Here is a 54,804-nt window from a genome sequence, read left to right on the forward strand (position 1 = left end):
CTGGGTGACGCCATCACCCAGCGGCCCACCGTTGGGCCCCTGGCCCAGGCCGCGCGCCGGACGGCTCGTCAGCCGGAGACGCGCTCGAAGACCGCGGCCAGGCCCTGTCCGCCGCCGATGCACATGGTCTCCAGCCCGTAGCGGGCCTCTCGGCGGAGCATCTCGTGGGCCAGCGTCGTCAGGATGCGGGCGCCGGTGGCGCCCACCGGGTGGCCGAGGGAGATGCCCGAGCCGTTGACGTTGATCCGGTCGTGGTCGGAGTCGGTCAGGCCGAGTTGCCGGGTGCACGCCAGGACCTGCGCGGCGAAGGCCTCGTTCATTTCGATCAGGTCCAGGTCCGCGAGCTTCAGGCCCGCGCGCTCCAGCGCGGTGCGGGTGGCCGGGACCGGGCCGAGGCCCATCGTGCCGGCCGGGACGCCGGCCCTGGAGAAGGAGACCAGCCGCACCAGCGGTGTCAGCCCCAGCCGGTGCGCCGTCTCCGCGCTCGTCACCAGGCAGGCGGCGGCCGCGTCGTTCTGCCCGCTGGCGTTTCCAGCGGTGACCGTCGCATCGGGGTCCGACTTGATGGTCAGGGGCCGCAGCGCGGCCAGCTTCTCCGCCGTCGTGTCGGGACGCGGGTGTTCGTCCGCGGAGACCAGCGTCTCGCCCTTCTTGGTGCGTACGGGCACGGGCACGATCTCCTCGGCGAACACACCCGACTCGACGGCCCGCCCGGCCCGCGCTTGAGAACGCAGGGCGAGGGCGTCCTGGTCCTGGCGGCTGATCGCGAACTCGCGGCGCAGGTTCTCCGCGGTCTCGATCATGCCGCCCGGCACCGGGTGGTTGACGCCGCCCGCCGTCACTCGGCCGCGCGCGAGCGAGTCGTGGAGCTGAAGGCTCGGGCCCTTGATGCCCCAGCGGCCGTCATGGGTGTAGTAGGGAGCCGCGCTCATCACGTCGACGCCGCCGGCGATCACCACGTCGCTGAAGCCGGAGCGGACCTGCATGGCCGCATCCAGCACGGCCTGGAGCCCCGAGCCGCAGCGGCGATCGATCTGGACTCCGGTCACGGACACCGGAAGCCCCGCGTCCAGAGCCGCGACCCGGCCGATCGCCGGGGCGTCCGAGGTCGGATAGGCATGACCGAGGATCACCTCGTCGACCCTTTCGGGGTTGATGCCCGTTCGGCTGACGATCTCCGCGATCACGTGCGCGGCAAGAGCGGCGGGCCGCAGACTCGAGAGGCCACCGCCGAATCTGCCGATCGGGGTGCGGAGCGGTTCGCAGATGACGACATCGGGCTGACCGGACATGTCGGAGGGCCTTCCTTGGGCGGACGGGTGATGCTCTTGCCGACCTTTCCACCGGCCGACTGGCCCGGTCCAATATCCGATTCCGGCTCGATTGAGACGCCAGGGCACTCAATCCCGGTGTTCGCCGTTCAGCCCCGCGGGGGTCGGCAGCGCCTCGGCGGCCACCGCCAGCACACTTCGCAACGCGGCCGAGGGATTGTCCATGCGCCAGGCGAGCGCGGCCTGCAGGCGGATCGGTGGCCCGGCCAGCGGCCGGTGCACCATACCCGTCTGCTGGATGTGCAGACAGGAGGAGAGCGTGAGGGTCACGCCCACCCCCGCGGCCACCAGCGCCAGGATGGTGTACGAGTCAGGAGCCTCCTGCACGACCCGCGGATGGAAGCCGGCCTCCTCGCAGACCCGGAAGGTGGCGTCCCGCAGTGTCGACCCGGCGTTGGCGGGAAAGCTGACGAACGGCTCGGCGGCCAGGTCCGCCACCGAGATCCGCTCGCTGCCGGCCAGAGGATGGTCCTGCGGCAGCGCGCACAGCAGCTCCTCCTCGCCGATCACCCGCGTCTCGACACCGGGCCGGCCGGCGGGCAGCCGCACGAAGCCGAGGTCGAGAGAGCCGTCCGCGACCTTGGCCAGGGCGACGTCGGCGTAGGTCTGGCCCTGCATCACCAGCTCCAGGCCGGGGTGGGCGGCCCGTACCGCCCGGGTGAGCAGCGGCAGCGTGTGATGCGAGGAGGCGCCGGCGAAGCCGACGGTGACCCGCCCGTACTCCCCGCGACCCGCGGCCTTCGCGACCCGTACGGCGATGTCCAGGTCGGCGAGCACCGTCTGCACCGGCTCGAGGAACGACTGGCCGGCGCTGGTGAGGCGTACGGAGCGGGTGTTGCGCTCGAAGAGCTGGACGCCCAGCTCCTTCTCCAGCTGGCGGATCTGCTGGCTCAGCGGCGGCTGTGCCATCTGGAGCCGCTTGGCGGCACGGCCGAAGTGCAGCTCCTCGGCCACCGCGAGGAAGGAGGTCAGGTAGCGCAGTTCCACGGTCGTCCTCGTCCCGTTCTGTTCCGTCCGGATTCCGCTGGACGCCGTGTCTTTTTCGTTCAGCGTCTCAATGCGACCTTAATTCGGTATTGGACAGTAATCAATGCTGCTGGCAGCGTGTGCGCCGTGGACAAGACCATGACGATGAAGGACGCGATCGCCGCCTTCGTGCACGACGGCGACACGGTGTCCCTCGAAGGCTTCACCCATCTCATTCCGACGGCCGCCGGACACGAGATCATCCGGCAGGAGCGCAAGGACCTCACGGTGGTCCGGATGACGGCGGACATCGTGGTGGACCAGCTGCTCGCCGGCGGCTGCGTCACCAAGCTCGTCTCCTCCTTCGTGGGCAACTCCTCCGCCGGCTCGCTGGGAGAACTACGGCGCCGGATCGAGCGGGCGGACCCCGAGCCGCTGGCCTTCGAGGAGTACAGCCACTACGGCATGATCTGCCGCTACCTCGCGGGCGCCCAGCGGCTGCCCTTCTATCCGCTGCGCTCCTACGCCGGCAGTGACCTCCCGTCGGTCAACCCCGGCATCCGCAAGGTCACCTCCCCCTACCCGGGCCCCGACGGCTCCGCCGAGCAGATCTACGTCGTGCCGCCGGTCAACCCGGATGTGACGATCATTCACGCGCAGCGCGCCGACCGCTCGGGAAACACCCAGGTCTGGGGCCTCACCGGAGTCCAGGCCGAGGCCGTCTACGCCGCCGGGAAGGCGGTGGTCGTGGTCGAGGAGATCGTCGAGGACGAAGTCGTCCGCTCCGACCCCAACCGCACCATCATCCCCTCTCACGCCGTGGACGCCGTCGTGGCGTGCCCGCGCGGAGCCCACCCGTCCTTCGCGCAGGGCTACTACGACCGGGACAACGCCTTCTACCGGGGCTGGTCGCACATCAGCAAGGATCCCGAGCGGTTGCGGGACTGGATGGACGAGTGGATCCACGGCACCCGCGACCACGCCGAATACGTCGCCAAGCAGGGCGAGGACTTCTGGGCCGGCCTGGCCGTCGGCGAAGCGATGAGTGTGCCCGTCAACTACGGACGGCGGCTGTGAGCACATCGACACGAGTGGACGGACCGACCGACCGGGAGAAGGACATGACCGCCGCCACCGCGACATCCTCGGAGCTTCTCTCCGCCGTCGCCTCCCGCGAACTCGCCGGGAAACGAACCGTCTTCGCCGGGATCGGCCTGCCCACCCTGGCCGCCTCCCTCGCACACCTCACCGTCGCGCCCAGCCTCGAGATCGTCTACGAGTCCGGCGTCTGCGGTGCCCACCCCTCGCATCTGCCCGAGACGATCGCCGACGCGGTCCTCATCACCGGCGCAGAGGCCGTCCTTTCCATGCCCACCCTCTTCGGCTCCGTACTCCAAGGCGGCCACATCGACGTCGGCTTCCTCGGCGCCGCCCAGATCGACCGCCACGGCAACCTCAACTCCTCGGTCATCGGCGGCTGGGACAAACCGAAGGTCCGGCTCCCCGGTTCGGGCGGCGCCATGGAGGTCATGGCCAACTCCCGCGAGGTGTTCGTGGTGATGCGCCGCCACGACCCGCGTTCCTTCATGGCCGAACTCGACTTCTGCACCTCGCCCGGACCCGACCGCGCGCTCGCCGACGGCATCACGCCGCTCGGCGCGGGTGTCACCCGCGTCATCACCGACCTGGGCATCCTCGCCCGCCCGGGTGTGGGGGAGGAACTGCGGCTCGTGGCCGTGCACCCGGGCGTCACCGTCGACCAGGTCCGCGCCGCCACGGGTTGGGACCTGCAGGCCGCCGACGAGGTCACCACCATCGAGCCGCCGACCGCGGCGGAACTGCGGCTGCTGCGCGAGGACGTGGACCCGGGCCGCGTCTACCTGCGCTGAAGCACCACCGAGGGACGCGTTGCCACGGACGCGGACGCCGCCGGCGAGACCGCGTTCCCGACGGGTGCGGCCAGTGTGCGCAGCCGCGTCCCGACGGGCGGGGCCAGTGTGCCGAGCCGCGTCCCGACGGGCGCTGAGACCGTGCGACCGAACACGACAGACGAGGGACACCGAATGCGCATCAGAGTCGTCGGGGCCGGGGTCATGGGGCGTGGCATCGCCCAATGGGCCGCGACCGCGGGACACACCGTCGAACTGGCCGACGCCCGGCAGGAGTCCGTGCACGAAGCCGTCGGCTTCATCGCCGGGATGCTCGACCGCGCGGTCGAGAAGGGCCGCCTCGGCGCCTCGGCCGCCGAGGCCGCGGTCAAGCGGCTGGTGCCGCTGGAGTCACCACTGGCTCCCGGCGACGCGGTGGACCTCGTCATCGAGGCCGTCCTGGAGGACTTGGCGGTCAAGACGGATCTGCTCACGGGCTTGGAGAAGGTGCTGCCGGCCTCGGTGGTCTTCGCGACCAACACCTCCTCGCTGTCCGTCACCCGGATCGCGGCACAGCTGGCGGACCCGACGCGCGTGGCAGGGCTTCACTTCTTCAACCCCGTGCCGCTGATGAGGATCGCCGAGGTGATCCCCGGTGCCGCCACTCGCCCCGACCTCGTGCCCCTCCTCGTCGAACTCGTGAAGAGCGGCGGACACCGCGCTGTCGTTGTCGCCGACACCCCCGGCTTCCTCGTCAACCACGCGGGGCGAGGGCTGATCACCGAGGCGCTCGCCCTCCTGGAGGAGGACATCGCCGACGTGGCCGGCATCGACCGGATCGCCCGCGACGTGCTCGGGCTGCGCATGGGCCCGTTCGAACTCACCGACCTCACCGGACTGGACGTCACCGCCTCGGTCATCGACACCGTCTGGCAGGGCTTCCGCCACTCCGACCGTCTGCGTCCCTCCTATCTCACACCGAACCGGGTGGCCGCCGGCCTGCTCGGCAGAAAGACCGGTCGCGGCTTCTTCGACTACGGGTCCGATGCACCCGGTGTCCCCGCCGAGGCGCCCGTCACCGGTGACGCCGCCCGAGCCGTCCACGTGCCCGGTGACACACCGGACGCCCGGGAGCTGCGCCGCGTGCTCCGCGCCGCCGGAGGCGTGCTCGACCCGGCTCCGGGAGCCGCCGACACGACCCTGGTGCTCGTGCCGGTCTGGGGAACCACCGTCGCGGCGGCCGTCGCGGGCTTCGGCCTGCCGCCGGGGCGGACTCTTGGCGTCGACCCGCTCTCCCTCACCACCCGCCGCCGGGTGCTGGCCATGACCCCGGCCTCGGACCAGGACGCGGTGCGCGACGCACGTGCCGTACTGGCCCGGCCGGTCGGCACCGGGCAGCGGCCCGCCGTCTCCGTCGTACGCGACACGGCCGGCTCCGTCGCCCAGCGGTTGCTCGCCTCCGTCGTCTCGGTCGCCGCCTCCATCGCAGAACGTGCCATCGCCACGCCCGCCGACATCGACCTCGCCGTCACCGCCGGTCTCGGGTATCCGCACGGACCCCTCGCGTGGGGCGACCGGATCGGCGGCGGCCGCATGCTCGCCCTGCACCGGGCGCTGCACGAGACCACCGGCGACCCGCGCCACCGGCCCACCCGTTGGATCACGGAGCGCGCACAACTGGGCCTGCCGCTCACCGAACCGGGCACCCGGCCCCCGCACGCGGCCGGCTGACCCGCCCACGCCGCGCAGGGGCGCCGGCGGCGTCAGTGCGGGGTGCGCGGCGCGTACGCCACCGGGTCGGCGAGGACGTCCTGGACGACGAGGGCCGCCGCGCCGCGGGCGGCGTCCGCGGCGGGGGAGGAGGCCCGGAGGCGGGAACCGGCGGCCCGCCACAGGCCGGAGACCACACGGGTCTCGAGCTCCGCGTCCGCCGGTGGAGCCAGCCATGTCACGAGCCGGCGGTAGATGCCGCCCAGCACGACAGCGTCCGGGTCGAAGAGATTCACCGCGCCGGACAGTACGCGGCCGAGCGCGGTGCCCGCCCCGGCGAGTGCCGCGAGCGCCGCGTCGTCACCCGCGCGTGCGCGGCGCTCCAGCTCGGCGACGCCCGCGGCACCGGCGTGTTCGTCGAGACCGGCGGCGCGCAGCAGCGCCGACTGGCCCGCGTACTGCTCCAGACAGCCGCGTGAACCACAGCGGCACAGGGGGCCGTCGTCAAAGACGCAGACGTGACCGATCTCGCCGGCGAACCCGTTGACCCCGCGCAGCAGTTCGCCGCCCAGCACCAGTGCGCCGCCGACGCCGATCTCGCCCGTCAGGTACAGGAAGCTGCGGGCCTCCCCGAGGCCGCCGAACCACAGCTCGGCCAGCGCCGCCAGATTCGCCTCGTTCTCCGAGCGGACCGCCATCGCGGGCAGCCCGGGCCGCAGCGCGGCGAGCGCCTCGGCGAACGGAGCCGCCGCGGCCACCGCGGTCCACCCGAGGTTGGGCGCCTGGCACACCGTGCCGTCGGAGACGAGACCTGGCAGGGCCAGCGCCGCGCCGACCGGCCGCAGGTCCTGTTCGGCGGCGGACGCGAGCGCCCGCGCGGCGATCCGGGCGGCGCGGCCGAAGACCTCCTCGGGCGCCGAACCCCGGTTGTCCAAGTGCTCGACGAGCCGAACCCGGTCGGTGCCGGCCAGGTCGACGACGCAGACGGAGACGAAGTCGACGTTGATCTCGACGCCGATGCCCGCGAGGCCGGTGCGAGCGACCTTCAAAACGGTGCCCGGTCGCCCCGCCTGGCCGCTGAACGTCTTGCCGGACTCGGACAGGAAGCCGCTCTCCAGCAGCTGTTCGACCAGCGAGGAGACGGCGGCACGGGTCAGTCCCACGCGCACGGAGACGCCGGCCCGGGTCGCCTCGCCTTGGTCGCGGACCGCCCGCAGGACCAGGCTGAGGTTGTGCCGTCGCACCGTCTCCCGGTCCGCCTTCGGCTCGAGCGGCGTCCGGCGGGCCGTGTGGCCGCCGAGCCCGCGTGATGGATTGCCGTTCATATTGCCGCCGAGCCTAGGCGATGCGGGGGCCCCGCCGCCGGTTGATCCCCGGGGCTCCGCCCCGGGCGCCCCGCGCCTCGACGCGCGCCCTCGTCGGGGTTCCGCCCCGAACCCCCGCGCCTTGATCTCCTCCTGCGGCTTGGCGGCGGCCGTGGGAGGTACCACCGGCGAGGCTGGATGTGCCGGGCAGAAACCCCGAGGGCACAGCACGGAGCCGCGTTGCGAGGCCCGGGGCCGCCCCGCAATGCGGCCCAGCCGCACGTCGGCACCGAGGGGAAGGGGCGGGGTCGGGGAAACGCCCCGTGCAGCGGTCACGCACGCACCCGCCGCGCCCCGAACCTCATGCGTCCGCCGGGTCGGCCTCCCGCTCGCCGCGGCGCTCGTTCGCGACCCGCAGCTCGTCGTCGCTCAGCGGCGGACCCTGCAGCGGCGGCAGCTTCGGCCCGCGCAGCACCGCCAGCGCGACCTCCGGCCGAAGCAGCGAACTCGTCGGCGCGGACAGCGTCATCACGTCGAACAGGGCCTTGGCGACGAGGGGCCGGCCCGTCGCCGTCAGCATCAGCCGGTCGACGTAACTCCGCAGCACCTTCGCCGCGATGCCGGGGTCCTTGCCGATCGCGCCGGGATAGAGGATGTCCTGGCCGGTGGCCAGGTCCCACGCCGTGCCGACCGGCCCGGCGAGCGACCGCTGCACCCGGCGGGCCAGTCCCGGCGACGCCACGCCGTGCGCGGCCAGTGCCCGGCGCAGCGCGAGGACGCCCTGGGCGGCGACCGACATCCCGTGCCCGTAGACGGGGTTGTAGGTGGCCACCGCGTCACCGACCGCCACGAAGCCCTCCGGCCAGTCGGCGGCCTTCTCGTAGTAGCGCCGCCGGTTGACGGTGCTGCGGGAGACGACGACCTCGGTCAGCGGCTCCGCGCGGGCGATGAGCTCGCCCACGATGGGATGCCGGACGGAGCGGGCGAAGTCCTCGAACTCGTCGGCGGCGTTCGTCGGCTGCCCGCCGCGGGTGCCGGACAAGGTCACCAGCCAGCGCCGGCCCTCGAGGGGCACGATGGTGGCGGTGCAGCCGGGTCGCGGCTCACGGGCGTCGGCCTGCACGTTGACGACGGGGTACTCGTCGGAGCCGTCGGGGGCGCGGAAGATCCTGCTCGCGTACGCGAGGCCCGAGTCGACCTTCTCCTCGCGCACCTTGGGCAGCCCCAGCGACCGCAGCCATTCCGGGGCGCGCGAGCCGCGTCCGCTCGCGTCGACGACCAGGTCTGCGGCGAGCACCCGCTCGTCCCCCGCCTCGCCGCGCAGCCGTACGCCGTCGACGATCCCGGAGTTGCCCTCGAGGCCCAGCAGCTCGGTGCGCTCGAGGACGACGATCCGCGGATCGGTGACGATCTGTTCCCGTACGACCCAGTCGAGCAGGTCCCGGCTGCACGCGATGACGAACTGCATTTCCGGGAAGCGCCGGAACCAGCCGTGTGCCGACATCGACACCAGCCCGGTGGGCAGCGGGATACGGCGGGCGCCCGCAGCGAGCCAGCGGTCGGTGGTGCCCGGCAGGAGCGACTCGATCGCCCGCGCGCCGCCGGACCACAACAGATGGGCGTGGTGGGCCTGGGGCAGGCTCCTGCGCGGCCGCGGCCCCTCGGGGAGGGTGTCGCGGTCGACGACCGTGACCTGGTCGACGTACTCGCGGAGCACACCGGCCGCCAGCATGCCGACCAGGCCGCCGCCGATCACGACGGCTCTGCGGGCCGTGGCCCGGCCGTATCTCAGAGGATCGCTGCTCAGAGGGTCGCTGCTCATGGGGTGCCGCTCTCCGACCTTGCCGCACGCGTGCGCGCTGCTTCGACGACGGGTGAATGACGCAGCGCGAGGGACATCCGTACGAGATCGCGCGGTCCCTCGGCTGTCGCGGATGGGTAAAGCTCGGCCGACTTCATGATCTGTCCTTCGGGGTCGGCGGCCCGGGCCCGCAGGGCGTCGGCGACCATGGCCGCGTCCGCCACCGCCTGGGCCTGCCGCGGGGCGGCGCCGGCGGCGACGGCCCGGTCGTAGGACCGGGCACGCAGCTCCCGGTCGAAGTACGGGCCGAGCTGCAGTATCCCGTCGTGGATGTCGGACTCGCGCTGCGTGACGCGCAGTTCGACGGGGGAGAACAGCGAGATCCGTACGGAGGGCGTGGCCTGGGGAGAAGCGGTGCGCAGCTCGCGCCAGAGGGTGCCCAGGCGGCGGTACGAGGCCCAGGCGTGCCAGGTGTCCGACATGCGCTGGCCGATGAGCGGCAGGATGAAGCCGACGGCGCTCAGTAGTGCCCCGACCGAGGCGAGCGGCGGCGCGGCCAGGGTGGAGAGCGCGTCCCAGTCCAGGCCCGCCCAGCGGGCGAAGACGGCGGAGAACTTGCTCACCCCGTAGGCGAGGTTGAACAGCGAGCCGATGACGATGATCACCAGTCCGCCGCGCAGCCAGCTGCTGACCTTCAGGGACCAGCGCCAGCACAGTGCGGTCATGCCCACGGCCGCCACGCTGTGGGCGACGAGGTAGAGCACGATCATTTCGCGGATGTACGGCGTCGTGGCGTAGTGCGTGTCCAGGTCCCGCAGCCGTTCGACGGGGGCCTCGCCCAGCATGAACAGGACGAGCAGGGCCACGACGACCACGCTGTAGGCGCCGATCCAGCGGCGGGAGATCCGCCGGGTCTCCGCGGGCGGCCCGCCGCGCCAGTTGACGAGCAGTACCAGGCAGGACGCGCTGAACGCGGTCAGGATGCAGTAGACCAGTGGCGCGGAGAAGTTGGGTACGCCGGTGATGCGGTTGACGGCGGCGATGGTGGGCGGAGCGGCGAAGAAGAACGTGGACGCGCCGAGGACCAGCAGGGCGCAGACGGAGCGGAGCAGCGGGTCGCGCCAGTCGCGCCGCATCCCCGGGATTTTGAACGCGAGTGCGAATCCCAGAGCGGCGGCGGGTATGTAGTAGTCCGGACCTTCCACGCCTCAGCCCTGTGGCCCGCGATATCCCAAGGACGCCTCGATACGGCCCGCGAGTCCGTCGCGCCGCACCGGCCCGCGACCGGTCGCACCGGCGAGCCAGGCCCGGCACTTGCTGCCCAGAAGCAGCCCGAAGCTCTCCGCCTGGTTCTCTTCTTCCTGGTCGAAGCGGGTACGTGCGGCGACCCTGAGAACGGTGGCCTGGAGATCGGCTTCGTCGGACAACAGCCGTGCGGCGACGGCCGCGCCCTCGACGTGGTGGCTGCAGTGCCCGGCGTTCATGTGCCACAGCTCATGGCCGAGGATCACCAGCTGGTGGTCGGGGGCGGTGCGCTCCTCGATGACGACGAGGTCCTGTTCCGCCATGTCGAGCCACAGGCCACTGGCGGTGCCCGGCGGGAAGGCGGCCATGCGGTAGCGGACGGGCCTGCCACGCCGTTTGCTCATGCCCTCGCACAGGGCGGTGTAGAGGTCGGCCGGGTCCGCGGGGGCAGGCAGATCGATTCCGCCGACCAACTCGCCGCACAGCCGGCGCATCTCCTTGCCTATGCTCACCGCTCTCCTCTCCCCGTCAGAACCTGTTGAGACACGTACAAAAGGAAATCTGTCCGGAAATCAGCGCTCTCCGGAGGTGCCCGGCCCCGGCTTCACGCTCTCCAGGAGCATGTCGAGCCACTCGGTCACCTTGTCCCGGTGCTTGTCCGTCGGCAGTTGGGCCGCGCGCCACGCGATCCCGCGCACGCCGTGGTCCTGCAGCAGCCGCTCGAGCGGGTCGCCGTCGCCGGCGAAGTCCTGAAGCAGACTCTGCTCGGTGCGCTGAAGGGCGCTGTCGAGCGCGTCGGCGTCGTCGGCGGTCAGGAAGCCGGCATGCACCTTGAAGAAGCGCTGAATCGCGTCACAGTGCTCCATCGTCGGTCGGCGGTCCCCGTTGATCAGGGCGCCGGCCTGCTGACGGGACATGCCCGCTCCGTCGGCGATCTCCTGCTGGGTGTACCGGCGGCCGTTGGGCTTGAGCCGGGTGCTGCGCAGCAGGTCGAAGCGCTGCAAGAAGCGTGCCTGCAGGTCCGGTTCGCCTGCCGGCCGTCCGTCGAGGAGGGCACGCACGACGTCGGTGGGCACTCCCGAGGCCTCGGACAGATTGTGGACGTCGAAGACCTCGCCATGGCTCATTCCGAGCTTGTCCGCAAGTTCGGAGACCCGGGCAATCGATGCCGCCAGAGGGCCTGTGGCCGTCGGACCCGGAACCGAGAAGCCGTCTGTCACCAGTAGGTCTCCTAGATCACGCGAGGTGGCCCCGCATCCTGAGGGGCTGCCCGGAGGTTAACCCTTTCGGGCCATGGCAGCCAGGTCTTGCCACAGCTGTGGCGCGAATTATGCGCTCAGTCGCGCTGAATGCCACGATAGTTGACATCTTCCGGTCGGCGGTAGCAGGATCGCCACACGGGGTGAAGATCCAAAGGGGCGTCGCCGCGGCAGGACTTGCAAGACTTGCGAGAAGCTTCGAGAAGGGTGGCGTTCTCGATGACACACGAGGCGGGCGTCGAACGTCCAAGTGGTCCAGGGCGCCTGAGCTGCGCCGGAGGCACACGGGTCGCGGCCCGTACGAAGCGGCTCGGCGACGCGCTCAAGCGGCGTCGCGAGGAGCTGGGCCTGAGCCTCGAGGACGTGGCGGTCCGTCTCGGCATCGCCGCCTATGTGTACGCCACTTGGGAGCGCACGCCCGGCCGCGAGTGGTCGGAGAACACGCTCTGCGCCCTGATCGACGCCCTGGAGCTGAACGACCAGCAGCGCGGCCGCCTGCTGCGCCTCGCCGTCGACCGGGACACGCCGACGGTGCAGCGCGGCACCTCCGAGTGGAACGCTCCCGTCCGGCCGTCCGGACCGGTACCGCCGTCGGGACCGCCGGGCCGACCCGCGCCCGCCCGTCCCACCGCGCCCGTCCAGCCGCCGGTGCCCGTACGGCCGCCCGAGCCGCAGCAGCCCGCGCAGCCGGCCGACTCCGTCGACTCCGCGACGGCCGCGTACCTGCGCGACTACGCCGCGATGATGGACGCGGTGCCGCTGCCGTCCGTGCTCTTCGACCGGCGCTGGGACGTCGCCCACAGCAACCCCGCGTTCGATGCGCTGTTCCGTGGCATCAGGCCGCACGCCACCGCCATGCCGCAGCAGAACTTCCTGCGGTTCGCACTGTTCCACCCCGACGCGCGCACGGTCCTCGTCGAGCACGAGACGAACTGGTGCCTGCCGCTGATGGCGCAGCTCGCCGCGGCACTCGACAAGCACGGTGACGACGGTGCGCTTCAAGCCATTCGTGACGACATCGCCGACGACCCCATCATGGACGCCGCCTACCGGTGCGGCCTGTCGCACTGGATGAGCACGGTGGGTGCCCTCGCGATCCACCACGACGGGGCGGTGCGGCCGGTGAACCACCCCGACCCGCGCTGGGGCCGCACCGACTGCCGGATCATCGACGAGACGCCGACGACCTTGCAGGCCAAGGGATTCACCCGGATGACGCTGGTCCTGCGCGAGAACCACTCGGCCGCGGTGCCGGGCGGCGTCCGCGGCAAGTCCCATCTGCGAGCGGTCTCCAGCGGTTGACCCGGTGGCCCGTCCGGTCCCCGATCCGCCCGGCGGACCTCGGACGGGTCTGATCTGCCCGGACTGCGCACCTACCGCAGCGACGCCACGGCCCATTCCGCCACGACGGCCACCGCGACGCCCACGCCCAGCACCAGCGTTGCCCACCGTGTGCGCCCCGCGCGGCTGAGGACCAGTGCGCTGCCGGACAGGATCAGCGCGATGCCGTAGAAGCCCACGGTGAGCACCGAGTGGGTACTGCCCAGTCGCAGCACCAGCGTTGCCGCCACGGCGATCATGATGGCGGCCGAGAGGGCTATGCGAACACGACGGGCCTGGCGCGGTGTGAGGCCCTGCCGCTCGGGGCCCGTATTGGCTTCTGACATGGGCAGAAGCCTATCCGGCGGATCGTCGCGCAGCCCGGCGGACCCCGTGGTCCGAACCGCTCACCGCCGTGCCGCGCCGCCCGCGCCGGCCGGCCACAGCGGCGCCGTGCCGGTGAGCTGACATGCCATCAGGTAAAGCGGAATCGGCGGCGTGTAGACGCTCGGCCCCTCGGGCCGGAGGATGAGCCGGGCGTCGGGGGCCGGCACCCGCGCACCGCGGGCGTAGTGGGAAGGGAGTGGCCAGGTCAGATCCAGGTCCGAGCCGGCCGGAACGAGCCACCACCACCAGTTGCTGTCGGCGAAGACGCAGCCGTTGCTCGGCGTGCGGCCGAGCAGGCGGAACCCGTAGCGCGCCGGGACGCCGACGGCGTCGCACCCGAGATCGGCGCTGAGGCCGACCGGCACGTCGAGCCGGGTGAGCCGGTCGGCGTGGTCGCGGCGAACGCCCCGCGAGAGGAGCGTCGGCAGGGTCCTCGTCACGGCCATTCCCGGGTCAACGGCGTTTCTTCCGGGGTGGTTCGGGCTTCCCGGGGCAGCTCCGCCCAGACGACACGGCCGGTGCCCGGCGCGGCGTCGTGTGTGCCCCACGCACAACTGACCGTTTCGACGAGCAGCAGCCCGCGTCCGCGTTCGCCCTCCGCTCCGCGGCAGACCTGCGGTCCGGTCGGAGTGGTGCCCTGGTCCTGCACGGTGATGCGCAACCGGTCGGCCCCGGAAAGGAGTTCGCAGGCGACCAGGTGGCCACCCGTGTGCACGATGGCGTTGGTGAACAGCTCGGAGACGACAAGCAGCGCCGTGTCGTGAGGGTCTCCCTCCACGCCCCAGCTCTCCAGCCGTGCGGACGTCAGCTTTCTCGCCCGTGAGACCTGTTCGACGCGCGCCGGCAACTCGAAGGCGTACCGGTGGGGTTCGGGCTCCGTGTGGGGTGCCAGGAGCTCGGTGGCGAGCGCGTCACGGTTCACGCGACCACTCTCCCGCCGCACCAACCACATTGGCAAGCCCCACTATGAATAATTCAGAGTGGGCATATTCATTCGCCGGGGCCCGTGGCACACTGCTCGCACACAGCACGTGGGGAGGTCTCGAAGTGAGTGAACCGCGGTCCGCCCCCACCGTGGGGCAGGTCGTCCTCGGCAAGCGCCTGCAGCATCTGCGGGAGCAGGCCGGTCTGAAGCGTGAGGAAGCGGCGAAGGTGCTGCGCGTCGCCCCCGGCACCATCCGCAGGATGGAGACGGCCGAGGTCGCGCTGAAGATCCCCTATGTGCAGCTGCTGCTGGGCGCCTACGGGATCGCCGACGCGGAGGCTCGCGGTTTCGTCGAGCTGGCCGAGGAGGCCAACAGGCCGGGCTGGTGGCAGCGTTTCCACGACGTTCTGCCGAACTGGTTCAGCATGTACGTCAGTTTGGAGGGCGCGGCAAGCCTCATCCGTGCGTATGAACCCCACTTCGTGCCCGGCCTGCTGCAGACCGAGGACTACGCCCGGGCGATCATGCTCGGCGGAGCGATCGGCCACACCGAAGCGGCTGACATCGAACGACATGTGGCGCTGCGCATGGAGCGCCAGTCCCTGTTGACCCGGCCCGACGCCCCCAAGCTCTGGGTGATCATGGACGAGACGGTGCTGCGCCGTCCCGTCGGTGGACCGGGCGTGATGAAGGCCCAGATCGACAAGCTGCTCGAGGGTGCGCGACTGCCCAACGTCACCCTGCAGGTCGCGGAGTTCGCGGCCGGTCACCATCCCGGCACCTACGGGCCGTTCGTGCTCTTCCGGTTCGCCGTGCCCGAGCTCCCGGACATGGTCTACAGCGAGTACCTGACCGGTGCCGTCTATCTCGACGCGCGCCCCGAGGTCGCCACGCACCTCGAGGTCATGGACCGCATGGCGGCCCAGGCCGCGTCGGTGCAACGTACGAAGGAGATCCTCGACGATCTCCGCAAGGAGCTGTGAATGGAACGCATATACAACGGCATGCCGGCCGCCGAGCTGGGTGAGGAGGGCTGGCACAAGCCATGGAGCGGCGGCAACGGCGGCAACTGCGTCGAAACCATGAAACTGGCCGACGGCAGGGTCGCGGTGCGCCAGTCCGCGGACCCCGACGGACCGGCCCTGATCTACACCTCCGGTGAGATCGAGGCGTTCATACAGGGAGCGAAGTCCGGCAAGGCGGACTTCCTCGTCAACTGACCTGCTGTCGCGGGGGCAGCAGCGTCACCAGGAAGCTCTTGGCAGCGGACACGTTCCCTGCGGAGTCGACCGTCCGGTACTCGATCGTGTGAGTGCCGTAGTCCGGCGTCGCGTCGTCCCAGGGCACCACCCTGGGCGTGCCGAGCTTGCCGTACACCAGGTCGTCGATCACCGTGCCGCCGGGCGTGAAGCGGTAGGGCGCGTCGGCGTCGGTCGGCCAGCCGTAGTACGTCTGCCATCCGTCGCCGTCGACCCGGACCTCGCTCACCGGATGGCCCTCGTGGTCGTCGCGGGCGGTCAGCTTCATCGTGAACGGGCCGTCGTACACGTACTCCACGGGCCTGCCGGGCCGGTGGACCGTGCGCAGCGGCTCGGACAGTTCGTACGTCCCCTTCGCCGGGGAGGCGTCCACGGTCCAGGCCAGCGAGGCCTTCGTACCGGGGATGCGGGCGGTCAGTTCATGGGTCCCGGGCCGCAGGCGCAGCGCGCCGAGGTCCAGGTCGCGGTCGTTGCCCGGATTGGCCACGGGACGGCCGTCGACCGCCCAGCGCACTGCCACGCGGCGGTGGGCGGGGTGGGTGGTGTCCGCGTGGACGACCGTCTCGGCGCCGACCGGGGCGCCGGTGTCCGTGTGCCCCGTGAAGGAGGGGGCCACGGTGTCCGGGGGAGTGGTGACGGAGCTGTCCACCGTCCAGGACACACTGCGGGTCAGTGCGGAGGAGGACCGGATCGCCGGGTCGCGGACGAACGGCGTGGGATCGGTGACGGTCGCCGTCAGCGTGTGCGTGCCGTGCCCCAGCCCGAGCCGGCGCAGATCCACCGTGCGCGCGTCACCGGCAGTACGGAGCCGCTTGCCGTCCAGCCGCCAGACGACGTCGAGTTCGCCCCCGACCGGATGCAGTGTGTCCACCCACACCGTGCGGTCGTCGCCGATGGTTGCGGTGTTCGGCGTGTGGTCTGCGACCAGGTTCACCTTCGCGGAGATCCTCTGCACCATGATCTCGCGTTCGACCTGGTCGAAGGGGTAGCCGAGCGTCTTCATCATCGAGTGCCTGCTGGGCCGCCACACGCCCTTGGTGCTGTACATCCCGCCTTCATGGCGGCCGATGACACCGCCGGACTCGCTCTCCTCGCCCAGCCAGCGCCACCACTTGGCGCGCTGCTGCCGCATCTGGTCCTCGGTGAGCAGCGTGTGGTGCGCGGAGGCGGGTTCGCCGCCGGTGTACGTGCCGCCGGGGACGCCGCGTGCGTAGTAGTCGTACTCGTCCTGGAGCTTGCCCAGTGAGTGGCCGATCTCGTGCGGCGTGATCAGTGACGAGAGTGCGTTGCCGCCGGACGCGGTGGCATAAGTGCCTCCGGCGCCGCCGTACGTGTCGCTGTTGGCGAGCGCCACGATCTGCCGGTTGGCGTCGGCCGTACCGGGCACCAGGTCCGCGAGCGCGGTCGCCGCGCCGCTGTCGACGGTGAGCAGCCGCTGGACGCTGTCGGCGTTGCACCCGCCCCAGAAGCCCATGCCGAGCGGTGTGTCGCGGCGGGGGGCGTCGAGGCCGGGATCGCAGTCCACACCGGAGTCGGCCGACGGCAGTTCGACCGCCCACACGTTGACGTACGAGCGGTAGGACGCGAACGGCTCCGTGGACCAGAGCACGTTCAGATGCTTGTCCACGTCCGCCCGGAAGTCGGGCATCTCCCGCGCGGTGTAGCCGTCGCCGAGCACCACGAGATTGAAGCGCTTGTCCGCGGGCCCTGTGGTCTGCACCGGCACGACGGTCGCCGCGTCGGTCACGCGGACCTCCGCCCGCGCGGGCGCGGTACCCGTGCCGAGAAGGAGGACGGACAGGACAGCGCTCGCAGTGGCGAGAAGGGCCGCCCGGCGGCCCGGAGAACCGGCTGAGGTCATGGTGATGCAGCGTACGACTCTCATCAACGGTGAGTAAAGATGAGGGAGTTGGCCGTGTGCTTCGAGGGGGGAGGGAGAACCAGCGGCCGGTTGCCCGGGGTGAGAGAACCGAGCACCCGCGCCTCACGCGCTCCGGTGCACGCGGGCACGGTCCCGGCCAGGCCGTGCACCGCCAGAAACCCCAGCACCGCGAACGCGTACGCCTCCTTGGCCGCCGCCGGCACACCCAGCTCGTCCGAGGTGCGCAGTGGTGTACCGGCCAGCTCGGCACGGAGCGTCGACATCAGGGCGGGGTTGCGTGTGCCGCCGCCGGAGGCGATGACCTCGCTCGCGCCGAGCGGGCGCACGGCGTCCGCGACGGTGCGCGCGGTGAGCCGGGTCAGTGTGGCGACCACGTCCTCGGCCGCGAGAGCCTCGAAGCCGGACAGCGCGGCACGCAGATGGTCAGCGTGGAACAGCTCCTTGCCGGTGGTCTTCGGTGGCGGCAGTCGGTAGTACGGCTCGCGGAGCAGGCGTTCGAGGAGCGGTGCGTGCACCTGTCCGGCCGCTGCCAGGGCTCCGTCCTCGTCGTACACCGCCCGGCCACCGGTCAAGTCCGTGACGGCCGCGTCGATCAGCGCGTTCGCGGGCCCCGTGTCGAAAGCGACCGGATCGCCCGACGCGCCCGCCGCCGTGACGTTGGCGATCCCGCCGAGATTGAGTGCCACCGGCACCCCCGGCCGTCCGCGCAGCCACAACACGTCCACCAGGCTCACGAGCGGGGCGCCCTGGCCGCCCGCCGCGACGTCCCGCGGACGGAAGTCGGCGACGACCGGGCAGCCCGTCGCCTCCGCGATCCACGCGGGCTGCCCCAGCTGAAGTGTGCCGTGAACGCGCCCGTCCTCCACCCAGTGGTACACCGTCTGACCGTGCGAGGCGATCAGCTCGGCGCGGCCCGCGCAGAGTTCGCGGTCGGCACGGACTGCTGCCGCCGCGAAGGCCTGTCCTATGCGGGTGTCGAGCCGGCACACCTGCGCCATTGTTGTCGCGGCGGGCGGCAGCGCCGCCGCCAACGCGGCCCGCAACTCGTCGTCGTATCTCTCGCCGAGCATGCCGAGCGGAGTGACGACCAGAGTGCCGTCCACCAGGGCGATGTCGGCCGCCGCAGCGTCGATCGCGTCGAACGACGTCCCCGACATCAGCCCGACAACCCTCATCGCAGCGCCCTGCGGTGGTCGTCGCCGCGCAGTGTGAGCAGCGCGAACACACTGACCGCGCATGTCGCGGCGGCGTAGTAGGCGGGGATGTCGACATTGTCCGTACGCTTGATCAGCTCCGTGATGATGAGCCCCGCGCACCCCGAGAAGACCGCGTTGGACAGCGAGTACGCGAGACCGAGACCCGTGCAGCGCACCGACGTCGGGAACATCTCGGCGAGCATCGCGGGCCCCGGCCCTGCCAGCAGGCCCACCACGGCTCCGGCGGCGAAGACGGCGGCCCCCTTCGCCGCAGTCGAAGTGCCCGCGTCCTGAAGGAGGTTCATCAGCGGCAGCGCCAGCAGCACGACGAGCACCGCCCCCGTCAGCATCACCGTGCGCCGGCCGATCCGGTCACTTGTCAGGCCCGCCGGGATGATCGACGCGGCGAAGCCCAGGTTGGCCAGGACCGTGGCGATCAGCGCCTCCTGGAACGAGGCGTTCAGAGCCGACTGCAGGTAGGAAGGCAGCACCACCAGGAAGGTGTAGCCCGCCGCCGCCCAGCCCATGATCCGCCCCGCACCGAGCAGGATCGCCCTGACCACCTCGGCAGTGGGCGGCGGCGCCACCGGCTCCGCGTCGGCCTTGCGGAAGACGGGCGTCTCCTCGAGCCGCAGCCGCAGCCACAGGGCGACCGCACCCAGCGGCAGGGTCAGCAGGAACGGCAGCCGCCAGCCCCAGTCGTTGAGCGCGCCCTCCGAGAGCACCGTCGCCAGCACCGCCGCGACGCCCGCGCCGCCGAGCAGCCCGAGCGCCACCGTGAACGACTGCCACGCCCCGTACAGACCGCGCCTGCCGGGCGGCGCGAACTCCGTCATCAGCGACACCGCGCCCCCGAACTCGCCGCCGGCGGACAGACCTTGGAGGATCCGCAACAAGGTGAGCAGCCACGGCGCGGCCGCGCCGGCGGTGGCGTACGTGGGCAGCAGTCCGATCAGGGTGGTGGCCAGCGTCATCAGGCCGATGACCAGGATCAGTGTCGGCCGGCGTCCGATCCGGTCGCCGAACCGGCCGAACAGCGCCGCCCCCACGGGCCGGAAGAAGAACGCGAGCGCGAACGACGCGTAGGTCTTCACCAGCCCCTCGACGTCACTGCCGCCCTCGGGTGTGAAGAAGTTCGCGGCGATGATCGTGGCGAAGTAGCCGTAGACACCGAACTCGTACCACTCGACGAAATTGCCGACGGAACCGGCAACCAGGGCACGACGGGAACGTGTCCGCGGGACGTCGGACCGTGCGGCGGAAGTGGTCATTCCTCCTTCCTGCCCACGGCGGCCCGCCCGGACTCACTCCCCGGCACGGCCACCACCGCTGCGGCCGGCGGCAGCGCCGCGCGGGACCGCCGCACCACACAACCCACGAGCACCGCCGCCGCCGCGAGCGCGTACGCCGTCGTGCCCACAGTCCCCCCGTCCGCGTCCAGGTGGACCGTCACGTACTTCGCCGCACCCGCCGCGGCCACCCCCAGCCACTCCCACCGTCCGTCGAGCGCGGCCAGCGCCACCAGCAGCAGCGCGTACCAGGAATAGCCCGGCGTCATCAGCAGGAACGCCGTCCCCGTCACCAGCAGCGCCCCGCTCCAGGGCCGCTCCGGATTGCCGCGCCGGAGCACGTACACCGCGACCGCCACCATGACCGCCACCACTGCCGGCAGCGCCCACGAGTCGGGCAGCACCAGGCGCAGCAGGGCGTAGCGGTTACGCGCGGACGGATCGGCGTAGCCCTCCTCCTGCGTGTAGCCACTCAGATAGCCGAGCACCGAACTGCTCGCGAACAGCATGTGCCCCGCGTACGTCACCGCCACGACGGCCGCGGCCGGCAGCAGCACGGCCGCGGCGTCCCGCCACCGGCGCACACCGGACAGAGCGCCCGGCAGCACCACCGCGGGCAGCAGCTTCGTCGCCACCGCCGCCCCCAGCAGCACCCCGCCCCCGACACGCGCCCGCGCCACCACCGCAAGACCCGCGACCGCCAGCAGCACACCCATCACATCGGCGTGCGCGTTGTTCACCGCCTCGATCGGGACCGCCGGGCACCACGCCCAGTACGCGGCCGCCCGTGGATCACCGCGCCTGCGCAGGACGAGCACGAGCGTGACCGTGGTGCCGAGCGCGAGCAGCGCACCGCCCGCCTGCAGTGCCTTGTGCCGGGCGTCCTCGGGGGAGAGCGTGTGCACGAGCAGGAAGTAGCCCTGTGCCACCGGCGGGTAGATCGTGTGGACCCGCGGCCGGTTGATGCGCGTGCAGTGCACCTCGCCTCGGGGCCCGGCGATCCGCGCACGTTCGGGCAGCTCGCAGGCCGTGCCGGTCGGAAAGAGCCAGTCGTCGCGCAGACCGGCGAGCGCGGGATCGGAGGGCGCACTGTCGTACGGCGAGATCCCGGCCGCCTGCACCCGGCCGTCCCAGGCGTAGCGGTACGAGTCGGTGCTGGTCCGCGGGGGTGCGAGGAGCCCGGTCGCCGCGACCGCGACCCCGCCCGCCAGGATCAGCGCCACCGCATGCCGCACCGGTGCCCCGCGTACGGCGAAGGCCGCCGCGCCGAACAGCGCCCAGCAGGCGGCGTACAGCCACGACAGGCCCGCGGGATCGGTGAGATATCCGTCCTTGAGGACCGTCACGGCGAGCACGGACGTCAGGGCCGCGACGAGCACACCGGCGGTCAGTGAGCGCATGTTGATCACGTGCTCAGCGTCGCAGCCGGCGCCGCCGGAACGGCGCAGACGCCCCCTGACGTCCGTATTCCGTAAGGTGTCGCAGCACCCCGCGCGGTGCCCGGCGGCGTTCTCATGGAGGCATGAGGATTCGACCACCGACCACGGTCCGACCGCCGAGGTTCCAAGGCCGGCTGCATGACGCCCGTACGGCCACCGCCATCGGTCGTTGGCTCGGCGTGGCGATCGCCGTGTGCTTCGTGACCGGTGTGACCAGCCACTATCTGCAACGCCCGCCCGACTGGCTCGCCGACGCGCTGCCCAGCCGGCCCTACTGGGGCTACCGGGTCACCCAGGGACTGCACGTCGCGAGCGGCATCGCGGCGATCCCTCTGCTGCTGGCCAAACTGTGGACGGTGTACCCGAGGCTGTTCGTGTGGCCCCCGCTGCGCTCGGTGCGGCACGCCCTCGAACGGCTCTCCGTGGCCGTGCTGGTCGCGGCGGCCGTCTTCCAGCTGACCACCGGGCTGCTCAACACCGTGCAGTGGTACCCGTGGCCGTTCTCCTTCGTCCCCGTGCACTTCGCCGTGGCCTGGCTGCTGCTGGGCGCCCTCGTCCTGCACATCGCCGTCAAATACCCGCAGATCAAGGCGCACTGGAGCCGGCGCTCCGCCGGGACGCTCGAGCTGCCCGCCGAGGACGGACCCGATCGCCGCTCCCTGCTCACCGGTGTGGCCGCGGCCGTCGGGGCAGTGACCCTGACCACCGTCGGCCAGTCGTTCACACCGCTGAGCCGCCTCGACCTGCTCGCGCCCCGGCACCCCGACCACGGACCGCAGGGCCTGCCCGTCAACCGCACCGCGGCCGCGGCGGGCGTGAGCGGGATGCCGCTGACCGACTGGCGGCTCACCGTCACAGGCCCACGGTCGTACGAGCTCGGCCTCGACGAGCTCGCCGCCCTGCCCCAGCACACCGTGACCCTGCCCATCGCCTGCGTCGAAGGCTGGAGCAAATCGGCACGATGGACCGGTGTACGCGTGATGGACCTGTTGGAACTGGCCGGTGCGCGGCCCGGGACGCGCCTGCGGGTCGTGTCGCTGGAACGACGCGGCGCCTACCGCGTGATGGAGATGGGCGGGGGCTACACCGACGACCCGCTGACCCTCCTCGCACTGCGCCTCAACGGGCAGGTGCTCTCCCGGGACCACGGCTTCCCCGCCCGGATCATCGCCCCCAACCGCCCGGGCGTGTGGCAGACCAAGTGGGTCAGCGGGATGGAGGTGCTGTGATGCGTGTTCTCCTCGGTGCCGCGGGCGTCGCACTGATGGCCGTCGGCCTCTCGCTGCTCGCCACCGGCGGGCAGATCAAGGACGTCGCCCTGTGGCTGATCGGGTCGGTCGTCGTGCACGACGCCGTCATCGCCCCGCTGGTGATCGCCACCGGCCTGCTGCTCGCCGTGCTTCCGGCCCGCGGCCTGCTCCGCGGCGCGCTCGTCACGGCCGGCTGCCTGACCCTGATCGCCCTGCCGGTGCTGCTCGCCCCGGGCACTCCGCGCAACCCCTCGGTCCTGCCTCTGGACTACCCGCGCAACTGGCTCCTGTCGCTGGCCGCGGTGGCGGTCATCACCGCCGCCGTGCCGGTGGCGCGACGGCTGCGCGCGAGGCGGTGGCGGCCACGACGGGGCGGACGGCACCAGGGTCCGCCCGCCCCCGGCCCGCCGGACACCCCGCAGGTGCGGTGAGTCGTGGGGCCGTGTCACCGCGGGCGGCTCAAGCGGCTCAGGCGACTCAAGCGGCTGCGAACGGGCGCTCGCGCCGGGCTTCGTGCGGCACGGAGCCCCACCACATCGCCGCGCTCGCGGACGAGCTGACCGTCACGACGGGTGCTTCGTTCACCGACCGGTGGAGACGCTGCCGGGGCTGCCGCGGGCGAACGGTGCGACGCGCCCGGTGCGCCCGGAGGTGGGGGGAGCTTCGGCTCGACCACGAGACGCTCGAGCCGGCGGTCGAGGACGATCAGCGGCTGCTGGTCCACCTGCCGGCGGACGGACCGACCGCCGCGGCCCTCGACACCCGCACGGGCCGCCGGGGCGCGCTGCGGGCGGTCTCCGGCTGAGGCCCCCTGGAGCTCGAGACGCAGGGGGTTCGGGGGGCGGAGCCTCCCAGGGCAACAGCTTCGCAGCGTCACGCGCCGGCCCTCACACCGCCGCCTCCTGCCGCAGTGCCACGAAGTGCCGCCCCGCCGCCTCCCACGTGTCACGGAGGGACCACCCCGTCTCCCGCCCGTACCGCAGGAGTGCCGGCGCGCCCACCCGGGCCCAGGGGAAGGCCGTACCCTGGGCGTCGACGCCGTCGAAGACGCGGACCTGGACGCGTTCGTCGACGTCCAGCGGTGCGGTCTCCACAATCAACTGGCCTTCGGTCGCGACGAGTTCGGCCACGCGGCGCAGTAGTGCCCGCGGATCGCCGCCGATGCCCACGTTGCCGTCGATCAGCAGTGCCGTGTCCCAGCTTCCCTCCCTCGGCAGCGGATCGAACACGGACCGGTGCAGCGCACTGCCCCCGATGCGTACCGTGCGCGCCACCGCCTCGCGGCTCACGTCGATGCCGAGTGCCGTCCGGCCCCGCGCGGCGAGCGCTGCGACGAGGCGGCCGGGGCCGCAGCCGATGTCCAGGACCGAGCGGCCGGTGCGGGACAGGACGGTGGTGTCGGCGGTGTCCGGTTCCGCGCACCAGCGTTCCACCTCCAGCGGCAGCAGCCAGCCGTCGGGGCGCCGCAGGAACAGTGGGCCGCGGCCGGTGCGGAGGGCGTCGGTGTACGGGTCGGCCTGCCAGGCCGGCGCAGTCATCGCGCCCCGGCCCCGGTCGTCGCGGCCAGTGCGTCGGCGAACCGGGTGTGCGGGGCGGCGGCGGCCACGGCACGGGCGTCGTCCGGCGTGTCCACGTCCCGCAGCAGAGGCAGTCCCCGCACCGCCAGTCCGGCGCGCAGGAGTCGCTGCCGTTGCACTGCACCTGTGTCCGGCGTGGACATGGGCACGCCGCGTACCAGTCGGCCGTCCGGCTCGGCCAGTCCCAACGCCCAGAAGCCTCCGTCGTCCGCGGGACCAAGAACGGCCTCCCCCGGTGCCAACTGGAGCCCGCAAGCCAGAAGTTCGGCGGAAACCTGCGGTGTGTCCATTCCGATCAGCAGGGCCGGCCCGTCGCACAGTCCGAACGCCGCGGCCAGTCGCGCGTCCAGCCCGCCGCCGCACTGCGGCACCACGTCGATGCCCGGCGGCAGCCACGCCCCCGGCTCGCCGTCGAGCACAAGGACCCGGCGCCGTGCGGGCGCGGCGAGCACCGCGTCGAGGGTGTCCCGCAGTGCGGCCTCCGCCAGGGCTGCGGCCTCCCGCGGCGAATACACGGGTGTCAGGCGGGTCTTGACCCGGCCCGGCACCGGAGCCTTGGCGATGACGAGCAGCGTTCCGTTCCCCGCACCCCGGCCGCCGTTCATCGCACACCTCCGGCCGCCAGTGAACGCGGCTGCTCCGCGAGCACCGCGCTCATGTCCCGGACGGCGTGCCAGGTGCCCCGCCAGGTACCGGTGACCTTCGACCTGCCCGATCGCGGAAGGTAGGGCACATCCACCTCGGTGATCCGCAGACCCGCGTCACTGGCGCGGACCACCATCTGGAGCGGGTATCCACTGCGGCGGTCCGTCAGGTCGAGCGCCAGCAGGTCCGTGCGGCGCGCCGCACGAAGGGGACCGAGGTCGTGCAGCCGCAGCCCCGTGCGCCGGCGCAGCATTTGGGCGAGCACGAGGTTTCCGGCGCGGGCGTGCGCGGGCCACGCACGGCGTGTCCGGGGGCGGCGCCGCCCGAGCACCATGTCGCTGCCGCCTTCGGCGACCTGCCGCACGAAGCCGGTCAGCAGCCCGGGGTCCAGCGACGCGTCGCAGTCGCAGAAGCACACGTACTCCGCCGCGGAGGCCGCCAGCCCGGCGTGGCACGCGGCCCCGAAGCCCCGCTGCGGCTCGTGGACGACGTGCGCGCCCAGCGTCCGCGCGATCTGGGCCGAGCCGTCCGTCGAGCCGTTGTCGACGACGACGGCCCGCCAGCCGGCCGGGATCCGGGACAGCACCCATGGCAAAGCCTCTGCCTCGTTCAGACAGGGAAGGACGATGTCCGCGCTCAGCACGCCGCACCCCGCAGCCGGCTCGTCGCGAACTCGGCCATGCCCTCGGCGAAGCCGACGCGCGCCTTCCAGCCGAGGTCGGCGCCCAGCCGCCGCGAGTCCGCCGTGATGTGCCGAACGTCGCCGAGCCGGAACTCGCCGGTGACGACCGGCGCCGGCCCGCCGTGAGCCGCAGCGAGCGCCGACGCCATCTCACCGACGGTGTGCGGTGTGCCGCTGCCCGTGTTGTACGTGGTCAGCGTCCCTGTCCCCATGCCGTGGGCCGCCTCGATCGCGATCGCGTTCGCCTCCGCGACGTCCCGTACATGGACGAAGTCCCTGCGCTGGCCGCCGTCCTCGAAGACACGCGGCGCCTCCCCGCGTTCGAGCGCGGACCGGAAGAAGGAGGCGACACCGGCGTAGGGGGTGTCGCGCGGCATCCCCGGCCCGTACACATTGTGGTAGCGCAGGGCGACGGCGCGGCCGCCCGTCGACCGCGCCCACGCGGCCGCCAGGTGCTCCTGCGCCAGCTTTGTCGTGGCGTACACATTGCGCGGGTCGACGGGAGCGTCCTCGCTGACGAGACCGGGTGACAGCTCCTCGCCGCACCGGGGGCACAGGGGCTCGAAGCGGCCGGCCGCGAGGTCCGCGGCGGCGCGTGGTCCGGGCCGCACCCGGCCGTGGCGGTGACAGTCGTAGCGGCCCTCGCCGTAGACGACCATCGATCCGGCGAGGACGAGGTCGGACACGGCGGCCTCCGCCATCGCGGCGAGCAGTACGGCCGTGCCCTGGTCGTTGCAGCTCACGTACTCGGGCGCGTCGGAGAAGCCCGTGCCGAGGCCGACCATGGCCGCCTGATGGCACACGGCCTCCACACCGCGCAGCGCGCCCGCCACTGCCGCCCGGTCCCGTACGTCCGCGTGGAGGCACTCGGCGTCGGGCAGTTGCGGGGGCCCGGGATGGGCCGCGGGGAGCAAGGCGTCGAGCACGACCGGATCGTGGCCTCGCGCGGAGAGCGCCGTGACGATCTGCGAGCCGATGAAGCCCGCGCCACCTGTGACTAGTACACGCATGAGTGCGACGCTACGGCGGGAGAGCCCGCGGATCGCCGGTCCGCGCCGTGGCGTCACAGGTACGTAAGGAGTGCGTTGCTCCGTACGGGGCCCTCGGCGGCGCTACCGGCCCGACACGTCAGGGCCCCTATGGCCGGTTCAGGTAGCGGAGGCCCGGATGTTCGGCCCGGTAGCCGTCGACGAGCCGGCGGGCGACGTTCACGGAGTCGACCAGGGGGTGCAGCGCGAAGGCCTTCACGGCGACCGCCCGCGAACCGCTCTCCGCCGCGGTCAGCACCTCGCGTTCGACGGCCTTGACCGCAGTCACGAGCCCGACGGCGTGAAGGGGAAGGGGATCGACCGCGACCGGATGCGCGCCGTTGGCGTCGACGAAGCAAGGGACCTCGACGACGGCGTCCGCGTCCAGCACCGAAAGGGTGCCACGGTTGCGGACATTGAGGATCAGCGTGGTGCGCTCGTCGCGGGCGACGGCCCGCATCAGGGCGAGCGCCACCTTCTCGTATCCGCCGGACTCCAGATCGTCATCGTCGCGTTCGCCGATCCCCGCGGCCTCGCGGTTCGCCGCCATGTAGGTGGCCTCCCGCTCGGCGAGCGTACGCCGCCAAGTGGCCAGTGCAGGCGTGCCGGGCTGCCGCATCTCCTCGTAGAAGCCGGCCTGCTGGGTGTGCAGGAAGGCGCCCCGGGTCTGCTTCGCCTCCTGGTAGGCGCGCACGGTCTCGCGGTTGAAGTAGTAGTAGTGCAGATACTCGTTGGGGATCGCGCCGAGCGTCCGCAGCCACTCGGGGCCGAAGAGCCTGCCCTCCTCGAAGGAGGCCAGCGCCTCGGTGTCGGCGAGCAGCCGTGGCAGTTGGTCGTGTCCGCCGACGCGCAGCCCGCGCAGCCAGCCGAGGTGGTTGAGGCCGACGTAGTCGATCCACGCGGTCGCCGGGTCGGCGCCCAGTGTTGTGGCCACGCGGCGTCCGAGTCCCACCGGCGAGTCGCAGATGCCGATGACGCGGTCACCGAGAACGCGGCTCATCGCTTCGGTGACCAGGCCCGCCGGGTTGGTGAAGTTGATGACCCAGGCGTCGGGGGCGAGCTCGGCGACGCGGCGCGCGATGTCCACGGCCACCGGCACCGTGCGGAGGCCGTACGCGATGCCCCCGGCGCCGACGGTCTCCTGGCCGAGGACTCCTTCGGCGAGCGCGACCCGTTCGTCGGCGGCGCGGCCCTCCAGCCCGCCGACCCTGATCGCTGAGAAGACGAAGTCGGCACCCCGCAGGGCCTCGTCCAGGTCCGTGGTCGCCCCGACCTCCGGCGCGTCCTTGTGCGCGGCCGCCTGTTCCGCGAGCACTCCGGCGACGGCGTCCAGCCGCCCGGCGTCCACGTCGTGCAGGGCGATCCGCGTAACCCGGCCCTCCGCGTGATCGCCGAGCAACGCCCCGTACACGAGGGGCACACGGAAGCCGCCGCCGCCGAGAATGGTGAGCTTCATGCCCGTACGCTACTCGGCGTCGCGGGCTGCTCGTCGGCCCCGGCCGGGCCGTCGGCCGGGCCTGCCGGTTCAGCCGAGGTCGAAGGCGTTGGGCAGGCCGAGACGGTAGCGGGTGCGGTCGTGCCGTCTGAGCGGTTCCATCTCCGGGGCGCGGAACAGGGGGGTGATCGTGCAGCGGGGAGCCGGGGAGCCGGAGCGGTCCAGCAGCGCGTTGACCGCAGCGCGGGCGGAGGCGTTGGCGCCCTCCATGGTCGCCAGGTCGATGTCGACACTGACGTAGTCGCCGGCCAGGTAGAAGTTCGGGATCCGGGTCACGGCCTGCGGGCGATTGTGGAACGTCCCCACGGGGTGGATGAGGAGCTCGTCGTCGTTGGTGGGGTTCGGGGTGCCGAGGCCGTCGACGCCGGGGTCGAGGAACCAGGAGTGCAGGGAGCTGTCCTTGAGGACCACCTTGCCGGTGTCGTTCAGCGCTGCCTTCAGCTGCGCCCACACCTCTTTGGCGACCTCGGCGCGGGTGCACTGCTTGGCGGTCCTGCCGTACAGGATGCCCGGCCGGTCCCATTCGGAGATGTCCACGGACACACAGTCCACCGCCACACCGTCGCCGTAGTCGGCAGGGAAGTCGCGGTCCGGCCAGTGCGCCGCCTGCTGGATGGCCGTCAGCGACCAGGGTGAGTCGATGCAGTTGAGATGACCGTGCAGCAGCGGGGCTCTCTCGGTCAGATAGAACTGGATGCCCGTCATCCAGTCGGTCTGCAGCTTGTCGCAGCGTGCGAGCTGCGGATCCGCCGCACGCAGCTCCTGGCCCCAGGTTCGCCGGGCGTGCTCCACCGGCATCGCGGAGATGTAGTGGTCGGCCGTCACCGACTCACCCGCGCCCTGCGGGTTCTCGACGACGACACCCGTCACCTGCCCGGAGGCGTACTGCACCTCCCGTACGGTCCAGCCGACGCGGAACTCCACGCCCAGTGAGTCGAGATGAGCCACCCACGGGTCGATCCACGCCTCGTTGGTGGGTGCGTCGAGGATCCGGTCGAGCGGCCCGTCGGCCCCGCGCCCGAGCGCGTTGAAGACGAAGGCCTCCAGCAGGGTGGCGACCGTGCGGGTGCTGGCTTCCTCCGCCTTGGTGGCCACGATGTTGCGGGTGAGTCCGACGGCGAGGATGCGCTGGTAGTCGTAGCTCATCTCCTCGGCCCTGATGAACTCCCACCAGGGCGTGCGTTCCCACGTACGGTCGCGGCGCTCGTCGCAGCTGGTGAGGAAGACCAGCAGACGGTTCACGAAGTACGCGGTCTCGTGGAACGGGATGCCGAGGGCCGTGTCGAGCAGGCCGGTCAGTGCCCGGCGGATGTCGTCGAGGGTGAGGTCGGGTGGCTGGTGGCCGGGCCACGGGAGGGGGATGCGCAGATCCTCGCTCCCGGTGCGGGCGAACGACATCTCGGACGGCGCGACCAGGTTGTCCCAGACGCCGCGCGGGTTCCCGGGGAAGGGGATGCGGCGCATGGTGTCGGGCAGGTTGTGGTAAATGCCGGGGATGAAACGGAAGCCGTGCTCGCCGGGGAGCGGTCTGCGCCCACCCTTCGCGCTGTCGGGTACGTCCATGCTTCTGGCCTTGCCTCCGAGGGCCCGGCGCTCGTACACGGTGACCCGTAAGCCGCGCTCCGCGAGTTCGTGAGCGGCCGTCAGCCCGGCGACGCCTCCGCCGAGGACGGCGACGGAAAGGGATGGCGAGACCTGGCGGGTGGCTGCCGCGGCGGTGGGGGCGACCCCCACGTTGCCGAGGGCCGCGGCGCCGCCGACTCCGGCGGCGCCTGCCATGAAGGTGCGCCGTGAGGTAGGGCGCCCGGTGTGTCCTGCATCGTGATGTCCTGAGTTGCGGTGTCCTGGACTGCGTCGGGAGGTGCCAGAACGATCCATCCGAGCCCCCTTACCGTTGGTAACTGTCGCACCCGGCGCTGGAGCATACGGAGATCCCTCACGACTCGGAAGCCACGCGGGAGCCCCGGTCGCGCAATGGCTGGAAAATGAAGCCATGGCCAGACGCATCAAACGCACCAAAGGCACCACGCCTCCCGCCCTCACCGCAGACTCGCCGTGCCCCTGCGGCCTGCCGGACACCTACGCCCGGTGCTGCGGGCGGTTCCACAGCGGAGAGGAGTCCGCGCCCACCGCGGAACTGCTGATGCGTGCGCGCTACAGCGCATTCGTCGCCCACGACGCCGCGTATCTGCTGCGCACCTGGCACTCGTCGACGAGGCCGCCGCATCTCGAACTGGATACCGGCATGCAGTGGACGGGTCTCGAGATCGTCGACACAACGGACGGCAGCGCGTTCCACACGGCCGGCGCGGTCACCTTCCGCGCCCGCTACCGTCACCACGGCAATCGCGGTGAGCTGCACGAGCGCAGCAACTTCGAACGGGAGCAGGGCGCCTGGGTGTACGTGGACGGCACCTTCCTGGAGTGAGCCGACGAGGGCGGCCCCCGGGCCGGTAGGAGCTGGTTCAATGCACACGTGATCGAACTGATCGAAGTGCTGGTGGCCGCAGCGTGCGCCGCTCTCGTCGGCCGGCTGGTGCTCCGCAGACGCCGGCAGCGGGCGGCCGCCGTCGCCGCGGGCGAAGAGGCGGGCATCCCGTGCATGCTCAAGCGCTCCACGGGCGGCTCGCGTTGGCGACCGGGGCGCCTGCTGATCGGTGCGGGCCCGCTCACGTGGCAGGCATCCTGGGGCGGCCGTAAGTCCGCCCTCCCCGCCGGACTGCGCCGCACCGGGGTGCGGGCACCGTCGGTGCGCGAGGCGCTGGGCATCAACCCGGGATCCCGGATCGTGGAGTGCGAGGCGGCGGACGAGATCATCCTGATCGCGGTCATGCCGCAAGAACTGGACCAGGTCCTGAAGGCCGTCGACAGCGCCTGAGCACATGTTCAGGGCGGCAGCCCGACCCCGCCTCCCGGCCGCCGCCGTGGGGCGGACCGAGCCCCGCAACCAGCGTCGCGCCCCCGCGCCCCGGGGCCGCGCCTCGGACCCGTGGCTCAGAACTCTGGCCCCGGACCCGCGCCCCGGTCCCGCCCGCCGGCACCCGAGCGCCCCGCGTCAGCGGATGCGGCGGCCCGAGATCGCAGCATCCGCCCGAAGACCTCACGGAGCACCGCGCTGCCGCAGCTCCCCCTGCATGACCTCGCCGATCTCCTTGCCGGACAGGCCCTTCACGATCCTGGCGAACTCCTCGGGAGAGACCGCGGAAAAGTCGAGGCCGCCCAGCTCGCTGCCGATACCGTCTGCCACAGCGCTTCCTTGCTCCGGAGTGAACTTACCTTTGGGTAAGGTACGAAAGGCCGCCCCTCGAACAAGACGGGGCGGCCTGAAGGAAGAAGTGAAGGACCGGGGCGTTCAGCGACCGCGCCGCGGCCCGACCGTGAGCCGGGGGTCATAAGCGGCCAGCACCTTGTTGGCCCGTGCCAGCGTGGACAGTGCGTGTTCCCTGTCCGCCCGGTCCTCCGCGCAGAGCGGGCCGCGGAACAGGCCCACCTCGCGTGCGGCGCACTCGGCGTCGATCTCCGCCTGCAGGATGTGGACCGGCATGCAGGAGCCGATCATCACGGCGACACGGTCGGGGATCGGTACCGGGACGAGGGGGGACGCGATCACGTGAAGTCCTTCTCTACCATTTACGGGTCGCCCCGTTGATTTCTCGTTACGCGGGAGTAAGTTGCCCCGCGAGTAAGTGCCGAGGTCCCGTCAACTCCCTGCCCGCGAACCGCGAACCCGCGAACTGGAGCCGACCATGGGCGTACACAAGGATCTGAAGAGGGCGAAAAAGCACAGCGATCTCGCCGATCGCGTCCCGGTCGAACTGGTCAGGGAGGACGGTGTCGTACGAGAGGCGCGCACAGCGCTCCTCGTCCGGCCGTCCGTCTCCGGTAGCACCGCCGACATACCTTACGCGAACGCCGCCGAAGCACCCGAATCAGTGGTGCTGCGCCGAAAGGGTGACGACGGTCGCTGGCGACCGGTCACCGCCGCCGAATTCGCACGTCAAGTGACCGAGACCGCCAAGGGGTTGATCGAAGCGGGTCTCGAGCCGGGCGGCCGCGTCGCCGTGATGTCGCGCACACGGTACGAATGGACTGTGCTCGACTTCGCAGTCTGGGCGGCCGGCGGGCAGAGCGTGCCGATCTACGCGACCTCCTCCGCGGAGCAGGTCGCATGGATCCTGCGGGACAGCGGTGCCGCCCAAGTCGTCGCGGAGACACCGGAACACGCCGAGCTCGTGGGCGAGGCCGCCCACGGCATGGACGCACCGCCCCGTGTCTGGACCCTCGACGGCGACGCGATGGTGACACTGGCCACACTCGGCAGGGAGATTCCCGACGAGGAGATCACCGCACGGCGCGCGGCGCTCACGCCCGACTCCGTCGCCACCCTCTGCTACACGTCCGGCACCACGGGAAAGCCCAAGGGCTGCATGCTCACCCATGGCAACCTGCACGCCGAGGCGTCCAACACCGTCGAGCTGCTCCACCCCGTCTTCCAGGCCGTCACCGGCCAGACGGCGTCCACCCTGCTGTTCCTGCCGCTCGCCCACATCCTGGGCCGCACCATCCAGATCGCCTGCCTCATGGCGCGGATCGAACTGGGGCACTGCCCCAGCATCAAGCCCGACGAACTCCGTCCCGAGCTGCAGAGATTCAGGCCCACCTTCCTGGTCGGGGTGCCGTACTTCTTCGAGAAGATCCACGACACGGGCCGCGCCACTGCGGAGAAGATCGGCCGCGGAGCCTCGTTCGAGCGTGCGCACCGCATCGGCGTCCGGTTCGCGGAGGCATACCTGGCGAAGTTCCTCGGCACGGCCACCCGCACCGGCACCGCCAAAGGCACCGGAAGAGGCCCAGGGCCCGCCCTCACCGCCGCCTGGGCGCTGTACGACCTGCTCGTCTACCGGCGCATCCGTAAGGAACTCGGCGGACGGCTGCGCTACGCGATCAGCGGCGGATCGCCGCTCGACCGCGAACTCAATCTCTTCTTCTGCGCCGCGGGCATCGTGATCTACGAGGGGTACGGGTTGACCGAGACCACCGCGGCCGCCACGATCATCCCGCCGCTCGCCCCGCGGCCCGGCACCGTCGGGCAGCCCGTGCCCGGCACCGCGATCCGGATCGCCGACGACGGCGAGGTGCTGATCAAGGGTGGCATCGTCTTCGACTCGTACTGGAACAACCCGGCGGCAACCGGTGACGTGCTCCACGACGGGTGGTTCGCCACCGGCGATCTCGGCGCCCTGGACGACGACGGGTACCTGACCATCACCGGCCGGAAGAAGGACATCCTCGTCACCTCGGGAGGCAAGAACGTCTCACCCGCCGTCCTCGAGGACCGGCTGCGCAGCCGCCCACCGGTCGGCCAGTGCGTCGTCGTCGGGGACAGCCGCCCCTACGTGGCCGCGCTCATCACCCTGGAGCCGGAGGCGATGGAGCACTGGCTGGCCGTACGGAAGCGCCCGACGGGCACTGCGCTCGCCGAGCTCTGCGAGGACCCGGAGCTGATCGCCGACGTCCAGCGGGCCGTGGACCATGCGAACGCGGCGGTCTCCCGCGCCGAGTCGATCCGCCGGTTCGCGATCGTGCCGGGCGAGTTCAACGAAGAGAACGGCCTGCTCACTCCGTCGTTGAAGATCAAGCGCCATGCGGTGGCCGCCGCCTACGCGAAGGAGATCGACACGCTGTACGCCTGAGCCGACCGACCGACTCGGCATGGCTCTCCCCTCGTGGTCCGAGGATCCGGCACCCGGCGACGAGCCGTGCTCAGCGCCCGGGGGGAGACAGCACCTCGGCCAGGTCATAGCTCACCGGCTCCTCCAGCTGTGTGTACGTACAGCCGGCGGGCTCCCGGTCGGGCCGCCAGCGCCGGAACTGCGCCGTGTGCCGGAAGCGGTCGCCCTCCATGTGGTCGTAGGCGACCTCGACCACCCGCTCGGGTCGAAGCGCCACCCATGACAGGTCCTTCTTGCCGGACCAGCGGCTCGGCGCACCGGGCAGCCGGGCGCTCTCATGGGCGCTCTCCTCCGCCCAGGCCGCCCAAGGGTGATCGCCCACCGAATCCAGGCGCAGCGGCTCGAGCTCCTCCACCAGCTCCTCGCGCCGCTTCATCGAGAACGCGGCACAGACGCCGACGTGCTGCAAGGCGCCGGAGTCGTCGTACAGGCCGAGCAGCAGCGATCCGACGACCGGCCCGGACTTGTGGAAGCGGTAACCGGCGACAACGACGTCGGCGGTCCGCTCGTGCTTGACCTTGTACATCAGCCGGGTGTCCGGCCGGTAGGGCAGGTCCAGCGGTTTGGCGACGACCCCGTCGAGGCCGGCGCCCTCGTAGTGCTCGAACCACTCCTGTGCGACCTCCACGTCGGTGGTCGCGGGCGCGAGGTGCACGGGCGGCCGCGCGTCGGCGAACGCCTCGGTGAGCATCGTCCGCCGCGCCTTGAGCGGCGCGTCCAGCAGCGACTCGTCCCCGAGTGCGAGCAGGTCGAAGGCGACGAAGCTGGCAGGTGTCCGTTCGGCGAGCATCCGCACCCGGGAGTCCGCGGGGTGGATGCGCTCGGTGAGCCGGTCGAAGTCCAGCCGCCCCTGGTGTGCGATGACGATCTCCCCGTCGACGACGCAGCGGGCCGGCAGGTTGGCCGACAGCTCGACGACAAGCTCCGGGAAGTACCTGGTGAGCGGCTTGCCGGTCCGGGAGCCGATCACCATCTCGTCGCCGTCGCGGTGCACGATCGCCCGGAAGCCGTCCCACTTCGCCTCGTACTGCATCCCCGGTGGGATCTTCTTGACGGCCTTGGCCAGCATCGGCTTCACAGGCGGCATCACAGGCAGATCCATGCGTCGATTCTGCCCGATATGCGACATAACCGCCCTCGGCCTACCGTGGCCCACATGGGTGCAGCGGGTGCAGCGGTGGAGCTGGAAGCAGGCGGGCGGACCGTACGTGTGTCCAATCCGGACAAGATCTACTTCCCGGAGCGGGGGTTCACCAAGCTGGACGTGGCGCGGTACTACCTGGCCGTCGGGCCGGGGATCGTCCGGGCTCTCCGCGACCGGCCGACGACGCTCGAGCGCTACCCCGAGGGTGTGGAGGGCGAGTCGTTCTTCCAGAAGCGCGTCCCCAAGTACCTCCCCGACTGGATCCCGACCGCGCACATCTCCTTCCCCAGCGGGCGCACCGCCGACGAGATGTGCCCCAACGAAGTCGCCGCCGTGATCTGGGCTGCCAACCTCGGCACGCTGCCGTTCCACCCGTGGCCGGTGCGCAGAGGAGCCGTCGACCACCCCGACGAGCTGCGCATCGACCTCGACCCGCAGCCGGGCACCGACTTCAAGGACGCGGTCGCCGCCGCACACGAACTGCGCGCCCTGCTGGACGAGTACGGTCTGCGCGGCTGGCCCAAGACGTCCGGCGGTCGTGGCGTGCACGTCTTCGTGCCGATCGAGCCCAACTGGGAGTTCACGGGGGTGCGCCGCGCCGCCATCGCGGTGGGCCGGGAGCTGGAGCGGCGGATGCCGGGCCGGGTGACCACGGCGTGGTGGAAGGAGGAGCGCGGCGAGCGGATCTTCGTGGACTACAACCAGACCGCCCGCGACCGCACGATCGCCTCGGCCTACTCCGTACGCCCCCGCCCTCATGCCCCCGTCTCCGCCCCGCTGCGCTGGGAGGAGCTCGACGACGTGTCGCCCTTCGACTTCGACCTGGCCACGATGCCCGGCCGGTTCGCCGAACTGGGCGACGTGCACGCCGACATGGACGACAATGCCTTCTCGCTGGAGGGCCTGCTCGAACTGTCGCGCAAGGACGAACGCGATCACGGCATGGGTGACCTGCCCTACCCGCCCGACTATCCGAAGATGCCGGGAGAGCCGAAGCGCGTCCAGCCGAGCCGCGCGAAGAAGTCCGCGACCTGAGCCACGGCCTGCCGGGCGCCGGGGACGGCAAAGGGCCACCTCCCGGGCGGGAGGAGGCCCTTTGCGCGCGAGCAGAAGGTAAGAGCTAGAGCTCCTTGATCCGGATGTCGCGGTACGAGATGACGTCCGTGGTGCCGTGGACCTGGAGGCCGATGTAACCGGAGGCGTACCGGCGGCCGTCCGTGCCCGGGTCGTCGGAGCGCGGGGGCTCGAAGACCTGGCCGCCGGTGTTGTCGAACTCGTTGATCAGCTTGCCGTTGCGGAAGATCGAGTAGTGCTGACCCTCCACCCGGATCTCGTAGTCGTTCCAGGTGCCCTTCGGCGTCACTCCGGCGCCGGCGAGGCCGACGCGGTCGAAGCCGTAGATCGAGCCGGACTTGTACATGTCGCCGTCCGGGCGGTCCAGGACCTGTACCTCATGTCCGTACTTGATCGCGACCCACTCCGGACGGGACTCCTCCGGGTTGTCGTGGACGTACGGGAAGCGGACGAAGACACCGCCGTTGGCGTTGCCCGAGCCCGGTGCGTCGTCGCGCCACTGGAGCTTCAGCGAGAAGTCGCCGTACTGCCGCTGCGGGAACCACAGCATGCCCATGCCGGGCACGGTCGTGCTGCTGGTCATGGCCCCGTCCGCGCTCAGTGAGAACTTGCCGCCGCCGACCTGCTGCCACTTGGTGAACGTCTCCTCGGTGCCGTCGAAGAGCTTGCGGTAGCCGTCGGTCTGGCCCGGCTTGCCGATGCCGGACTGCTTGGCGGCGCGGTAGATCTTCCGGTGCTCGCGGGCGTCGATGACCCCCTCCTCGAGCAGCGTGTCGATGACCTTGTCGACGTGCTTGAGGAACAGGGCGTGCGAGGACCAGTCCTTCTCGTCCTCGATCAGCTCGTTGACGGTGCAGCGACTGCTCGTCATGCGGTTCGGGATGCCGGTGTCGACCGTGCCGACGATCACGGTCGCCCGCTCGTCGTACTCGGGGCAGTTCGGCGCGGGGACGCCGCCTCCCTCCACGACGGTGAAGGACAGGGTCTTGGCGGCCGAGGTGTTGCCCGCCTTGTCCGTGGCCCGGTAGAGGACCGTGTGGAAGCCGACCCGGTCGACCAGCACGGGCTCCGTGTACACGAGGTACGGACCGCCGTCGAGCGAGTACTCGACCCTGTCGACGCCCGAGCCTCCGGAGTCCACCGCGACGACGGTCACCGTGGCGCTGGTGATGTACGCGCCGTCGGAGTTCTGCTTGCCGGAGACGCCGGCCGTGGTCTGCGGCGGTTCCTTGTCCTCTGCCGGCGGCGCGACGACCGTGAAGTCGACGGACTTCTCCGCAGCGGCGTTGCCCGCCTTGTCGGTCGCCTTGTAGCGGACCTTGTGCGTACCCGCCTCATCGACCGTCACCGGGCCGGCGTACGGCTGCCAGGCGCCGTCACCGAGCACGTACTCGATGGTGTTGACACCGGAGCCGGCGTCCGACGCGGTGACCGTGACCGTGGCCATGCCCAGGTAGCGGCCCTGCTCGTCCTTGTCGCCGCTGACCGTCGCCGAGGTCTCCGGCGCGGTCGTGTCGTCCGTCGGCGGTGCGGCGACGGCGAAGGCGACCGCCTTCTCCACCTCGACGTTGCCCGCCTTGTCGTACGCGCGGTAGCGGACCTTGTGGGTGCCGACCTGGTCGACGACGACGGGCGCCGTGTACGGCTGCCACGGGCCGTCCGCGCCGACCGCGTACTCGATCTTGTCGACGCCCGCGCCCTCGTCGGTGGCCGCAAGGGTGACGGTGGCCTGGCCGACGTAGGCGCCGTCGGCGTTCTTGTCGCCGTCCACCTTCGCCGTCGTGACGGGTGCGGTGGTGTCCTCGCCGCTGCCCGCGGTGACGGTCAGGATGCCCTGCATCGAGCCGTGACCCGGGATGGTGCAGTGGTAGAAGTATCGGCCCTCCGTGAGGTTGACCTCGGCAGTGTGCTTGCCGCCCATGTCGTCGTTCGGATTGGCCAGGATGTTGAGCGGGACGTCGTTGTTGAACTCGACGTCCGACACGGAGAACGTCAGCGTGTGCGGCATTCCCGTGGTGTTGCCGGTGGCCGTGCTGTTCTCGAAGACGATCGTCGCGGGGCCCGCCACCGCCGTGGTCGGGAAGGACAGGTACTTGTCGATCGCGTCGCCGGCCTTCCAGGTCAGCACCTGGGCGGCGGCCGCCTGCCGGCCGTCGGCCGGCGCGGTGTCGGTCTTTCCGTACGCGGCCGCGGACGTCAGTCCGACAATCATCGCCACGGCGGCCAGCAGGGCCGTCCAGAAGCTCGCGGTTCTGTGTCCGAAGGTCACTGCGCCGCCTTCCTCGCCAGTTGGTCCGCGGCCGGGGTCGCCCCGCCGCCCTTGTAGGTCACGCGCCACAGCGCGGAGTTGGTGTCCGAGGTGAAGAACCCGCGCCCGTAGTCCAGGACGTAAAGCGACCCGTCGGGCGCGAACTTCCAGTCCATGAGGTTGCGGATACCGCCGGAGCCCACCGGGATGATCTTCTTGAGCGACTCGGCGTGCACGGGCAGGCCGCCCTTGCCCACGGTCTTCGGATCGGTGAGCACCGCGTGCCGCGGCTGGTCTCCGTCGTAGAAGTCGCCGACGAACCACTTGCCGTCCCAGTACGCCGGCCACTTGACCGCCGAGTCGCTCGCGGCGTCGAAGCGGTAGACGGGGCCGTTCATGGTGGCCTGGCCGCCGCCCTTGAGCCACGGCAGCAGGAGCTTCTGCTCCTCCTGCTTGTAGCTCGGAATGCCGTTCGCGTCGCGCGGGTAGTCCACGCCGCCGCCCTGCGGCGAGTACCAGATGGTGTTGGGAGTGACCGGCGGCAGGTTCACCAGGCCGTCGTTGTTCGGGGACTCGTTCTTCGGGGCGTCGCAGTCGTACCAGCCGAGCGGCTTGCTCGGGTCGGGAAGATTGCGGTCGCGGTAGGGCTGGTTGTTGCCCATGCAGTACGGCCAGCCGTGGTTGCCGGCCTTGGTGATGGCGGCGAAGGTGTCGTACTTGGCCGGACCCCAGGTCGTCGAGGGCGCACCCGCGTCCGGGCCGACCCAGCCCGCGTAGAGGATGTCGGTGTTCTTGTCGACGAAGATACGCGCCGGGTTGCGCACGCCCATCACATAGATCTCGCCGCGGGTCTTGCCGCCGCCCTCCGCCGTCTCCTCGCCCGTGAACAGGTTCCCCGCGGGGAGCGTGTAGGTGCCGTCGTCCTCGGGGTGGATCCGCAGGATCTTGCCGTTGAGGTTGTTGGTGTTGCCGGCGGTGCGGCGAGCGTCGGCGAAGGAGACGCCCTTGAAGTTCGGCTCCGGGTTGTTGCCCGAGTAACCGCCGCTGAAGCCGGACGAGTTGTTGTCACCGGTGGCGATGTAGAGGTTCTCCTCGGAGTCCCAGGCCATCCCGCCGCCCGAGTGGCAGCAGCTGTGGATCTGTACCGGCCAGTGCAGCAGCACCTTCTCGCTGGACAGATCGAGCTTGTCGGTCGCCAGATCGAGAGTGAAGCGGGAGACCCGGCGCTCGGCCATGTGCGTGTCCCGGTTGATCTCCGAATGGGGCGTGTAGTGCAGGTACACCCAGCCGTTGGTCATGAAGTCGGGGTCCAGCTCGATACCGAGCAGACCTTCCTCGTTCTTGACCAGCTCGTCGCCGCCGCCCTTGTTGCCGAAGACCGTCAGCGCGCCCGCCTTGGTGACCGTCTTGGTCTTCGGGTCGTAGACGTGGATCTCGCCCTGGCCCTTCCCGATGTCCGGGTTGTTCCAGTCGGTCACGACCGGCCGGGACGAGTCGGCGCCGCCGCGCCCGATGTACAGCACCCGCCCGTCGGGGGCGGTGACCAGTCCGTGCGGCTCGCCGACCTGGTCGTTCTGGCCGGGCTGGTTGGGCCGGGTGACCCGCTCGGCGGTGTAGTTGGCGTCGATGGTGGCCTTGCAGTCGGCCTGCGAGAGTCGCGCCGTCCAGGCGAGCGCGCCGCGCAGATGGTCGCGGAAGTCCGTCTCCGCGTAACTGTCGACCGTGCCGCCCATGCCGGTGTAGAAGGAGCGGCCGCCGTCGTAGTCCCGGCACCAGGAGATCGGGTGGTCCCAGCCGTTGCCCTTGGCGGCCGGGGTGTAGGAGCTCTCCTTGACCCGTGCCACGGTGTGCACCTTGCCGGAGGGGTTCTCCGCCCAGTTGAACCACTTGTCGGGCCGCTTCCACTGCAGGGGAAGCGACTTCGTGGCCGGATGCGTGCGGTCGCCCACCTCGACGACGGCCCGTTGGCTGCTGCTCGGCGCCCCCGTCGGCCGGGCGCCGATCAGACCGGTGAACCAGTCCGAGTACGGCTCCGTGCGGGCCGCTTCATGGATGCCGACGAACCCGCCGCCCGCCTCGAGGTACGACTCGAGGCCGGCCTCCTGCTCGGGGTCGAGCACATCGCCGCCGCCGGTCAGGAACACCACGGCGTTGAACCTGCCGAGCCGCTTGGCGTTGGTGAACACCGCCGGGTCGTCGGTGGCCTCCGTCGTGAAGCGGCCTGCTGTCGGGCCGGTCAGCCCGATCGTCTCGATCGCGGAGATGCCGGCGTTGACGGTCGGCGACTCCGCCGTGGAGGAGCCGTGGAAGACGAGTACCCGCACTTTCGCGCCACCCGGCGGTGACGGCAGGGACAACGTTGTCGCCGCAGGCTCCGGCGGATAGGGCGCGGCGCTTGCGGCACCGCCGCCCCCGAGCAGGGAAGCGGTCAGGGCGCCGACTCCAAGTGCCGCAGCCAGAAGGCGTGTTCGGGATCTTGGATTTCCGGACCTGTGATGTGGTGCGCGCTGCATGTGGTCACCCACCCCTCTTTGGTCACAACAACAGCCGTTGAAGCTAGACCTCTTTTCGCGGTTCGCCAATAGATATGACCGCATCACGACGAACTTTGTCCTGACTGTGGATAAACGAAGATCACCCGGCTACCGTGTGGCCGTCCCCGGGGTCAGTTGCGCCCCGTCAATCTCTGCCGACGACTGGAGAGTTTCGACATGGACAGACGGAGCTTCAACCGGCGTCTGCTCGCGGGCGGCGCGGCAGCGGCGGCCACCGGCGTGACATCGTTGTCGGTCGCTTCCGCCTCCAATGCTGCCTCCCCTGCGGCCAAGGGCGCACCCAGGACTGCCCAGGCGGGCGGGCAGGTACGTCATCTCAAGCTGTACGCCGAGAAGATGGCGAACGGGCAGATGGGCTACGGGCTGGAGAAGGGCAAGCCGACGATTCCCGGCCCGCTGATCGAACTCGTCGAAGGGGACACCCTGCACATCGAGTTCGAGAATCTGATGGACGTGCCGGTCAGTCTGCATCCCCACGGGGTCGACTACGACATCGCCAACGACGGCACGAGGATGAGCCGCAGCCACGTCGAACCGGGTGCCACCCGCACCTACACCTGGCGCACGCACACCCCCGGCAACCGCTCCGACGGCACATGGCGGCCGGGCAGCGCGGGCTACTGGCACTACCACGACCATGTCGTCGGCACCGACCACGGCACGGGCGGCATCCGCAAGGGTCTGTACGGGCCGCTGGTGGTGCGCAGAAAGGGCGACATCCTCCCGGACAAGCAGTTCACCATCGTCTTCAACGACATGACGATCAACAACCGGCCCGCCGCCGACCCGCCCAACTTCCGTGCCACCGTAGGTGATCGCGTGGAAGTCGTCATGATCACGCACGGCGAGTACTACCACACCTTCCACATGCACGGTCACCGCTGGGCGGACAACAGGACCGGCCTGCTCGCCGGCGCCGACGACGTCAGCAGGGTCATCGACAACAAGATCACAGGTCCCGCGGACTCGTTCGGCTTCCAGGTGATCGCCGGCGAACACGTGGGCGCCGGGGCGTGGATGTACCACTGCCACGTCCAGAGCCACTCCGACATGGGTATGGCCGGACTCTTCCTCGTCGCCAAGCCGGACGGCACGATTCCGGGCTACGAACCGCACCATCCGGAAGGCTCGGGCGAGGAGCACGCCCACTAGCCACCGACGGTGCACAGGTCCCACACCGCCCACGCTGTGCACGGCTCGGGCTGCACGTAGATGCGAGGACCGCGGCCGACGACCCGGCGGCGCCCGACGGCGGTGCCGTCGGGCCGGACGAGGGTCGTGGTCGCATACGGCTCGGCGGCGGTGCCGGTGAGCGTGCACAGGACGAGACGGTCGACGTCGTCCTCGTACCCGCCGAAGAGGGCGGCACCGCCGCCGTGCACCGCGAGGGCCCTGGCTCCGGCCACCGGCGTCGACCGCACGGTCACCGACCGGCCCTCGCGGATCTCCAGCAGCGGCCACTCGGTGTACGGGCAGGCCCAAGCGGTGCCCTTGTCCACGTTGAGGGCGTAGCAGTCCGCCACGTACTCGATCTCGGACGCCGGCTTCATCTCCCACAGGGCCTCGCCCGACGCCGACCAGCGGCGCAGGCCGGGCTCGCTGAGCGGATCGTCACCGAACACGCCCTCGTCGAAGTAGCCCACCCACAGGTCCCCGGACTCGTCCGCCAACAGATGCTGGATCGCGTCACCGACGGCGAAGGACCAGGAGTGCCTGCCCAGAGCGTCGAATACCTGGACATGGTCGGCCCCGCCGCGTCGGCGGGCGTCGGCGACGACGAAGGCGCCGTCGGGCAGTGCGTCCAGCATCGGGTACCGCGCGGTCACGGCGCTGAGGTGGGTCTCCTGGACCTGGGTGTCGTCGACGGTCACCACCAGAGCGTCGTAGGGACCGCGGGCGGGGCGGTCGCCCAGCAGCCAGTGGGCACGCCCGAACGCGTCCACGGTGCTGTGCAGGACCACCCGCTGCGCGTGCGTGCGTGGCAGCCGGGCGTAGGGAACGAGGGACATGGTCTCCATGTGGTGCTCCTCGGCAGTGGCGTGCTTGCGTGGGGACTCGGGCGACAGTCGTCCGGTCCGGCGGCGCGTTGGCCGAGGGAAGGAGCGCCCGGCGGCTACGCGACATGAGCCTTTCTGGTCGTCATGACCGTGATCCTCGCGGACGACGCGGCCCGGACGCAACGGACTTCGGCGAAGGCGCGGGGTCGCCGGGCGGCGCGCCGTACTGCCCCCGCGCGGGACGGGGAGCAGACTGGGCACCGTCAATTTCGGGGGACCGGCCCCGATGGAGGGAACCATGCTCACCACCGCGTATGCCCCAGGCTCCCCGAACTGGATCGACCTCGGCACACCCGACCTCGAGGCGGCGAAGGCCTTCTACGGCGGGGTGTTCGGCTGGACTTTCCTGTCGGCCGGGCCGGAAGCGGGCGGCTACGGGATGTTCCAGCTCGACGGCAGGACGGTCGCGGCCGGCATGACCGTGCCTCCGGAGCAGGGCCCACCCGGCTGGAGCGTCTACTTCCGGACGCCGGACGCCGACGCCACCGTCAAAGCGGTCGAACAGCGCGGCGGCACGGTGGTGTTCCAGCCCATGGCCGTCTTCGACCAGGGCCGGATGGTGATCTTCCTCGATCCCGCGGGAGCCGGCTTCGCCGGCTGGGAGCCCGACCGGAACCAGGGCCTCGACCGGGTGGACGACCCGGGCGCGCTGTGCTGGCTGGAGCTCTACACCCCCGAGCCGGACTCGGCCCTCGACTTCTACGGCGACGTCTTCGGGTGGGAGAGCTCGTCCATGCCCCTGCCGGACGGCAGCGGCAGCTACACCATGGTCCACCCGGGCGGCGCGGGCGAGGACGCCATGTTCGCCGGTGTCGTACCACTGAGCGCCGACCCGCTCGAGGCCGCCGGCGGGCCTTACTGGCTGCCCTACTTCGCCGTCACCGACTGCGATGCCACCGTCGCCACGGCCCAAGAGCTCGGCGCCGACATCAGGATGGCCCCGGTCGACCTGGAGGGCGTCGGCCGCTTCGCCAAGCTCGGCGATCCGGCGGGCGCCCGGTTCGCCCTACTGCAGAGCTTCCGGTCGGCGTCCTGAGGTACGGAAAGAAGCGGTGACGGACGCGGGGCGGGAATCATTGATGCTTCATTGACCAGGTGTTTATCCGCGCGCTGCAACGTGTCACGCATGCCGATCAACACCACCACCGAGCAGGAACTCGCCTGGCAGGAGAGCGCTTTGTGCGCCCAGGCGGGCCCCGAATTCTTCTTCCCGGCCCCGGGCTCGTCCACCCGCGAGGCCAAGCAGCTGTGCGGAGCGTGCGAAGGCAGAGTGGCCTGCCTCGAGTACGCGCTGACCCACGACGAGCGGTTCGGCGTCTGGGGCGGCCTCTCGGAGAAGGAACGCCACCGCCTCAAGAGCACCGGCCGCTGACCGCCGCCTGCGAGTCACTGACGCCTGCCGTCCCACGATCCCGGCGGCTCAGGAGGTGACGCGGAAGGTCTCCCCGTAGACGCGCCACTCCAGCGGGACGTCCAGATCCACATTCCCGTTCCGCAGGAACACCCGCTGAGCGGTGTCGATGCGCGAGGTGTCCCTGCTCTGCTCGGTCCGCTGTCGTCCGATCACGGCCCGGCCGGCGTCGAGGAAGGCGTTCAGGTAGGCCTTCTCGTCGCCGCCCTCCGCGGCCGTGTCGGCCTTCGCCATCGCCGCCTCGCGGATGCCGTAGAAGCCCTCGGGGCCGATCCCCGGGCCGTGCAGCACCATCGCGTCGTAGTAGATGAACTGGCCGAGCGTGGACAGGCCGTCCATCTTGGCCAGCCGCACCGCCGGGTCGAAGTAGATCCGGTCGCGCATCGCGTCCTGCGCCGCCCGGAAGGCGGGATCCTCCGCGGCTTCGGCCCAGGCCGCCTCGAAGGGGGCGCCCAGGCCCTCGTGCGAGTCGCTGCCGTCGACCTTGCGCAGGGCAGGGAGGTAGCGGGCCAGCGGGTTGTCCGGGTGCCTGTCGGTGACGTACTCGACGAGCTGGAGCATGTCGTTCGTGCCCGAGCAGAAGCCGACGATCCCGGCCGTGTAGCCGTTGCCGTCGCCGATGTCCTCGATGGCGCCGTACTGGCCGCGCCAGTCGAGCGTCGAGTTCTCCGCGCTCGCCACCAGCTTGGCGGCGAGCTCCTTCTTCCCGGGAGCGGCGAGCCCCGCCGGCATCGCGTCGATGCGGTCGTCCAGCTCCTGCTGCTCGTCGGGGGTGTCCGCCTTCAGTGGATCGGGCGCCGCGGTCGTCCGGCTGATGCGCAGGCTCGGGTCGTCCTTGGGGCGCTGCGGCTCGCCGCCCCCGCCGAAGTAGACGGAGGCGGCGATGGCTATCGGGGCGCCGACCAGGACGACGCGCGTCAGGGGTTTCACGCCGGACAGCGTACGGTGCCGTCCGGCGGTCCCTGAAGGAGAGGGCTCAGCCCTGTGCGCGCGCGGCCATCCGGGCCTTGCGGGCCGCGAGCTTCTCGTCGAACTTGGACGCCTCCGAGTTGAGCCCGCCCATGTACAGGCCCAGCTCCTCCTGCGCCTTCTGCCCCTCCGGGCCGAGGCCGTCGATGTCCATGACCTTCAGGAAGCGCAGGACGGGCTGGAGCACGTCGTCGTGGTGGATCCGCATGTTGTAGATCTCGCCGATCGCCATCTGCGCGGCGGCCCGCTCGAAGCCGGGCATGCCGTGCCCCGGCATGCGGAAGTTCACGATCACGTCGCGCACGGCCTGCATCGTCAGGTCGGGGGCGAGCTGGAAGGCCGCGCCCAGCAGGTTGCGGTAGAAGATCATGTGCAGGTTCTCGTCGGTGGCGATGCGCGCCAGCATCCGGTCGCAGACCGGGTCGCCCGACTGGTGTCCCGTGTTGCGGTGCGAGACGCGGGTCGCGAGCTCCTGGAAGGAGACGTACGCCACCGAGTGGAGCATCGAGTGGCGGTTGTCGGACTCGAAGCCCTCCGCCATGTGCGCCATCCGGAACTGCTCGAGCTTGTCCGGGTCGACCGCGCGCGAGGTGAGCAGGTAGTCGCGCATCACGATGCCGTGCCGCCCCTCCTCGGCGGTCCAGCGGTGCACCCAGGTGCCCCACGCGCCGTCACGGCCGAAGAGGGAGGCGATCTCGTGGTGGTAACTGGGGAGGTTGTCCTCCGTGAGGAGGTTCACCACCAGCGCGATCTTGCCGATGTCCGTGACCTTGGACTGCTGGGGCTCCCAGGCCTCGCCGTCCTCGAAGAGGCCGGGGAAGTTGCGGCCGTCGGAGAACGGCACGTACTCGTGCGGCATCCAGTCCTTGGCGACCTTGAGATGGCGGTTGAGTTCCGTCTCCACCACCTCTTCCAGCGCGTACAGCAGTCGGGCGTCGGTCCACGCTTCCGAACTGCCGAGGTGGGGAGAAGTGAGGGTCACGGGTGCTCCTGGGGGACGGGGAGAGTTACCTACGTACTCGTAGGTTACGAAACCGTAGGTTAAGCACGCGATAAGGCCCGGGCCAAGCCCGCGAGAAAAATGTCCGATTGTGTCCCGTTATGCATGCAGGTCGCGCAGGCGAACGGAGAGGCAGGTAACGCATCCTTCGAGCTTCTCGAACTCGGAAATGTCGACCAGAACCGGCTCGTGCCCAAGGTCCGCGAACAGCTCCGCCGTCTTCGGCGCACTCGCCGCCATCAGCAGTTTCGCGCCGCCGAGCAGCACGACATGGGCCCCTGCCCCCTCCGGGACCGGCAGATGGCGAGGGAAGACCGTCGGCGTGTCGACCAGTGGCGGGTAGCCGACGACCGTCGTGTCGGGCAGCGCCGTGACCGCCGACTTCAGATGGAGCACCTTGCTGACGGGCACGGCCACCACCCGCGCCCCCAGCGGTTCGAAGGCGGCACGCAGCTGCCGCACGCCCTCGGCGTTGGTGCGGCCACCGCGGCCCACGTACACCGTATCGCCGACCTTCAGGACGTCCCCGCCCTCGAGCGTGCCCGGTTCCCACACCCAGTTCACCGAGCAGCCGAGCGCCGCCAGGGTCTCCTCGACCGCGGCGGTCTCCGGCCTGCGGGACTCGGCCCCGGGACGGGCGATCAGCGCGACGTTGCGGAACATCACCACGGTGTCCTCGACGAAGACGCCGTCCGGGCAGTCGTCGGCGGGTGGCACCTCGACGGTCTCCCAGCCGTGCTCGCGGAGTGCCGCCGCGTAGGCCTCCCACTGCGCCAATGCCAGGTCCACATCCACCGGGCTGCGCTCGATGTGGGTGACCAGCCCCTCGGCGAGGCGAGGGCCTGGGCGGCGGATCAGTGCTTTTCTGCTGGGCACGGAGGCATCTCCAGACGCGCGCTGTCGGTGTCCGGTCGCGCCCATCATGACCCGCCGCCCCCGCGCGACGGAATCCCCCGCAGCAGGCCGGCGGTCGGGCCGACGGAAACCCGCCCCGGCCAGACCGCCGCCTCTCCGTGCCTGCCCCTGCTCCTGTCGCGGTCATCCCATCGGAAACACTCCCTCCCGCAGCTCTTCCGCGGAGACATCCCGCAGCTCGCCGTCGAGCAGCAGTCGCCGAGTGATGCCGATCGACTCCAGGAACGCCGGATCGTGGCTCGCCACGATCAACGCCCCCTGGTACGACTCCAGCGCCGCGGTGAGGCTGCGCACACTCGCCATGTCCAGGTTGTTCGTCGGCTCGTCGAGCATGAGCAACTGCGGCGCCGGTTCCGCGAGAAGCAGCGCGGCGAGAGCCGCACGGAAACGCTCGCCGCCCGACAACGTCCCGGCCGGCTGGTCGGCCAGCGCCCCCCGGAACAGGAATCGCGCCAGCCGGGCCCGGATCTGGTTGTTCGAGGCGCCGGGGGCGAACCGGGCCACGTTCTCCACGACGCTCAGCTCGTCGTCGAGGAGGTCGAGGCGCTGCGGCAGGAAACGCAGCGGCACATCGGGCACCGCCTCGCCCGCCACCGGTTCCAGCTCGCCGGCGATGGTGCGCAGCAGCGTCGTCTTGCCGGCGCCGTTGCGTCCCACCAGTGCGATCCGTTCCGGTCCGCGTACCTCGAACTCCCCCTTCACCTCTGCCCCGTACTGCAGCCGCAGCTCGCTCAGGCGCAGTACGCCACGTCCGGGATGGACCTGGGTGCTGGGCAGTTCGATACGGATCTCGTCGTCGTCGCGGACCGCCTCGACCGCCTCGTCGAGCCGCTCCTTCGCCTCCGCGAGTTTCTCCGTGTGCATGATGCGGTGCTTGCCCGCGGACTCCTGAGCCGCGCGCTTGCGGGACCTCATCACGATCCTGGGCTCCCGCTTGGTGTCGTACATCTTCTGCCCGTACCGCTTGCGGCGGGACAACTTGATGTGAGCGTCCGCGAGTTCGCGCTTCTGGCGCTGCACGTCGGCCTCCGCGACACGCACCATCCTTTCCGCCGCCTCCTGTTCGACCACGAGGGCCTCCTCGTACGCGGAGTAGTTGCCGCCGTACCAAGCCACCTCGCCGTCGCGTAGATCGGCGATCTGGTCGACCAGTTCGAGCAATTGGCGGTCGTGGCTGACCACCACCAGCACCCCGGACCAGCGCGCCACCGCGTCGTACAGGCGCCGACGCGCGAACAGGTCGAGGTTGTTGGTCGGCTCGTCGAGCAGCAGCACGCCGGGCCTGGCCAGCAGCAGTGCGGCCAGCCGCAGCAGGACGCCCTCGCCGCCCGAGACCTCGCCGATGGTGCGGTCGAGGCCGATGTGCCCGAGGCCCAGTTGGTCGAGGGTGGCGTGTGCGCGCTCCTCGACGTCCCAGTCGTCGCCGACCGCGGCGAAGTTCTCCTCGCGCGGGTCCCCGGCCTCGATGGCGTGCAGCGCGGCACGGGTCTTCGCGATACCGAGAACCTCGTCCACCCGCTGAGCGGTGTTCAGGACCACGTTCTGCGGCAGGTAGCCGACCTCGCCCATGGTGCGGACGGACCCGGCGGACGGGGTGAGATCGCCGGCGATCAGACGCAACAGGGTTGATTTTCCTGACCCGTTGAGGCCGATCAGACCGGTGCGGCCAGGACCGACGGCGAGGTGGAAGTCCTCGAACACGGTGGTGCCGTCCGGCCAGGAGAAGTCGAGCGCGGAGCAGGTGACATACGTGGGGGAAGTAGACATGGGGCCTCCCGGTTGCTTGGTATGGGGTGGGGCAACGGGTGGAGACACCGAGGCGGGTGCGACAGCCGCCGGGAAAAGGGAAAGGTCCCGGTCGGGGGAGTGGACGGCATGGATCGCCGAGGTCGCACACGATGCACACACAGGCCACAGCCGGTGGTGCGCGGTGTCTCAAGACCTCAGACGAGCAACGTCCTACTCCGATCGACGACAACAGAACCGCTGTACACTGTAGAAGACCGCGGGTCGGCTGTCAACGCCCGATCGCCCCGGCTCACGGGACGCCACGTTGATGTCGCGAAACTGCCGGATCCCGCCGCCCTCGCGCTGATTGCATGGACGGCATGACACATCTTCCCGATCTCGCCCGCCGCTTCCGTTCCCTCCACACCGCGGAGCGCCCGCTGGTCCTCCCCAACGCCTGGGACACCGCGAGCGCCCGGATCGTCGCCGGGCCCGGGGGCGCCGAGCGTGGCCGAGTTGGGGCGGCTCGGCGCGGCGCGGGTCAGCGTCGGGGCAGGCATCGCACAGGCCGCGCACGCGCTCGTCCGTGCCGCTGCCCGCGAGCTGCTCACCGAGGGGACGTACGGCTCACTGGCCGACGGCTACGACTACGCGGAGCTCAACAGACTGCTGGGTGCGTGAGGGCGCCGGAGACCCCACGGCCGAACCGTTGTCGCGTCGGCTTCGCTCAACAGCTCAGGCGGCGTCGCGCAGCAGTTCGGCCAGGTCCTGGTCGAGCCCCAGATACAGATGCTCGTGCCCCTCGGGAACCGCCTCCTCCACGCGGTCGAGAAAGCGGCGCAGCTCGCCGGTGCGGATGTGCACCATCGCCATTCCCTCGGGGGCGTGGAACTCCAGGACCGTCCGGTCGTACCCGTACGGCCGGACCCGCACGTCTCCGAGGCCGGCCGGCTCGAGGACCCCGTCCGCCAGGAGCTCCCGCGAGAACGCCCAGGACACATCGGTGCCCTCCAGCGTCGCGGGGCCGGGGAAGTCGATGCGGACGGCGAAGGGATCCCGGCGGTCGTAGTGCAGCGTCGCGGGCACGGACTCCATCTGCGGAGCAGAGGCGACGAGGCGGGCCTGGACGGCCTGCTCGATGACGGTGGACAAAGGCCCGCTCCTTCGTGTGCGGCTCGTGGGGTCCCGGTGGCGGTGATTTCCCTGTGCACAGAAGAAGACGGCGGAATGACTGATTCCGTGCACCGGAATGAACAGTGACATGTGTCACCGCGCACGGGTCTCCCCTGGGCGCGGGCCGCGCACGCACCCTGGACGGGCCTGTGCCCGTGGGCTAGCTTCCAGCGCCATGACGTCCATGGGGAAGACGAGACGAGCGGTGTCGGTGGGACTGTGCGCGGCGGCGGTGACGGCTGGGCTGACCGCGCCGGCGCAGGCGGCGGACGGGCCGGCGCAGCGCGACGCCGCCGGATGGAGCCTGGAGGACACCGGAACCGACGTGCGGTTCCGCGGCCTGGCGCCCGTCAGCAGGAGGACCGCCTGGGTGGCCGGCTCGAAGGGCACCGTGCTGCGCACGGCCGACGGCGGCCGCAGCTGGCTCGACGTCTCGCCCCCCGGCGCGGAGGGCCTGGAGTTCCGTGACGTCGAGGCGTTCGACGGCCGGCGCGCGGTCGTCCTCGCCATCGGCGAGGGAGAAGCGTCCCGGGTGCTGCGCACGGAGGACGCCGGGGCGACCTGGACCGAGTCGTTCCGCAACACCGACCCCAAGGCGTTCTACGACTGCATGACCTTCTTCGACCGCCGTCACGGGCTGGCCATGAGCGATCCCGTGGACGGCAAGTACCGCATCCTGTCCACCGGCGACGGCGGCCGTTCCTGGAAGGTGTTGCCGAACGCCGGGATGCCGGCGGCCCTGCCCGGCGAGGCGGGATTTGCCGCGAGCGGCCAGTGCCTCGTCAGTTCCGGACCCAAGGACGTGTGGCTGGCCACCGGCGGCGGCGCCACGGCGCGGGTGCTGCACTCCGCCGACCGTGGCCTGAACTGGACCGTCGCCGAGTCGACGATCCCGGCCGGGGACCCGGCCCGTGGCGTCTTCGCGCTCGCGTTCCGCGACCGTACGCACGGCCTCGCGGTCGGCGGCGACTACCGCGCCGACCACGCGTCGCCGCAGGCCGCGGCCGTCACCGGGGACGGCGGCCGCATTTGGCGGCAGGCGAGGACGGCGCCGCCCGCGTACCGCTCCGGCGTGACCTGGCTGCCGCACAGCTCGTCCGCCGCACTCGCCGTCGGCCCCACCGGAACGGACCTGACGACCGACCGCGGGCGCACCTGGCGCACGGTCGACAGCGGTTCGTTCGACACCGTCGACTGCGCACCGGACTTCGGCTGCTGGGCCTCGGGGGAGAAGGGCCGGGTGGCCCGCCTGGAGTTCTGACGCCCGCAGCGGCTGTCAGGAGGGCAACTGCTGGCGGTACGGGGCGAGTTCGGGCGCGGTCTTGGTCGCGATGAACTCGGTGATCCGGTACGTGCACACCGCGCCCTCGATGAAGGGGTCGGTCGCCGCGATCTTCTCGATCCCGGCGCGATCGTCCCCGACGGCGAGGATGATCCCGCCGTCGCGCGGCTTCTTGCGGCCCGAGGCGATGACGACGCCCTCTTCGTAGAGGGCGTCCAGCCAGGCCACATGGGCCTCCAGGAGGGGTTCGACGCGCTCGACCGGTGCGGTGTAGGTCAGTTCCATCACAAACATGATCGTCAGGCTACCGGCGCGAGGGCGCACGGACCGGTTCCGGCCGACTTGTGGAACGGACCGATTGCGGCCGGCCGCAAGGGAACCGGCTCCGGCGGACCGGCGTCCGTGATCGATGACCGGACATTGCCGTGTACCCGCCGTGTACACGAGGGCCGGCAACTGAACGGCCGTACAGTCAGCAGTCTTGCCTGACCAGCAGACATGTGGGAAGAGAGGGTTCATGTCGCGCCGACTCATGAAGACCGTACTGGCAGCCGCCGGTGCCGCCGCCGTCGTAGCCATCACCCCGTTCACCGCGCAGGCCGCCTCGTACTCGGGCGGCAACTACGGCGCCTACGCCTTCGAAGGGCAGTACCCGACCGTCGGGGGATGCACGGGGACCTTCTCCCAGAAGTACGTGCGTTACGCCGAAGGTATGACGCTGCGTTACTATTACTCCGGTCAGTGCGGTTCCTACGCCCGGATCGAGAACTCCCGTCAGGGCTGTGTGGCGGTGGCGCAGCGCGCCGACGGCGGCGGCTGGGTCTCGGAGTCCGTCGACCCCGCCATCAACTACGCCTACACCAAGATCGCCAACAACCTCAACGGGCGGCTGTCACGCGCGATCCTGTCGTGCGACGGCCACGACCTCGCGAGCACGCCCTGGTACTGAGCCGCCCGGCTCGTACGGGTCGTAGGCTGGGTGCACCATGAAGATCGTCGAAGCGCCCGCCGGCTGGCCCGCGAACGAAGAGGCCGCTCTGGTCGTCCAGGACGAACTGCGCGAGCGCGTCGTCCTGGACGAACCGGGCCCGCCACCCGGCAGCGGTCTGGTGACCGGCGTGGACGTTGCCTACGACGACGAACGGGATGTCGTCGCGGCGGCAGCCGTCGTCCTGGACGCCGCGAGCCTGGAGGTCGTCGAAGAGGCGACGGCGATCGGCCGGATCACCTTCCCTTACGTGCCCGGCCTGCTGGCCTTCCGGGAGATCCCGACGGTGCTGGCGGCCCTCGAGTCCCTCACGGCAGGCCCCGGCCTCGTTGTCTGCGACGGCTACGGACGGGCGCACCCCCGCCGGTTCGGGCTCGCCAGTCATCTGGGCGTGCTGACGGGGCTGCCCGCGATCGGCGTGGCGAAGAACCCGTTCGTCTTCAGCTACGGCGGACTCGGCGACGAGCGAGGCGACTTCGCACCCCTCCTCGCCGACGACGGCGAGGAGGTCGGGAGGGCCCTGCGCACACAGAAGGGCGTGAAGCCGGTCTTCGTCTCGGCGGGCCACCGCGTGACGCTGGAGGCGGCATGCGCGCACGCGCTGCTGCTGGCGCGGGACTTCCGCATCCCGGAGACGACGCGCCGCGCGGACGCCTTGTGCCGGCGGGCGCTGCGGGAGGCGTCGGGCGGCTGACTCCGCCGGCCGGTCCGGCGTTCGCGGACAGCGCCCGCAGGGCGGTACCGGGGTCCGGGGGCCCCACGCCGCCAGGCGTACGGTGGTGGGGCCGTACGTGGTGGGCCCGTCACGTGGCGGGGCGGACACGTGGTCGGGCCGCACTTCCGCGCATCGGGAAGCAGCGGCGTAGGGAGCAGCCCAGCACAGCGGCCGACCGCGCCCCGCCGTCCCCTATTGCTGGTGCGCCACCCGGAACGTGATGCCCGCCGCGTCCAGTCGCGTCAGCAGCGCGTCACCCATCGCCACCGCCGTCGTCACCTGCCCGGACGTCTTCGGGAGGGAGTCGTGCGCCAGGCACAGCGCCGACTCGGCCAGGATCTTCGCCGTCTCGTCGTAGCCCGGGTCCCCGCCCTTCACCTCGGTGAAGACGCGACGGCGGCCGCCCTCGCCCACGAAGCGGACCGAGAACCAGCTCCGGGCGCGGCGCTTGGCGCTCGGTCCGTCGCCCGGGGCGTAACGCTCCATCAGCCACCGCCGGGCCGCCGGGATCTGGGCCAGGCCGAAGCCCACGCCCACGGCGGCCGGGCCGCCGAGGGCCATCGGCAGGCTCTTGACCGCCGCGTAGTGGCGGTAGCGGAAGTCGGGGCCGTAGCGTTCGAGCGCGCGGGCGGAGCGGGCCACGATCTGCGGGTCGATCGTCGGCAGGGGCAGCGCCCACGCCCCGGTCTCGCGGCTGAAGCGGGGCCCGCCGAGGGGTGCGCGCGCCCGGCGGCCGACGAGGCGCGGCTCGTGCAGGCGACGTTCCCGCGCGGCGGCCAGCGACTCGCGGCCCCGGCCCATCGCGGTGAGCGCGGAGGCCATCGTGCCGCCGGAGAAGAGCGCGTTGGTGCGGACGAAGCCGTCGATCGAGAGCGGCACGTGCTCGGGCAGCTGCTGCACCGTGAAGTACACGCCGAGGTCGTGGGGGACGGAGTCGAATCCGCACGCGTGGACGATCCGCGCCCCGGTCTCCCGGGCCCGCGCGTCGTGCCGTACGTACATCAAATCCACGAACTCGGGCTCGCCGGTCAGATCCGCGTAGTCCGTGCCGGCCTCCGCGCACGCCGCGACCAGCGCCTCGCCGTACCAGACGTAGGGGCCGACCGTCGTGGCGACGACGCGTGCGGACGCGGCGAGTTCCCGCAGCGACTCCGCGTCGGCCGCGTCCGCCTCGATCAGGGGCAGCGCCGTGCATGCGGGATTGATGACCGCGAGCTGCTCCCGCAGATGCTCGAGCTTCTGCCGGTTGCGCCCCGCGACGGCCCAGCGGCAGTCGGCGGGCGCGTGCCGGGCGAGGTACTCGGCCGTCAGCGTCCCGACGAATCCTGTCGCTCCGAAGAGCACGATGTCATACGGGCGCTGTGCGCGATCCGTGCCGTTCTGGCTGTTCAATGGCTCCTCCGCCGTCAGGGCCGGCCGCAGGCGAACGCCCCGGCGCCACGCCGACGTCGACGGCGAGGTCAGGGCCTGTCCGGCGGACCAAGGCCGGACAGACCCTAGCGCGCGAACCTGCCGCGCAGAAGATCCGTTCCCCATCGGTGACGGTGCACGGTGACGGTGCACGGTGACGGTGACACGCAGCGTAGAAGCGTGGGGTGTCGCGCTCGGCGGCGGCGGTGTTGGAGGATCTAAGCGCTCGCTCGCCGGAAACCCTTGTGTCCGGTGGAACACGTTCTTACCATCACTGGTGTTACATCAGTTGTGTCAAAGCAGTTGTGCCAGAGCCGCTGGGGGCTGGATGTCACTGTCAGGGAACGGCCCGCTGGCCGGGGTGCGCGTCGTGGAGCTGGCGGGCATCGGACCGGGTCCGTTCGCCGCGATGCTCCTCGGCGACCTCGGCGCCGACGTCGTGAGGGTCGACCGCCCCGGCGGCGCCGGACTCTCCATCGATCCGGCGTACGACCTCACCAACCGCAACAAGCGGTCCGTGCTGATCGACCTCAAGTCCGACGAAG

General features: G+C 71.2%; 52 protein-coding genes and 2 pseudogenes (1 of these 54 cut by a window edge). 21 read left to right on the forward strand and 33 right to left on the reverse strand.

The window, feature by feature from the left end; translation table 11 throughout:
- Positions 1-68: 68 nt before the first annotated feature.
- Positions 69-1,292, reverse strand: coding sequence for an acetyl-CoA C-acetyltransferase (locus ACIQ7Q_RS23815; RefSeq protein ID WP_403865572.1), 1,224 nt, complete (start codon positions 1,290-1,292; stop codon positions 69-71).
- Positions 1,293-1,400: 108 nt separating this feature from the next.
- Positions 1,401-2,318, reverse strand: coding sequence for a LysR substrate-binding domain-containing protein (locus tag ACIQ7Q_RS23820; RefSeq protein WP_403865575.1), 918 nt, complete (start codon positions 2,316-2,318; stop codon positions 1,401-1,403).
- Positions 2,319-2,456: 138 nt separating this feature from the next.
- On the opposite strand from ACIQ7Q_RS23820, the gene ACIQ7Q_RS23825 reads away from it, so the two are divergent.
- The 3 genes from ACIQ7Q_RS23825 to ACIQ7Q_RS23835 all read left to right on the forward strand — a co-directional run bounded on the left by ACIQ7Q_RS23825 (position 2,457) and on the right by ACIQ7Q_RS23835 (position 5,896).
- Positions 2,457-3,374 carry a CoA transferase subunit A gene (locus ACIQ7Q_RS23825; protein WP_403865837.1) on the forward strand — a complete coding sequence of 306 codons (918 nt, stop codon included), beginning with the start codon at positions 2,457-2,459 and terminating at the stop codon, positions 3,372-3,374.
- Between the two features lie 44 nt (positions 3,375-3,418).
- Entirely contained in the window at positions 3,419-4,186 is a 768-nt protein-coding gene (locus ACIQ7Q_RS23830) for a CoA-transferase subunit beta (RefSeq protein ID WP_403865840.1), read from the forward strand.
- 174 nt (positions 4,187-4,360) lie between these two features.
- Positions 4,361-5,896, forward strand: a complete 1,536-nt coding sequence (locus ACIQ7Q_RS23835) for a 3-hydroxyacyl-CoA dehydrogenase (protein WP_403865578.1) — start codon at positions 4,361-4,363, stop codon at positions 5,894-5,896.
- Positions 5,897-5,928: 32 nt separating this feature from the next.
- On the opposite strand, the gene ACIQ7Q_RS23840 is transcribed toward ACIQ7Q_RS23835, so the two are convergent.
- From ACIQ7Q_RS23840 to ACIQ7Q_RS23860, 5 genes are all read right to left on the reverse strand, one after another.
- A complete protein-coding gene (locus ACIQ7Q_RS23840; protein ID WP_403865581.1) occupies positions 5,929-7,200 on the reverse strand; it encodes an ROK family protein in 1,272 nt (423 codons plus the stop codon).
- A gap of 340 nt (positions 7,201-7,540) precedes the next feature.
- On the reverse strand, positions 7,541-9,001 hold the full coding sequence (locus ACIQ7Q_RS23845; protein ID WP_403865584.1) for an FAD-dependent monooxygenase: 1,461 nt from the start codon (positions 8,999-9,001) through the stop codon (positions 7,541-7,543).
- A complete protein-coding gene (locus ACIQ7Q_RS23850; RefSeq protein WP_403865587.1) occupies positions 8,998-10,185 on the reverse strand; it encodes an MAB_1171c family putative transporter in 1,188 nt (395 codons plus the stop codon). The genes ACIQ7Q_RS23845 and ACIQ7Q_RS23850 overlap by 4 nt, the downstream gene beginning before the upstream one ends.
- A 3-nt stretch (positions 10,186-10,188) precedes the next feature.
- Positions 10,189-10,719 carry a toxin-antitoxin system, toxin component gene (locus ACIQ7Q_RS23855; protein WP_403865843.1) on the reverse strand — a complete coding sequence of 177 codons (531 nt, stop codon included), beginning with the start codon at positions 10,717-10,719 and terminating at the stop codon, positions 10,189-10,191.
- Between the two features lie 78 nt (positions 10,720-10,797).
- On the reverse strand, positions 10,798-11,445 hold the full coding sequence (locus tag ACIQ7Q_RS23860; protein ID WP_403865590.1) for a helix-turn-helix domain-containing protein: 648 nt from the start codon (positions 11,443-11,445) through the stop codon (positions 10,798-10,800).
- Between the two features lie 258 nt (positions 11,446-11,703).
- Here ACIQ7Q_RS23860 and ACIQ7Q_RS23865 point away from each other — a divergent pair, with 258 nt between their 5' ends.
- A complete protein-coding gene (locus ACIQ7Q_RS23865) occupies positions 11,704-12,786 on the forward strand; it encodes a helix-turn-helix domain-containing protein (RefSeq protein WP_403865593.1) in 1,083 nt (360 codons plus the stop codon).
- Positions 12,787-12,857: 71 nt separating this feature from the next.
- Here the strand turns inward: ACIQ7Q_RS23865 and ACIQ7Q_RS23870 are convergent, their stop codons facing one another.
- The 3 genes from ACIQ7Q_RS23870 to ACIQ7Q_RS23880 are packed head-to-tail and all read right to left on the reverse strand — an operon-like array spanning position 12,858 to position 14,143.
- Positions 12,858-13,151: a hypothetical protein gene (locus ACIQ7Q_RS23870; protein WP_403865595.1), complete on the reverse strand. Its 294-nt coding sequence runs from the start codon at positions 13,149-13,151 to the stop codon at positions 12,858-12,860.
- A 60-nt stretch (positions 13,152-13,211) separates the two neighbouring features.
- Positions 13,212-13,637: a hypothetical protein gene (locus ACIQ7Q_RS23875; protein WP_403865598.1), complete on the reverse strand. Its 426-nt coding sequence runs from the start codon at positions 13,635-13,637 to the stop codon at positions 13,212-13,214.
- Positions 13,628-14,143 carry an ATP-binding protein gene (locus tag ACIQ7Q_RS23880; protein WP_403865601.1) on the reverse strand — a complete coding sequence of 172 codons (516 nt, stop codon included), beginning with the start codon at positions 14,141-14,143 and terminating at the stop codon, positions 13,628-13,630. Before ACIQ7Q_RS23880 ends, ACIQ7Q_RS23875 begins: the two co-directional genes overlap by 10 nt.
- A 95-nt stretch (positions 14,144-14,238) precedes the next feature.
- Between ACIQ7Q_RS23880 and ACIQ7Q_RS23885 the strand changes: the two genes are divergently transcribed.
- Together ACIQ7Q_RS23885 and ACIQ7Q_RS23890 are read left to right on the forward strand one after the other, a co-directional pair.
- A complete protein-coding gene (locus tag ACIQ7Q_RS23885) occupies positions 14,239-15,099 on the forward strand; it encodes a helix-turn-helix domain-containing protein (protein ID WP_403865604.1) in 861 nt (286 codons plus the stop codon).
- The gene (locus ACIQ7Q_RS23890; RefSeq protein WP_403865607.1) at positions 15,100-15,336 is read left to right on the forward strand and encodes a DUF397 domain-containing protein; all 237 of its coding nucleotides are present in this window, start codon (positions 15,100-15,102) and stop codon (positions 15,334-15,336) included.
- Here ACIQ7Q_RS23890 and ACIQ7Q_RS23895 read toward each other — a convergent pair.
- The 4 genes from ACIQ7Q_RS23895 to ACIQ7Q_RS23910 are packed head-to-tail and all read right to left on the reverse strand — an operon-like array spanning position 15,329 to position 21,142.
- A complete protein-coding gene (locus tag ACIQ7Q_RS23895) occupies positions 15,329-17,236 on the reverse strand; it encodes a M64 family metallopeptidase (RefSeq protein WP_403865610.1) in 1,908 nt (635 codons plus the stop codon). The genes ACIQ7Q_RS23890 and ACIQ7Q_RS23895 overlap by 8 nt on opposite strands.
- A 23-nt stretch (positions 17,237-17,259) precedes the next feature.
- Positions 17,260-18,432 carry an anhydro-N-acetylmuramic acid kinase gene (locus tag ACIQ7Q_RS23900; RefSeq protein ID WP_403865613.1) on the reverse strand — a complete coding sequence of 391 codons (1,173 nt, stop codon included), beginning with the start codon at positions 18,430-18,432 and terminating at the stop codon, positions 17,260-17,262.
- Positions 18,429-19,724: an MFS transporter gene (locus tag ACIQ7Q_RS23905; protein ID WP_403865616.1), complete on the reverse strand. Its 1,296-nt coding sequence runs from the start codon at positions 19,722-19,724 to the stop codon at positions 18,429-18,431. The genes ACIQ7Q_RS23900 and ACIQ7Q_RS23905 overlap by 4 nt, the downstream gene beginning before the upstream one ends.
- Positions 19,721-21,142 (reverse strand): glycosyltransferase 87 family protein, encoded by a 1,422-nt coding sequence (locus ACIQ7Q_RS23910; protein WP_403865846.1) that lies wholly within the window; start codon positions 21,140-21,142, stop codon positions 19,721-19,723. Before ACIQ7Q_RS23910 ends, ACIQ7Q_RS23905 begins: the two co-directional genes overlap by 4 nt.
- A gap of 122 nt (positions 21,143-21,264) precedes the next feature.
- On the opposite strand from ACIQ7Q_RS23910, the gene ACIQ7Q_RS23915 reads away from it, so the two are divergent.
- The 3 genes from ACIQ7Q_RS23915 to ACIQ7Q_RS23925 all read left to right on the forward strand — a co-directional run bounded on the left by ACIQ7Q_RS23915 (position 21,265) and on the right by ACIQ7Q_RS23925 (position 23,236).
- Complete coding sequence (locus ACIQ7Q_RS23915; protein WP_403865619.1) at positions 21,265-22,410, forward strand: molybdopterin-dependent oxidoreductase; 1,146 nt, start codon at positions 21,265-21,267, stop codon at positions 22,408-22,410.
- Complete coding sequence (locus ACIQ7Q_RS23920; protein ID WP_403865622.1) at positions 22,410-22,862, forward strand: hypothetical protein; 453 nt, start codon at positions 22,410-22,412, stop codon at positions 22,860-22,862. Before ACIQ7Q_RS23915 ends, ACIQ7Q_RS23920 begins: the two co-directional genes overlap by 1 nt.
- Positions 22,863-23,056: 194 nt before the next feature.
- On the forward strand, positions 23,057-23,236 hold the full coding sequence (locus ACIQ7Q_RS23925; RefSeq protein WP_403865625.1) for a hypothetical protein: 180 nt from the start codon (positions 23,057-23,059) through the stop codon (positions 23,234-23,236).
- 82 nt (positions 23,237-23,318) lie between these two features.
- Here ACIQ7Q_RS23925 and ACIQ7Q_RS23930 read toward each other — a convergent pair whose 3' ends face one another.
- The 6 genes from ACIQ7Q_RS23930 to ACIQ7Q_RS23955 all read right to left on the reverse strand — a co-directional run bounded on the left by ACIQ7Q_RS23930 (position 23,319) and on the right by ACIQ7Q_RS23955 (position 29,637).
- Complete coding sequence (locus ACIQ7Q_RS23930; RefSeq protein WP_403865627.1) at positions 23,319-23,969, reverse strand: class I SAM-dependent methyltransferase; 651 nt, start codon at positions 23,967-23,969, stop codon at positions 23,319-23,321.
- A complete protein-coding gene (locus tag ACIQ7Q_RS23935) occupies positions 23,966-24,613 on the reverse strand; it encodes a DUF2064 domain-containing protein (protein WP_403865629.1) in 648 nt (215 codons plus the stop codon). Before ACIQ7Q_RS23935 ends, ACIQ7Q_RS23930 begins: the two co-directional genes overlap by 4 nt.
- The gene (locus ACIQ7Q_RS23940; protein WP_403865632.1) at positions 24,610-25,296 is read right to left on the reverse strand and encodes a glycosyltransferase family 2 protein; all 687 of its coding nucleotides are present in this window, start codon (positions 25,294-25,296) and stop codon (positions 24,610-24,612) included. Before ACIQ7Q_RS23940 ends, ACIQ7Q_RS23935 begins: the two co-directional genes overlap by 4 nt.
- Positions 25,290-26,345 (reverse strand): NAD-dependent epimerase/dehydratase family protein, encoded by a 1,056-nt coding sequence (locus ACIQ7Q_RS23945; protein WP_403865635.1) that lies wholly within the window; start codon positions 26,343-26,345, stop codon positions 25,290-25,292. The genes ACIQ7Q_RS23940 and ACIQ7Q_RS23945 overlap by 7 nt, the downstream gene beginning before the upstream one ends.
- 127 nt (positions 26,346-26,472) lie before the next feature.
- Positions 26,473-27,819, reverse strand: coding sequence for a 6-phospho-beta-glucosidase (locus ACIQ7Q_RS23950; protein WP_403865638.1), 1,347 nt, complete (start codon positions 27,817-27,819; stop codon positions 26,473-26,475).
- A gap of 69 nt (positions 27,820-27,888) precedes the next feature.
- Positions 27,889-29,637, reverse strand: coding sequence for an FAD-dependent oxidoreductase (locus ACIQ7Q_RS23955; RefSeq protein WP_403865641.1), 1,749 nt, complete (start codon positions 29,635-29,637; stop codon positions 27,889-27,891).
- 214 nt (positions 29,638-29,851) lie between these two features.
- Here ACIQ7Q_RS23955 and ACIQ7Q_RS23960 point away from each other — a divergent pair, with 214 nt between their 5' ends.
- A complete protein-coding gene (locus ACIQ7Q_RS23960; RefSeq protein ID WP_403865644.1) occupies positions 29,852-30,286 on the forward strand; it encodes a YchJ family protein in 435 nt (144 codons plus the stop codon).
- Positions 30,287-30,334: 48 nt separating this feature from the next.
- Positions 30,335-30,736: a hypothetical protein gene (locus tag ACIQ7Q_RS23965; RefSeq protein WP_403865647.1), complete on the forward strand. Its 402-nt coding sequence runs from the start codon at positions 30,335-30,337 to the stop codon at positions 30,734-30,736.
- A gap of 206 nt (positions 30,737-30,942) precedes the next feature.
- Here ACIQ7Q_RS23965 and ACIQ7Q_RS23970 read toward each other — a convergent pair.
- Both ACIQ7Q_RS23970 and ACIQ7Q_RS23975 read right to left on the reverse strand, forming a co-directional pair.
- Positions 30,943-31,105: pseudogene (locus ACIQ7Q_RS23970) on the reverse strand (acyl-CoA synthase); the annotation flags it as partial.
- Positions 31,106-31,210: 105 nt separating this feature from the next.
- Complete coding sequence (locus ACIQ7Q_RS23975) at positions 31,211-31,417, reverse strand: hypothetical protein (RefSeq protein ID WP_403865849.1); 207 nt, start codon at positions 31,415-31,417, stop codon at positions 31,211-31,213.
- 187 nt (positions 31,418-31,604) lie between these two features.
- Here ACIQ7Q_RS23975 and ACIQ7Q_RS23980 point away from each other — a divergent pair, with 187 nt between their 5' ends.
- Positions 31,605-33,551, forward strand: a complete 1,947-nt coding sequence (locus ACIQ7Q_RS23980; protein ID WP_403865650.1) for an AMP-dependent synthetase/ligase — start codon at positions 31,605-31,607, stop codon at positions 33,549-33,551.
- A 70-nt stretch (positions 33,552-33,621) separates the two neighbouring features.
- Here ACIQ7Q_RS23980 and ACIQ7Q_RS23985 read toward each other — a convergent pair whose 3' ends face one another.
- Positions 33,622-34,692, reverse strand: a complete 1,071-nt coding sequence (locus tag ACIQ7Q_RS23985) for an ATP-dependent DNA ligase (protein WP_403865653.1) — start codon at positions 34,690-34,692, stop codon at positions 33,622-33,624.
- Positions 34,693-34,746: 54 nt separating this feature from the next.
- Here ACIQ7Q_RS23985 and ligD point away from each other — a divergent pair, with 54 nt between their 5' ends.
- Positions 34,747-35,769, forward strand: a complete 1,023-nt coding sequence (ligD, locus tag ACIQ7Q_RS23990) for a non-homologous end-joining DNA ligase (protein WP_403865656.1) — start codon at positions 34,747-34,749, stop codon at positions 35,767-35,769.
- 85 nt (positions 35,770-35,854) lie between these two features.
- Here ligD and ACIQ7Q_RS23995 read toward each other — a convergent pair whose 3' ends face one another.
- Positions 35,855-38,020 (reverse strand): OmpL47-type beta-barrel domain-containing protein, encoded by a 2,166-nt coding sequence (locus ACIQ7Q_RS23995; RefSeq protein WP_403865851.1) that lies wholly within the window; start codon positions 38,018-38,020, stop codon positions 35,855-35,857.
- A 53-nt stretch (positions 38,021-38,073) separates the two neighbouring features.
- Positions 38,074-40,569: a ThuA domain-containing protein gene (locus ACIQ7Q_RS24000; protein ID WP_403865658.1), complete on the reverse strand. Its 2,496-nt coding sequence runs from the start codon at positions 40,567-40,569 to the stop codon at positions 38,074-38,076.
- A 198-nt stretch (positions 40,570-40,767) separates the two neighbouring features.
- Between ACIQ7Q_RS24000 and ACIQ7Q_RS24005 the strand changes: the two genes are divergently transcribed.
- Positions 40,768-41,763 (forward strand): multicopper oxidase domain-containing protein, encoded by a 996-nt coding sequence (locus tag ACIQ7Q_RS24005; RefSeq protein WP_403865661.1) that lies wholly within the window; start codon positions 40,768-40,770, stop codon positions 41,761-41,763.
- Here ACIQ7Q_RS24005 and ACIQ7Q_RS24010 read toward each other — a convergent pair.
- Positions 41,760-42,629 carry a hypothetical protein gene (locus ACIQ7Q_RS24010; RefSeq protein ID WP_403865663.1) on the reverse strand — a complete coding sequence of 290 codons (870 nt, stop codon included), beginning with the start codon at positions 42,627-42,629 and terminating at the stop codon, positions 41,760-41,762. The genes ACIQ7Q_RS24005 and ACIQ7Q_RS24010 overlap by 4 nt on opposite strands.
- A gap of 277 nt (positions 42,630-42,906) precedes the next feature.
- On the opposite strand from ACIQ7Q_RS24010, the gene ACIQ7Q_RS24015 reads away from it, so the two are divergent.
- Positions 42,907-43,704 (forward strand): VOC family protein, encoded by a 798-nt coding sequence (locus tag ACIQ7Q_RS24015; protein ID WP_403865666.1) that lies wholly within the window; start codon positions 42,907-42,909, stop codon positions 43,702-43,704.
- Positions 43,705-43,794: 90 nt separating this feature from the next.
- Positions 43,795-44,040, forward strand: coding sequence for a WhiB family transcriptional regulator (locus tag ACIQ7Q_RS24020; RefSeq protein WP_403865669.1), 246 nt, complete (start codon positions 43,795-43,797; stop codon positions 44,038-44,040).
- Positions 44,041-44,088: 48 nt separating this feature from the next.
- Here the strand turns inward: ACIQ7Q_RS24020 and ACIQ7Q_RS24025 are convergent, their stop codons facing one another.
- The 4 genes from ACIQ7Q_RS24025 to ACIQ7Q_RS24040 all read right to left on the reverse strand — a co-directional run bounded on the left by ACIQ7Q_RS24025 (position 44,089) and on the right by ACIQ7Q_RS24040 (position 48,730).
- Positions 44,089-45,000, reverse strand: a complete 912-nt coding sequence (locus ACIQ7Q_RS24025) for a chitosanase (RefSeq protein WP_403865854.1) — start codon at positions 44,998-45,000, stop codon at positions 44,089-44,091.
- A gap of 55 nt (positions 45,001-45,055) precedes the next feature.
- Positions 45,056-46,030, reverse strand: a complete 975-nt coding sequence (locus ACIQ7Q_RS24030) for an acyl-ACP desaturase (RefSeq protein ID WP_403865671.1) — start codon at positions 46,028-46,030, stop codon at positions 45,056-45,058.
- A 117-nt stretch (positions 46,031-46,147) separates the two neighbouring features.
- Complete coding sequence (gene ddaH, locus ACIQ7Q_RS24035; protein ID WP_403865674.1) at positions 46,148-46,924, reverse strand: dimethylargininase; 777 nt, start codon at positions 46,922-46,924, stop codon at positions 46,148-46,150.
- 162 nt (positions 46,925-47,086) lie between these two features.
- The gene (locus tag ACIQ7Q_RS24040) at positions 47,087-48,730 is read right to left on the reverse strand and encodes an ABC-F family ATP-binding cassette domain-containing protein (RefSeq protein ID WP_403865676.1); all 1,644 of its coding nucleotides are present in this window, start codon (positions 48,728-48,730) and stop codon (positions 47,087-47,089) included.
- Between the two features lie 450 nt (positions 48,731-49,180).
- Here ACIQ7Q_RS24040 and ACIQ7Q_RS24045 point away from each other — a divergent pair.
- Positions 49,181-49,372 (forward strand): annotated as a pseudogene (locus ACIQ7Q_RS24045) (hypothetical protein); the annotation flags it as partial.
- A 54-nt stretch (positions 49,373-49,426) separates the two neighbouring features.
- Here ACIQ7Q_RS24045 and ACIQ7Q_RS24050 read toward each other — a convergent pair.
- A complete protein-coding gene (locus ACIQ7Q_RS24050) occupies positions 49,427-49,843 on the reverse strand; it encodes an SsgA family sporulation/cell division regulator (RefSeq protein WP_403865679.1) in 417 nt (138 codons plus the stop codon).
- Between the two features lie 196 nt (positions 49,844-50,039).
- On the opposite strand from ACIQ7Q_RS24050, the gene ACIQ7Q_RS24055 reads away from it, so the two are divergent.
- Positions 50,040-51,125, forward strand: coding sequence for an oxidoreductase (locus ACIQ7Q_RS24055; RefSeq protein WP_403865682.1), 1,086 nt, complete (start codon positions 50,040-50,042; stop codon positions 51,123-51,125).
- A 15-nt stretch (positions 51,126-51,140) separates the two neighbouring features.
- Here ACIQ7Q_RS24055 and ACIQ7Q_RS24060 read toward each other — a convergent pair whose 3' ends face one another.
- Complete coding sequence (locus ACIQ7Q_RS24060; protein ID WP_403865685.1) at positions 51,141-51,440, reverse strand: YciI family protein; 300 nt, start codon at positions 51,438-51,440, stop codon at positions 51,141-51,143.
- A 223-nt stretch (positions 51,441-51,663) separates the two neighbouring features.
- Here ACIQ7Q_RS24060 and ACIQ7Q_RS24065 point away from each other — a divergent pair, with 223 nt between their 5' ends.
- Together ACIQ7Q_RS24065 and ACIQ7Q_RS24070 are read left to right on the forward strand one after the other, a co-directional pair.
- Complete coding sequence (locus ACIQ7Q_RS24065) at positions 51,664-52,095, forward strand: hypothetical protein (RefSeq protein ID WP_403865687.1); 432 nt, start codon at positions 51,664-51,666, stop codon at positions 52,093-52,095.
- 37 nt (positions 52,096-52,132) lie between these two features.
- The gene (locus tag ACIQ7Q_RS24070; RefSeq protein WP_403865690.1) at positions 52,133-52,828 is read left to right on the forward strand and encodes an endonuclease V; all 696 of its coding nucleotides are present in this window, start codon (positions 52,133-52,135) and stop codon (positions 52,826-52,828) included.
- 213 nt (positions 52,829-53,041) lie between these two features.
- On the opposite strand, the gene ACIQ7Q_RS24075 is transcribed toward ACIQ7Q_RS24070, so the two are convergent.
- Complete coding sequence (locus tag ACIQ7Q_RS24075) at positions 53,042-54,241, reverse strand: saccharopine dehydrogenase family protein (protein WP_403865693.1); 1,200 nt, start codon at positions 54,239-54,241, stop codon at positions 53,042-53,044.
- A gap of 346 nt (positions 54,242-54,587) precedes the next feature.
- Here ACIQ7Q_RS24075 and ACIQ7Q_RS24080 point away from each other — a divergent pair, with 346 nt between their 5' ends.
- A protein-coding gene (locus ACIQ7Q_RS24080; protein ID WP_403865696.1) for a CaiB/BaiF CoA transferase family protein crosses the window boundary here: on the forward strand, positions 54,588-54,804 show its 5' end (the start). Its footprint extends 935 nt past the window's final position; the window shows 217 of its 1,152 coding nt (coding positions 1-217); its start codon is at positions 54,588-54,590; its stop codon lies off the right edge, out of view.

The sequence above is a fragment of the Streptomyces sp. NPDC096176 genome (assembly GCF_044763255.1).
In the GTDB taxonomy this organism is placed as follows: Bacteria; Actinomycetota; Actinomycetes; order Streptomycetales; family Streptomycetaceae; genus Streptomyces.

What these genes read in the sequence shown, in the direction of transcription:
- ACIQ7Q_RS24000 (WP_403865658.1), bottom strand. Translation starts at nt 40,569, where the DNA reads ATGCAGCGCGCACCACATCACAGGTCCGGAAATCCAAGATCCCGAACA.
- ACIQ7Q_RS23995 (WP_403865851.1), bottom strand. Translation starts at nt 38,020, where the DNA reads ATGATTGTCGGACTGACGTCCGCGGCCGCGTACGGAAAGACCGACACC.
- ACIQ7Q_RS24040 (WP_403865676.1), bottom strand. Translation starts at nt 48,730, where the DNA reads ATGTCTACTTCCCCCACGTATGTCACCTGCTCCGCGCTCGACTTCTCC.
- ACIQ7Q_RS23880 (WP_403865601.1), bottom strand. Translation starts at nt 14,143, where the DNA reads ATGTGGTTGGTGCGGCGGGAGAGTGGTCGCGTGAACCGTGACGCGCTC.
- ACIQ7Q_RS23955 (WP_403865641.1), bottom strand. Translation starts at nt 29,637, where the DNA reads ATGGCAGGCGCCGCCGGAGTCGGCGGCGCCGCGGCCCTCGGCAACGTG.
- ACIQ7Q_RS24015 (WP_403865666.1), top strand. Translation starts at nt 42,907, where the DNA reads ATGCTCACCACCGCGTATGCCCCAGGCTCCCCGAACTGGATCGACCTC.
- ACIQ7Q_RS23910 (WP_403865846.1), bottom strand. Translation starts at nt 21,142, where the DNA reads ATGCGCTCACTGACCGCCGGTGTGCTCGTCGCGGCCCTGACGTCCGTG.
- ACIQ7Q_RS24060 (WP_403865685.1), bottom strand. Translation starts at nt 51,440, where the DNA reads ATGTTTGTGATGGAACTGACCTACACCGCACCGGTCGAGCGCGTCGAA.
- ACIQ7Q_RS23985 (WP_403865653.1), bottom strand. Translation starts at nt 34,692, where the DNA reads ATGGATCTGCCTGTGATGCCGCCTGTGAAGCCGATGCTGGCCAAGGCC.
- ACIQ7Q_RS23840 (WP_403865581.1), bottom strand. Translation starts at nt 7,200, where the DNA reads ATGAACGGCAATCCATCACGCGGGCTCGGCGGCCACACGGCCCGCCGG.
- ACIQ7Q_RS23830 (WP_403865840.1), top strand. Translation starts at nt 3,419, where the DNA reads ATGACCGCCGCCACCGCGACATCCTCGGAGCTTCTCTCCGCCGTCGCC.
- ACIQ7Q_RS24010 (WP_403865663.1), bottom strand. Translation starts at nt 42,629, where the DNA reads ATGGAGACCATGTCCCTCGTTCCCTACGCCCGGCTGCCACGCACGCAC.
- ACIQ7Q_RS23930 (WP_403865627.1), bottom strand. Translation starts at nt 23,969, where the DNA reads ATGACTGCGCCGGCCTGGCAGGCCGACCCGTACACCGACGCCCTCCGC.
- ACIQ7Q_RS23855 (WP_403865843.1), bottom strand. Translation starts at nt 10,719, where the DNA reads ATGCGCCGGCTGTGCGGCGAGTTGGTCGGCGGAATCGATCTGCCTGCC.
- ACIQ7Q_RS23905 (WP_403865616.1), bottom strand. Translation starts at nt 19,724, where the DNA reads ATGACCACTTCCGCCGCACGGTCCGACGTCCCGCGGACACGTTCCCGT.
- ACIQ7Q_RS24065 (WP_403865687.1), top strand. Translation starts at nt 51,664, where the DNA reads ATGTCGCGCCGACTCATGAAGACCGTACTGGCAGCCGCCGGTGCCGCC.
- ACIQ7Q_RS23975 (WP_403865849.1), bottom strand. Translation starts at nt 31,417, where the DNA reads ATGATCGGCTCCTGCATGCCGGTCCACATCCTGCAGGCGGAGATCGAC.
- ACIQ7Q_RS23870 (WP_403865595.1), bottom strand. Translation starts at nt 13,151, where the DNA reads ATGTCAGAAGCCAATACGGGCCCCGAGCGGCAGGGCCTCACACCGCGC.
- ACIQ7Q_RS23900 (WP_403865613.1), bottom strand. Translation starts at nt 18,432, where the DNA reads ATGAGGGTTGTCGGGCTGATGTCGGGGACGTCGTTCGACGCGATCGAC.
- ACIQ7Q_RS23835 (WP_403865578.1), top strand. Translation starts at nt 4,361, where the DNA reads ATGCGCATCAGAGTCGTCGGGGCCGGGGTCATGGGGCGTGGCATCGCC.
- ACIQ7Q_RS23895 (WP_403865610.1), bottom strand. Translation starts at nt 17,236, where the DNA reads ATGACCTCAGCCGGTTCTCCGGGCCGCCGGGCGGCCCTTCTCGCCACT.
- ACIQ7Q_RS23960 (WP_403865644.1), top strand. Translation starts at nt 29,852, where the DNA reads ATGGCCAGACGCATCAAACGCACCAAAGGCACCACGCCTCCCGCCCTC.
- ACIQ7Q_RS23815 (WP_403865572.1), bottom strand. Translation starts at nt 1,292, where the DNA reads ATGTCCGGTCAGCCCGATGTCGTCATCTGCGAACCGCTCCGCACCCCG.
- ACIQ7Q_RS23950 (WP_403865638.1), bottom strand. Translation starts at nt 27,819, where the DNA reads ATGAAGCTCACCATTCTCGGCGGCGGCGGCTTCCGTGTGCCCCTCGTG.
- ACIQ7Q_RS23825 (WP_403865837.1), top strand. Translation starts at nt 2,457, where the DNA reads ATGACGATGAAGGACGCGATCGCCGCCTTCGTGCACGACGGCGACACG.
- ACIQ7Q_RS23935 (WP_403865629.1), bottom strand. Translation starts at nt 24,613, where the DNA reads ATGAACGGCGGCCGGGGTGCGGGGAACGGAACGCTGCTCGTCATCGCC.
- ACIQ7Q_RS23875 (WP_403865598.1), bottom strand. Translation starts at nt 13,637, where the DNA reads ATGGCCGTGACGAGGACCCTGCCGACGCTCCTCTCGCGGGGCGTTCGC.
- ACIQ7Q_RS23915 (WP_403865619.1), top strand. Translation starts at nt 21,265, where the DNA reads ATGAGGATTCGACCACCGACCACGGTCCGACCGCCGAGGTTCCAAGGC.
- ACIQ7Q_RS24005 (WP_403865661.1), top strand. Translation starts at nt 40,768, where the DNA reads ATGGACAGACGGAGCTTCAACCGGCGTCTGCTCGCGGGCGGCGCGGCA.
- ligD (WP_403865656.1), top strand. Translation starts at nt 34,747, where the DNA reads ATGGGTGCAGCGGGTGCAGCGGTGGAGCTGGAAGCAGGCGGGCGGACC.
- ACIQ7Q_RS23865 (WP_403865593.1), top strand. Translation starts at nt 11,704, where the DNA reads ATGACACACGAGGCGGGCGTCGAACGTCCAAGTGGTCCAGGGCGCCTG.
- ACIQ7Q_RS24055 (WP_403865682.1), top strand. Translation starts at nt 50,040, where the DNA reads ATGACGTCCATGGGGAAGACGAGACGAGCGGTGTCGGTGGGACTGTGC.
- ACIQ7Q_RS23890 (WP_403865607.1), top strand. Translation starts at nt 15,100, where the DNA reads ATGGAACGCATATACAACGGCATGCCGGCCGCCGAGCTGGGTGAGGAG.
- ACIQ7Q_RS23920 (WP_403865622.1), top strand. Translation starts at nt 22,410, where the DNA reads ATGCGTGTTCTCCTCGGTGCCGCGGGCGTCGCACTGATGGCCGTCGGC.
- ACIQ7Q_RS24070 (WP_403865690.1), top strand. Translation starts at nt 52,133, where the DNA reads ATGAAGATCGTCGAAGCGCCCGCCGGCTGGCCCGCGAACGAAGAGGCC.
- ACIQ7Q_RS23945 (WP_403865635.1), bottom strand. Translation starts at nt 26,345, where the DNA reads ATGCGTGTACTAGTCACAGGTGGCGCGGGCTTCATCGGCTCGCAGATC.
- ACIQ7Q_RS24020 (WP_403865669.1), top strand. Translation starts at nt 43,795, where the DNA reads ATGCCGATCAACACCACCACCGAGCAGGAACTCGCCTGGCAGGAGAGC.
- ACIQ7Q_RS23980 (WP_403865650.1), top strand. Translation starts at nt 31,605, where the DNA reads ATGGGCGTACACAAGGATCTGAAGAGGGCGAAAAAGCACAGCGATCTC.
- ACIQ7Q_RS23845 (WP_403865584.1), bottom strand. Translation starts at nt 9,001, where the DNA reads ATGAGCAGCGACCCTCTGAGCAGCGATCCTCTGAGATACGGCCGGGCC.